Here is a 55,793-nt window from a genome sequence, read left to right on the forward strand (position 1 = left end):
CTGGCACTTGGGTTAAGGCTTCCAGGAGATTGACCTTCATAGCAAGCAAATGACTCGATTAAACTATGGCTGCAAGATTTAGTTTACGCTAAATTCTGGTCGTCCTAATTTTCTCTCATCACAATGAATTAGCCCTGCCCTTTTTAAGGGGGACGGAAGGGGGATCTAAAAAGGGGGACGGGAGGGGGATCTAAAAGGGGGGAACGAGGGGGGTTGGGAGAGGGGCTGGGGTTAGCTTAAGTTGACACGGATGATGAGGGGGGTTGGGGGACGGAAGTGGGACGGAAGGGGGATCTATAAGGGAAGAGGGGAATGTGAAGGGGATGAAGATGAGCTGGGGGTAAGAGCTGTAGCCTGACATGCTGCCAAATTGTCCAAATCTCCACAGGACAAATTAACCCAAATGGGATATACCTTAAATGTCCCATAAGTCTGACAATTATTTATAATATTTTTAAGGGTACTAAAAAAATGATATCGCACTTTAACCCTAAAGCGGCAGCTTTACAAAACCTGCATTTTTTAAAGCTTCAATGAAGTATAAGATTAAATCAAATTTACTATATTAATTCCCTAAAAAACAGGAAACTAAAGAGTCGATAAATCGTCATTTATTCTGAGTACTCCTGACCCGACAATAGGCAACAACCAATGACATACAAGATGAACACAACAGTATTGACCAATTGCTGGTTGGTGGTTGCCAATCTATTCACCATGACCAAGAAAAAAAGTAAACGAAGCCACTATCTACTGTTGACGTTACTCCTGGCGGGTTTACCAACGGGGGGACTGGCTCAATCGGTTGTTGAAGCGCCAGATGGGACAGGTACTATTGTCACACCCAATGGTGATCAGTTTGACATTACCGGGGGACAAACTTCTGGGGATGGAGCCAACCTTTTTCATAGCTTCAGCGAATTTGGTTTAGAGGCGAACCAAACCGCAACTTTTAGTCCTGACTCAAATATCCAAAATATTTTTGCCCGTGTAACGAGTGGTAATCCTTCAATAATTAATGGGTTGCTGGAAGTGACAGGGGGAAATCCAAATCTATTTTTAATGAATCCCGCCGGTATTGTCTTTGGTCAAAATGCCCGACTTAATGTTCCGGCATCCTTTACGGCTACAACCGCTACGGGAATTGGCATTGGAGATAATTGGTTTAATGCGATCGGGTCAAATGACTATACGGCTTTAGTTGGAGAACCTAACGCCTTTGCCTTTTCAACATCTCAGACACCAGGAGCCATTGTCAACGCGGGGTTAGAATTAGAAGAGGCACAAAGCTTAAACTTATTCGGTGGCATCGTAGTTAGCACTGACAATTTGGAAGCACCCGAAGCAGAGATTACCATTGCCACTGTTCCTGGAGAGAGGATACTGCGGATTAGTCAGCCCGGAAATGTGCTGAGTTTAGAGGTTCAGCCATCGGCTTCTGTACCCCTTACTCCCCTAACTTTACCGCAGTTATTGACAGGTAGTGGTCAAATTTCTGGTCTAGAAGTGGATAGTGATGGACAAGTAACACGAGTGGATTCTAGCATTCCAACTCAAAATGGTATTCCCATCAAAAATGGAGATATCAATGTCGGGAATATCGACACATCCGTTACTGGCAGAGATGATGCTGGTTCCGTTGTATTATCTGCTCAAAGCAATCTTACGGTTGGCGATATTACTGCAACAGCCGTGGGTCAAGGTGATTCTGGAAATGTAACGTTGTCTGCTCAAGGTAGTATCTACCATGGCACTATAGATGCTACTCATACAGGTAATCCAGGTCAGGGTAATCAAGGTGCGGGTGAGGGTGCTATTAATTTAACAACACCAGGAGAGACTACAACCGAAACAGGTTTTGTGGAAGCCGACAATCTAGGTACGACCATTGAGCCTATCAATAACAACGATGATGATATGGATGATGGCATCGACGATGATGATGATATCAACAATGATGATATGGATAATGACATCGACGATGATGATAACATCGACGCTCAAAAAGAGCCGAATTTACCTCAAGTTCTAATCTATCAAAGATCGATAATTGATGAATTCCCTTTAAAGGATATACTTCCTAATCAAAACTCTACTCCCGATAGTGTTTTAACCGTTGATGAAAATGCTACTCCGACTACAGTTTCAGATAGTGAAGACTTAGGCACGAGTACCCCAACGACTGCTAATGAGGGGAATCAATCCCCAACTGGCAGCAATCAACCTACTGCAACCCAAGAGCCATCCAACACAAATAGTCCTGTCAATTCCACTCAAACAAATCCTGTCGGTGAAACGGACAACAACCAATCTACTGCAACCCAAGAGCAATCCGAAACAAATAGTCCCGTCAATTCCACTCAAACAAATCCTGTCGGTGAGATAGGCAGCAATCAATCTACTACAACCCAAGAGCCATCCAACACAAACAGTTCTGCAAATTCAACTCAAACAAATCCTGTAGCTGAAACAGACAACAACCAATCTACTACAACCCAAGAGCAATCCGAAAGAAACCCGCCGATAGATTCAACTCAAACGGATTCTGTGGCTGAGTTTGAAGAAAAATTCACGCGGCAATTCGAGGAATATTTAGAGCTACCTGGAGATATTTCCCTGAGAACCCTAGCAGAAAGCCGGGAAATTCTCGCTAATACTGAAAAATCAACTGGAGCTAAACCCGCACTCATCTATGTCAGTTTTGCCCCCCAAACGATTGCTACTGATGAGGCAACAAATGTACCCTTCCCAACTCCAAGTCCTCAAGATCAGTTAGAAATACTGCTGGTAACTGCTCAAGGAACCCCAATTCGCAAAAAAGTAGAAGGAGTAACCCGTGAGCAAGTCCTGAAAGTTGCTAATGAATTTCGTTTGCAAGTCACCAATGTCCGTAGCCAAAAAGGTTATATTGTGCCGGGACAGCAACTCTACAACTGGTTGGTGAAGCCGTTGGAAGATGAGTTTCAAGGTCAAGGGATCGAAAATCTCATTTTCCTTCTCGATACTAACTTGCGCTCCGTTCCAGTGGCGGCACTCTATGATGGTGAACAGTTTCTCATCGAAAAGTACAGTGTTGGTTTAATGCCGAGTCTTAGCCTCACTGATACCCGTTATGAGCCTGTTACCAACATGGAAGTTCTGGCAATGGGAGCCTCGCAATTTACCGATAAACAACCATTACCAGCTGTGCCAGTAGAGTTATCAGAAATCACCCAGGATATATGGCAGGGAAAATCGTTTCTCAATGAATCATTCACGGTGAATAACCTAAAACAACAGCAAAACCGTCAGCCTTATGGCATGATTCATCTGGCAACTCATGCTGATTTCGTGCCAGGAGAAATGAGTAACTCCTATATCCAATTTTGGGATAGTAAACTGCGACTTAATCAACTGTCTGAGTTAGGTTTAAACAAGCCAACGGTAGAGTTATTGGTACTAAGCTCTTGTCGCACGGCATTGGGGAATGAGGAAGCGGAATTAGGCTTTGCTGGGTTAGCCGTTAAAGCGGGAGTTAAGTCGGCGGTGGGGAGTTTGTGGTATGTGAGTGATCAAGGAACCTTGGGGTTGATAACTGAATTTTATCAGCAGCTCAAACAAGCTCCAATTAAGGCAGAAGCTATGCGCCAAGCTCAACTAGCTATGCTCAACGGGCAAGTTTATACACAAGATGGAAAACTGATTACCACTCAGGACATGATATCTTTACCACCGGAACTTGCTAGGTTAAGAAATCAAACCTTTGAACATCCTTATTACTGGAGTGCGTTCACAATGATTGGTAGTCCCTGGTAATTGGTCATTCGTCATTTTTTATATAGCATTTTAAATCATTCATGAAATCCAACGCTAGTTTCTAATCATACCTAAAATACCTGTAACTCTTTCTTCCTGCTGCCTGTTAAGCTGTTCGGCATTTAAACCTTAATATCAATTAAGGCGAAATCCTTGTAGTGCGAGCATCTTGCTCGTTACTAATACCCAATTTAAATGCATGACAGCTTACCCATGATACACCAAGCGTGTTACCGAGCGCAGTTCGGCTAGGCTCACTGACCGTCGAGGTAAGCGATGTCCTGAGCCTGTCAAAGGGTCGAGGTTTTGTCTGTTGCCTTTGTCTACCATCGTGATTTCCACATCTCAAATAAAAATGCTATTCTCGCTTCGCGAGAAGCAAGCTACCTTTATATAAGGGTTTGAGGCATATCCACAGAACTTAATACAGTTCAGTTGATTTACACAATCTACACTTTAGACAATCTGTCAATGAAGTTTTAATGAAGTTTAGCAACTCTACAATATACGATGCTATCCTAAAAATAAGGCATAGATTAAATTATTGATGCTGATGGAGAATTATCCGGAAATCAATCGTAAGGATTGAATGGTGAATTACATTGACCAGCACCGGGGTTGCAGATATTGAATAAATAGATAAGAAGTGAGACAAGTTATTGCTTGTTATTCATAATCTCTAATTCAGACTAAGTAATTGAACAAAATAAAATCGCACTGTATTGATCTCCTAAACGTCTTTAAACTCTTGATTAAGACTTATATTTTGAAGCGATTTATATTTCACTATCATCAATCATAATTTAACCAACTCAATTGAGTCTTGATTGATCAAGCGGCGACCCATGAATCAGAGGAAAATAGCTGTGAGGTTAACTAAGGAAAGATGGCATCTGACCAAGTTATTAACTTGGCTAACTGAAAATAGTAAAGTCAATCGTATTTTACTATGGACGTTAGTTTTAGGATTCTTTCCCACCGGCGTTGAGGCACAACCGATCCCAGCCAATGATGGAACAAATACTCAAGTAGACGCTAGTGGAAATCAATTCACGATTACTGGTGGTCAAACCTCTGGAGATGGCGCTAATCTTTTTCACAGTTTTAGTGAGTTTGGTTTAGACGCAAACCAGACAGCTAATTTTATAACGAATCCTGACATAAAAAATATTTTATCCCGTGTAACTGGAGGAAATTCTTCGTTAATTAATGGATTAATTCAGGTAACTGGAGGCAATTCCAATCTATTTTTGATGAATCCAGCGGGGATTGTGTTTGGTCACAATGCCCGGTTAGATGTACCTGCATCCTTTACGGCGACAACAGCGACGGGGATTGGGTTTGGGGAGAATTGGTTTAGTGCGATCGCGTCTAATGATTATACCTCTCTTGTCGGTCAACCCAATGCTTTTACGTTTAACACATCCAACCCTGGGGCGATTGTCAATGGGGGTAATCTAGAGGTTGGCAAAGATTTAAGCTTAGTTGGCGGTACAGTGGTGAGTACAGGTAACTTGGAAGCCGCTAACGGACAGCTTACCATTACCACCGTTCCCGGTGAAAGTACAGTCCGCCTCAGTCAACCTGGACATTTGTTGAGTCTAGAAGTTCCGGCGGGAGAGACTCCCATTAACCCCCTATCTTTACCGGAATTGCTGACAGGTTCGATTGAGGTTCCAGACGTTAAAGTAAATAGCAATGGAACAGCAGAAATCTCAGCGTCTAGGATTCCGATTGAACCTGGAGATATTGTTGCCAAAAACGTTATTGCTGAGACAGCTACCTTATCTGCACAGCATAACCTAACCTTAGTTGAGAGTCAGTTACAAACCACAGGTGACTTGAATTTATTGGCACAAGATACGGTGCGAGTGCGCGATAGTGTAACCCATCCTTTCCTTGCCCAAGCTGGGGGTAATCTTTATATTCAAGGGAATAACACCATTGATATTTTGGCATTAAATCATCCCCAAACTCCGTTTCAAAGTGGGGGAGATCTCAGCTTAGTTAGCGATGGGGATATTTCAGGCGATGCTCATTTTGCCAGTGGCGGAAGTTTCTCGATTCTGAATTTAGCTGGTAATCCGGGTAACTTTGTCAGCTATTTCGATCCAATTATTAGCGTTGATGGAGACGTTACGTTTGGTGATTATAATGGTGTGGCACTGAAGATAGAAGCAACAGGTAGTATTACCGGCGGGAATATTACAATTACTGGACCCGATACTATGTTTTCAGTTTCTGATCCTGATCCAGATATTCGACTCTTGGCTAACTCTCCCTCTGTAATTTTGCGGGCAGGTTTAAACCCAGCAGATTTAAATAATTCCCCCAATCTTCCCGCCAACGCTGGAAACACAAGTTTTACCTCTACAGGGAGTCCATCGTCACCCGGAAATATTACCGTTAAGAATATCACGACGTCTAATTCTGTGCCGACAACTGATGCTGGTTCTGTAATATTAAATGCTACTGGAGATATTACTATCGATGGCACGATTAATACAAGTGATCAAAGTTTAGGTAATTCGGGTAATGTAGATTTATCTGCCGCTGGCAACATTTTGGTAAACAACATAGTTACTAACGATCAGAATGATGGCAATGCAGGTTCGGTAACCTTATCGAGTTCTCGTAACATTACTATCAACAATGGTATAAATACAAATGATAATGGTTCTGGGAATGCTGGTTCGATACTATTGGAGGCTAATTCAGGTAATATCATTATCGGCAATATATCTGTAAATAGACCTGGGAATATATCCACAAGTGAAGATGATTCTGGGAATAGCGGTTCTGTACAATTATCCGCTTCGGGCGATATTAATATCAACGGTACTATAGATGTTTCTCAACGGGGAGAGGGTGAGTTAGGTAGTATAAACTTGATCGCTGGGGGTAGCATTCGATATAACAATATCATTCCCGGAGAGCAGCAATTGAGAAATCAGGGTCGGTTTACGAGAACCGAAAATGCAGTTATTCCTGATCCGGGAACTGATCCAGAAACTCCTCCAATTCTTAATCCGGGAACTGATTCAGAAACTCCTCCAATGACGAATCCGGAAACCAATCCCCTGATTAATCCAGTTGCTATAATATCTCCCGATCTTGATAATGACACTGATTTGCAGATTGCTCCTGAGGAACTTATTTCTGGTGGTGAGGAAGAGTCTCCAATTCTCACTTACGAAAGAACTCCTTCTCTGAACCCAGAAGATAATTTAGAGAATCCCGAAAACCCTCCTTCCTTAAGCCCGGAAGATAATTTAGAGAATCCCGAAAACCCTCCTTCCTTAAGCCCGGAAGATAATCGATACAATCCAGACAATTCTACTACTCTTAACCCGGAAGATAATCTAAATAATTCTAGCGATACAACTCTCTCTGAACCGACAAATCAACTGAATAATCCCAGCAATCCTAGTCCTAGCGAAACCAATAGTACTCCATCTGTCTCCGCTGAAACCCCATCCAGTGAAGCGAATAGCAATCCATCCACCCCCGCTAACAACTCATCCAGCGAAGCCTCATCATCCGCTTCTTCTGATGACTCATCCCTCCAATCCGTTGACGCCTCAGAGGAAAACTTTACCCGACAATTTGTAGACTATTTAGGCTTACCTACTGATATCCCCTTAGTTACTCTCGCCCAAAGCCAGAATATTCTTAGCAACATCGAAAAAACGACAGAAGTTAAATCTTCACTACTTTATATCAGTTTTGTCCCGCCAGAGAGTTCTAATCAAACCGAAAATCCATCATCGTCAAGCCAAAATTCTCCTACCAAAACCCGCAATCCTGAAGACCAATTAGAATTACTCCTGGTTACAGCTAATGGATTACCCATTCGCAAACGAATCCCTGAAATCACTCGCCAACAAGTTCTCAACATTGCCAAGCAGTTTCGCTTAGAAGTCACCAATGTTCGCAGTCGTAAAGGCTACATTGCTCCGGGGAAACAACTCTATGATTGGCTAGTGGCTCCCATGGACGATGAACTGCAAGCCCTCGGTATTGAAAACGTAACCTTCCTAGTAGACTACGGCTTACGCTCTATTCCTATAGCGGCTCTTTACGATGGTCAACAGTTTTTGATTGAGAAATACAGTGTTGGTTTAATGCCGAGTTTGAGCCTAGTTAATCCGAACTACGCCCCCATTGAAAACCTGGATGTTTTAGCAATGGGAGCCGCACAATTTACGGATCAAAAACCTTTACCTGCTGTTCCGGTAGAATTATCAGCTATTACCCAATCGCTGTGGCAAGGAAAATCTTTTCTTAACGAGACGTTTACTTTAGAAAATCTCAAAGAACAACGTCAACAGCAACCTTTTGGCATTATCCACTTAGCCACTCATGCCAATTTCCAATCAGGAGAACCGAATAACTCCTATATCCAACTTTGGGATAGGAAGCTGCGACTCAATCAATTGCCTCAATTAGATTGGAATAATCCTCCCGTTGAACTCTTAGTTCTCAGTGCTTGTCGCACGGCGTTGGGGAATGAGGAAGCTGAATTAGGTTTTGCTGGATTAGCAGTTCAAGCGGGCGCAAAATCAGCCGTAGGCAGTTTATGGTATGTCAGTGATGAGGGAACGTTAGGATTAATGACCCAACTCTATCAAACCCTCAAACAAGCTCCGATTAAAGCAGAAGCACTGCGACAAACTCAACTGGCAATGTTACGGGGACAAGTCTATGTCAAAGGGGGACAACTGATTGCAGGTGATAAGTCAGTCGCGTTACCACCTGAATTAGCCAGACTCGGAGATGGTAACTTTGAACATCCTTATTACTGGAGTGCGTTTACTATGGTTGGTAGTCCTTGGTAATTTGTTGTCATTTGTCATTCGTCATTTGTCATTCGTTATTCGTCATTCGTTATTCGTCATTTGGTCGGGGCGGGTTTTGTCGCCAAGCTAGGGATAACAATCAATATTAGTCCCTAAACCCGCCCCTACAGACAGATACTTCTGTAATCACGCCTGGAACATGACTCCCCTATCTCCCTCATCTTCCCCATCTTCCCCATCTTCCCCAGCACCTCTTATCTAGCAGAATCCCCATCGACAAGAGGTTCGTCGATAGAAGTGCAACCGTCCCACACCCAAATATAATCCATAGGGTTTTTCTCCTGCTGGAAACGCGGTTACACCAAATAAATAAACTCCACCCCAATAGGGATTATGCTGTGGCTGAAGACCAATGGTAAATGTGGTTCCTGGAGAAATCGGTTCGGCAAAACTAACAGAAACCGTTTTGGTTTCATCATCTCTGGTCACCGATTGTAACGGCAATTGTTTGCCTTTATTTCGAGCGGTTCCGGTAAAGGCTAAAGTATCATCAAGCCGAAAACGAATAGTTTCGCTTCCTTCCCGTTGACTAATCGTTACCTTCTGTAAGGGTTCACCCGCATTTTCTGGAAGTTCTAGGGTGAAATAATATTTAGCTCCCCATACTCCCACATGGTCAAATGTGGTGAACACATTAATCAAGCGCGGTGATTTTTCAAAGGAAACGGTACCATCGGCTTGCTGTACAGCATGAATCGGGGCAATTGGCATTCCCAAAAAACTGGCTGTACTTAGGGTTAGGGCAATGAGAGTGGAAACGCGCATAAATAAACTGGAATGCTAGCCCAACTACTGCCATGGGCGACTTACTGTTTATGGTATTCGACGTTACAAATCTGGGGGTCGATCACGGTTCGTCAATTCCGAGGGAGGGCGATCGCTACTCCAAGCCCACCACACTTTACCACACTGACATTGATAGAACTCTTGCCACTTTTTACGATAATCTTCAGTCAGGACGGGTGATTGTCGATTAATCCAAACCCGTTGGGCTTCCATCGAAGAAGCATGACAGGTGGGACAGCAGAACTCTAAGGCATGAGTGGCTGATTTTGTCCATTGCGGTGGAAATGGGGTAAAAGCGTCCATAGTCTATCGCTGGGTTGTAGCTAAAGGGGAGAGTCTGGTCTTGACAATCTCCTGTGCCTATTTTAGGGGTTTCCCTGCCCAGGCGTTTTGCATTTTAAGGCAGGCATGAGATAGTTGGGACAATAAGTGTTTTAACTTTATCCTCTAAATCCTCTAAGTTTTGAGTCCCTCGGCTGATGAATCCAGAGCCAGAAATTCGCCGCTTGCGTGATCTAATGCCCGCCTCTGGGCGAATGCTGACCAAAATTATCAGTAAACCGCAACAGACGGCGGTGATTGACACTCCTTTCCCGATGCCTTGGTCAAGAGATCGTCCAATCTATATTAACTTTGATCTGTGGCGTCGCTTACCTAGACCGCAACGAGATATGCTGCTCCTCAGTACCGTGAGTTGGTTGCTGAATATCAGGTGGTTTAAGCCTGATTTATATCAAGGCGTTGTCATTGCCGGATTGTTAGGGGGAATGGTAGAACTGGTGCAAGGCGATGCGGTGGGTGTCGTTGTGGCGACGGGATTGAGTGCGATCGCGGGGAGTCAAATTTGGCGCAGCACTCGCAGTTGTCAAACCCACCTAGAGGCGGATACCGATGCGATCAAAGTCGCCCTACGGCGTGGCTATACCGAAACAGAAGCAGCGCAGCATCTATTAGCGGCGATTGAATCCGTGGCTGAGATAGAAGGGCGACTGAGTTTAAATTTTACTGAATTAATTCGCTCTCAAAACCTGCGGGCGATCGCGGGTATTTCCCCTGTGGGGGTTCCGGAGAGTGTGAGACAGAATAGTTAGGCGTTGCTGAATAAGTGTTGTGGTGAGAGGAAGCTGGGGGAGCTGGGGAAGCTGGGGAAGCTGGGGAAGCTGGGGAAGAAAACAGCTTACGTTGTACTCGCGAAGTCATTTGGTTGGGGCGGGTTTTGCCGCCAACCTAGGGATAACAATCAATATTAGTCCCTAAACCCGCCCCTACAACTCAACACTCACCCACCTAGGGGATGTTAAGTTTTGATAACGTTGGGCATCCTGTTGATGGAAGCCGATCACTCTTAGCTATGAAATCTTGAATAAGCTGTTCGGCATTTAAACCTTAATATCAATAACGGCGAAAGCCTTGTAGTGCGAGCATCTTGCTCGCTACTAATACCCAATTTAAATGCATGACAGCTTATTAGTTACGGTGAAGATTTAATTTTGTCCATATTTCCTGGGAATCCGCAGCGTTTCTGGCGATACCTGATCACAGTTGCTCTAGTGGCGATCGCTTATATGGGTAGCGCTCAGTTTACCTTGTCTTGGCTGGGATTGGGCGCTGAGGCATCTCCTGTTTGGCCCAGTGCGGGGATTGCTCTAGCTGTCCTTTTTTTGCAGGGAAAACGACTGTGGGTTGGTGTGGCGATTGGTGCATTTTGGCTCAATCTGTCTCTGGGAGCCTCATTTTTGGTGTCTCTGGGTTCGGTAATCGGCTGCACGTTACAAGCTGTTGTCGGTGCGATGGGATTACGTCGCCTGGATTTTAACCCGACGTTAGAATGCCTTAAAGATGCTTATGTTCTAATTATCTTCGGCGCGATCATTGCCCCCTCAATTAACGCCACGATTAGTACGCTAGTGAATTGCTGGGTAGGTTTCATTCCATGGCATCAATTTGGACTGAATTGGGGAACCCTTTGGTTAGGAGACAGTATGGGAATCTTAGTGTTTACCCCCTTACTGCTATTAATGGTTCAGGACTCTCCTCAGCGAATTTTTCCGCCAAATTATCAACCCCAACAGATTTTAGAAGCCGTCCTGTGCTGGAGTCTACTGGGCGTATTTAGTTGGCTAGTTTTCCAGTCTCGAACTACCTTTGCTCTCTCCGACTATCCCCTCGAATATTTACCCTTTCCCTTTGTTGTTTGGGCGGCGCTGCGATTTCGGGTGTGGGGTGCGGTTCTTGCCAGTTTAATCGTTTCGGGAATGGCAATTGGCGGTGTTCTCCAGGGGATTGGACCGTTTGTGGTGAAAACGGGAAGTACCCTAGGGGCAATTCTACTGCTACAAACGTTTATGGCAGTGGTAACCATAACCGCTTTAGTTTTAGCCGCCGCTATGTCAGAGCGTCAACAGGCAGAACATCAACTCCGGGCTACCTTAGAACGTGATCGCTTGTTAGCGGAGATTGCCCTGCGGATTCGTCAATCCTTGGATTTAGACCAAATTTTGCACACCACTGTTGTGGAAGTGCGGCAATTATTACAGGCAGATCGTGTCTATATTAGTTATCTAGATGAAAATAACCACAGTAAAATTGCTGCCGAATCTGTTGCCTCTGCTTATAAATCTCTGTTGGGATGGAAAGCCTCAGAGAAACTGTTACAAGAAACCCAAGAATTATTTGCCCAGCGTCAAATTTTAATCCGGGATAATACGGAACGGGTTAATGTAACGCCCTATCTCAAAGACTTTTATCGGTGCTACCAGATTAAAGCGACTCTGGCAATTCCATTAATTCTCGATGATCAACTATTTGGACTCTTGGCAGTTCATCAATGCCACCGTTCCCGTCATTGGCAATCCTTTGAGGTGGATTGGTTAAGACGATTAGCGGTTCAAGTCACTATTGCCATTCAACAAGCTCAACTTTACCAACAAGTCCAAGGGCTTAATAGTAACCTAGAAAGCCAAGTGGCGGAACGTACCCTGCAACTTGAGGAAAAAATGCAGGAATTGCAACGGCTTTACGAACTCAAAGATGTGTTTTTACAAGCAGTATCCCATGATCTACGAACGTCAATGATGGGCTTAATTCTGATGTTGAAGGGAACCCAAAATAGCCCTGGTGAAACCGTTGCCTTGCCACGCCGAACTCTGGATCGGCTGATTGAAAATAGCGATCGCCAATTGACGTTAATCAATGCCTTATCTGAAGACCATTTTAACCAAGGGCGGAAAATTGAACTCCACTGTCAACCTTTATGCTTAAATGAACTCCTCAGCCAAATCCTGGCTGATTTGCAGCCGTTATTCAGCAGTAACCACGCTCAATTAACGACGGTTATTCCCCAAACCTTACCCCCGGTGAAAGCTGATCCGACTCAACTGCGATGTGTGTTTCATCATCTATTGACGAATGCCCTTAAACACAATCTACCGGGGGTTAAGATTACGCTGACAGTAAGGGTTGAGAGGGATATGCTTCATTGTGCGATCGCGGATAATGGGGTAGGGATGAGCAAACAGCAGTGCGATCGGCTGTTTAAGCTTTATGTTCGGGGATTGCACTCTCAACACTTAACCGGAATTGGTTTAGGCTTATATTTATGTCGGCAAATTATTAATGCTCACGGGGGACAAATTAGTGTTACCAGTGTGCCAACACAAGGATCAACTTTTAACTTTTCGCTTCCTTTATTGAGTCATAGCAAGTCAGATTAACACGTTAAACCGCAAAACAGCTTACAGGCTGGATGCATGTAGTTTTGTAAAAAATGGAATCTTTTTTTGACAAGATGGCTGAAGAACCGATTTTATTATCACCCTAAGTCCGGGAGAGCCAAATTGGGGAGATGCCGATTATTCTGCATCGCCCTATTCCAGAGGGTTTCAAGCTGAAAACTTGCACCATTGTTCACAAGGCTGACGGCTGGTACGCTTGCATCTCGATGGAAGAGGCTACAGTTCCAGAACTTCTACCTTACTCAGCCCGTGAAGCGCGAACTTCTAGGATACGAGGAACTCAACTCTCTCTATTTTAGAAGCCCCCGTTATAGCGTCAGCTTAACGGGGGAAAACGTCACAATGGAATATAGCGTTTTCATTTGAATTGTTACCCATGAACATCCCCACTGCCCTAGTCAATGAACTAAAGCTCTACCTCAAACACCGAACCGACAATGGTGATCTAGAAGCGAAAACCTTATTGACTCAAATCGAACAGTTTACGAACTCACCCACAGCCGCAGAGGAACAAGGCTTCTATTCCCAACCGCCAGAGGGATTAGAGGTAGGATGTTAATAGTGTCTTGACACTCACCGCCCTATAAGGACGGTGATTCTTCCGTCACAGGGAGGCAGAGTTTAACGTCTTCCAGGACGAAACCTTTACCCTCAGAAAGCATCTTGACCGTGTACCCCACGGCTGCAAGTCCTCTTATACGGACTGTCTGTGCTGCGGCTACATCTCTATCAGTGGTATAGCCGCAGTGATTACATGAATGGACACGCTCTGATAGTGGTTTTTTACCCGTTTTTGTTAAGCAATTAGGACAAAAATAGGGGAGCATGTCAGGTTTGCACGCGAGGAGCTGAAGGGGAGGAATGAAAACAACAGAAAAAGTTAGCCGAGAGTATCCGTTAACTTGAATGGCGAACCTTGTCGGGACTTCATTGTAGGTAGTGTTAAGCTGATGGGTTGGTGATCGCGCCACTAGAGCGCCAGTCCAGTAATCACGATGGGGGTAAAGCATAAGAAAATAGATTGACACAACAGTTGTGAGCCGTCTAATTGTGTGAAGTTTTACAAAGTATGTCTCATTTAAGTCGAACTTCAAAAACTAAATATATCTATCGCTGTGATATCTACCTGTAGAATTTTCTGGTATGAAGGAGTGATATCATGTCTGGTGAAGCACCGATAAGAAAAAAGGCGGAAACGCTCGCCGACATAGCATGGTAGTAAAGGGCAATAGTCAGGAAATAGGATGACTTGCTGGGGACGCTTTCAAAGTGCGATCGCGAGTAGGATTATTTAGCCGTTGCTCGATCGCGTAGATTTTATGGTTGTGATGAATATTGATTGGTGGTAGCGTTCCCCCAATTGGGTGTCAAATGTCTTGCCAAGGTAAGCCTCCCCTCCCCTGAAAGTGGCGAGCCAGGACATGAAGGTTGTTGACAACGGCGGCACGTCGTAAGTCAAACAGGTTCTTGCGTAAACCAATATAGCGAGCGCGATTGCCAAGCCATGGTCCCAGATGTGCCAAGGAATGTTCAACTGCCGTGCGCTCTCGATTCTTAGCTCGTCCCAAGGGAGTTAATTGGCGTGTTCGTAACTCAAACAGCAAGGGTTCATCGGGATGAATCTTGACACTACGACCTCGCTGATTAGTAGTACAACGCTCTCGTAAAGGACAAACAGCACAATCAGATGCTGGGAAATGTACGGTTTTGCCCAGTTTTAGTGGTACACTGATTTGGTTGGGACAGCTCAGGGTTCCCTGTTGCCAATCTAAAGCAAAAGCACTTTTGCTGAAACGCCCACCTCGATTGCGTACAGACCAAGCTTTGCAGTAGATGTTTAATTCCTCTTGTCGTTTACGTACTAATTTAGCGCTCAGGTAAGCTCGGTCAATATGCAACTCCACCAACTTGACCTGCTGCGCGACCAGATCGGCGCTAATCGCATCACTCACCCAAGCTTCTGGAACATTGGTAAGATAACGACTAAAGCTAACTGGGCTGGCGGGACAGGTGGATGTCCTTTGGAGCTGTCGGTATAAATTTTGGCTAATTCCTTTTGGAATTGTTCGTCAAATAAGCGGTGACGTATTTGGCGTAAAAAGATGAATAGTTTGGCGCGACGGATACGGGAAACAATCCCAAGTTCTACGGCAGACAATTCTATCGGCGGACGCCACAGTGGTGGATGCATTCGTTTTCTTCTTGCTCAACTTAAATGAGAAACTCTTTGTAAAACTTCACACAATCAGACGACTCACAACTGTTGTGTCAATCCATTTTCTCATGCTTTACCCTCATCGTGATTACTGGGCCGGCGCTCTAGGCGTCAAGAAGCGAAAAGCCATGTCAGGAGTTGATTGTAGCGTCAAGTTAATGGGTGTGCGATCGCAAAGAGAGCCAAACAAGTTTTAACTTGTCGGCTGAAGATGAGAGTGACAATCATGGCGATTATGAGGGACAATAAGACTATCCTCATAGATCTGACTTTCCGATGACACCTGAAAAAGAGCAAGCTTTAAAAGATTATATCAAAGGGATTGCCCAAATCCTTTATGAAGAAACATCACCTGAGCAGTGTAAGGACGCGAGAAAGTATTGAAGCAACTGTACATCATCAGGTAAACGAATATGTCAGTCCACAAATCGGATTTTTTTTATCCAACAAGCAACTGGAATCCGTGCCGGAAGAATCCGGACATTGAAAAGTTGGATAGGAGAACTCCAGATGACAGACAAACAAGCTAAAAGATTAGGAGTTAAACCTTACACACAAATCAGTCCCTATCTGGAAAAATGTTGTTTGATAGTCAGCGCTAATGTCTCCTATCAAAATACCACAAAGGATGTCAAATACTTGACAGGAATTGACATCTCATCCAAGACGCAGCAGCGAATAGTACATCGACAAGAATTCAAGTTGCCCATTCAAGATAAACCGATTCAAGAATTGAGCGTGGATGGGGGAAAAATTCGTTTAAGAACACCACCATCTGAACCTTGTATCTGGCGAGATTACAAAGGTATAAGGATTCATGAACAAGTAACAGAAGCTTTCTTTCAAGATTCTCAAAGTTTAGTGAACTGGGTGAATGAACAACCATTAGCATCGCCAGTTACTTGCATTGGGGATGGACACGATGGGATTTGGAAGATTATCCATCAAATTAGTGACTCAAAGACTCGAAGAGAAATTTTAGATTGGTTTCATTTGAAAGAAAATCTGTATAAATTTGGTTGCTCTAAAAAACGATTAAAGAAAGCCGAAGCTCTTTTGTGGAAAGGGAAAGTTAAGGAAACGATTGAATTATTTGTTGGGTTGAGCGCCAAGCAAGCTGGAAATTTTTGTGACTATATAAAAAAGCATCGTTATCGCATTATTAATTACTCCTATTATTCGTCAGAACAAATTTGCTCGGTGGCATCGGGGGCAGTCGAGTCAGCCGTCAAACAAATTGATCGGCGTACAAAAATTAGTGGAGCGCAGTGGAATCAGGAGAATGTGCCTCAAGTTTTAGCTCATCGCTGCGCTTATCTGAATAATATGATTTAAAGCTGTATCACGTTTTTTGCCGCCAAAAACAGAAATATTCTAGTCATACATAAGTTATGACTTTCCGGGTAACGGTTAATTTAAAAGCCGTCAATCTTTGTGTGTCTATAAAAACTAGAAGAGTAACAATAAGCCTTTCCTTCGTGCTTGGCTGGGGTGGTCAGATTGAATTAAAAACGCCAAAAAAACAAAAGATTAAGAATGAGTTAACAGACACTCTTGACTAACTTTTTCTGTTGTTTTCATTCCTCCTCTTCAGCTCCTCGCGTGCAAACCTGACATGCTCCCAAAAATAGTTTGTCTTTTTAGCATCTACTTTCCGGAAAAATACACCACGCTTAAAACAGCATTGCTCTAGTATTCGCAGGAATTGACCCCACCCAGCGTCTAAGCAATGCTTACCTAGCATCCCTTTAGCTAATGCTTTGAGCCCAGACTCCGCACTTCAATTTGAAGTACAAGAAGCTACATATCCAATCAAGGGAAAAAGTCTGAAAAATTGGCTCTCCCGTACATAAGGTGATAAATTTTCCTTATATGTGTAGCGATTGGCTTGATTTGAAGAAAACCTAGCTTAATCGCTTAATTAGTTGGGTTTCCTTCGTCAACCCACCCTACAAGCATTACACCGTGGGACTTTGGGGACTTGCGGCTTAATAATATACCAATCAAGCTTGGCTGAGTTGATGAAGACAGCTTTCCTCACTGGTACTTTATTTTTACGCAGCTCCCTTGGCTTAATTCATAAGACTTTATTATCACCCTAAACGCCACTACGGTCGAATTGAGGATAAACCACAGCGCGATCGCGTTAGGGTTGGATTGATGGGAGAAAGTGCGATCACCCTTCTTATATTCGCACTTATGTAATCAAATTAATCACATGACCTGAGCGTGACCGATTACTATGCCAAGAACAGATTAGACCCAAAGGACCGGGGTCAATGAGAGTTAAAGGCGAGCTTCGCATCCAATTCTGCCCCTGACGCCGTAATTCAAATAGCTGTACCGCCCCTAAATACTTTACTCCAGGAACGCTTTGCAATAAGGTAACAATATCCGATGAATAAACTGGGCGACCAAACGACCACCCGTTCCCCTCTGACCCCCCAGTTAAAGGATTGAGAAAGCGATAGAGTGCGGTTTGTAGTTTCAATAGTATTTCTTGTTGGGCACGGGGATTATTGTAAGCTGCATCGAGAGCAACTTCTGTTTGTACCGCAACCCCAACGTAATCGGGTTGGCTACAGAGGATTTCTACACCGAGTAACCGTCGTTCATCAAGATAACTCAGCACTCGTTCAGTGAGTTGCGGGGTTAGCGTTAATACATCTGGATCAATGCCTTCACCGCGCTCAATCCCATCCGTATTGGCGTTGGGTACAAGCAGCAGACGTACTCGTCCGGCGTCTTCTTGGCGAATGGGTGATAAGCATAACACGCGAGAAATAGAGCCGCCTCCGGCTTCCATGGCTAGGTATTCAAAGTCTTCGCGAGTGACGGCGCGATCGCGGGTTCTTAGGAGTCGTGGTACTCGGATCACGGCTTGTTCTAAGGATTCCGCATCAGCGCCATTCCGGGCGGGAGAATAGTTAATTACGTTCGCCACATAAGGAACAGCCGATTTGAGGACTTGAATCGCGCCCCGTTGCACGTTACCCTGTTGACCACCCCCAATGCGATAGGCAGCCATTTGGATCACCGCACCTCTAGGGGGAACTGCGCCATATTGACGTTCCATCGACTGCATCGCTGCGCCCTCCCGTCGTTCTAACGCGCCAGTTCGACCATTGACTAAACTGAGCATTTCCGAGGGGACTCTCTGAGAACGGGAACGCCACCGCGTTTGTTCTCGCAGTTGAGAGGGTTCTCGTAATAGGGGACCAAATTGAATGATGCCAGTAATCGCATCAATGGTATAGTGCAGGTCTTCTGGACCTGAGTCAGCAAAATCATTGACTTCTTGCCAGATTTGGGGTAAACCTCCAGGCGGAATCACCAAAATATGTTCTTCTTCCCGACGGGGCAAAATTCCCCGTCCTTGCAGTTGAAAGGTTTGACCGGGATTTCCATCACTTTCGCCGAGGATTTCATTACGAATTGTCGTACATTGGGTGACTTCAACAGTACCGCCAATCGACCGAACATCTAAACCAACGATGCGCGGGGAACGCATATAACCGGGTTGATTGAACTGAGGTTCGCTGTAAACACAGCGTAACCAACGTCCCTGATAGGTAACAAATTGAGTAACGGGTAAACGCAGGGGTAAATGGAGGACAACATCCGCCCCTTGTAATGGATCACCCCCTTGACGGATCAGTTCGCTGAAACTAAATCCTTTGGTACTATCATCCGCTTCTTGGAGGAGGATGGGTTGCCAAAACATACCATTCCAGGCTTGCCAAAGGCGAGGGGGATCTTCGGGATTAATCCCGGTAGAGGTTGCGGCTTCACCCCTAATTCGCAGGGCGATAACATTGCCTTCGATGGGTTGATCGGCTTCAAAGACAAGATAAAAGCAATTTCCGGCTTCAGGTTGTTCATTAAAAATCGATAACTCCAACCCTTCCCACTCCCCACTGGGTTGCTGAGTCCACGTTCCCACGAAGCGATCGCGCAGCACTTGGGGTTCCTCTTCAGCAATATCCGAGGTGAGAAAATGGCGGATACTGGGTTTAGCAATCACTAGAGGGCGATCGGTGCTAAAAATAATCGCATCGTCGGTTTGAGTGCGTACCGTCGCCACTTCGGTTCCTGTGGGAATCGTGTAGGCTTCGGGGAGAGATGAACTCAGATAAAATGTTTGCTGGGTTTGAGCCGGGGTTGGTGCTTGCAGGCGAATCCCCAGTAATTCCAGAAAGGTAACATAGTTACGCCGGGGGACTTGATTGAACCGCAGCAACATTTGGTCAGTTAACCAGGCGAACAGTTCAATCAGCGTGATTCCTGGATCACTGGGGTTGTAATTCGTCCATTCTGGACAGTAGCGGGGAATGCGGAGGATACACTCTTCTACTAAATCCTGAAATGCGCGATCGTCTAAATCAGATTTTGGTAACTTGGGTAAAAAATCAAATTCCATAATTTGTCATTCGTTGGTTGTAACTCTTCCTCCCCAGCTCCCTCAGCTCCCCCAGCTTCCCCTGCTTCCCCTGCTCCCTATCCCCAGCACAAATTCAGCAGATCCTAGTTACTCCCCAGAGGGCTGGAGATAGAACGGATAAACTAAACTGCGAGTATCATGGGAGTCTTTAGGATGATATTCAATAATAATATTGACGCGACCGCGGATGGGGTCCGGTTCTGTATAAACGCCATCCAGTACAATTCGAGGTTCCCACATTTTCAGGGCTTCCTCAACATAGACTCGAATCAGCAAAAGGGTTTGGGTATTCATTGGCGCAAAGGCGAGTTCAGACAGGCGCGACCCAAAATTTGGTCGGTAAACCCGTTCACCTACCTTAGTACCCAAGATTAGCGCGATCGCTTCTTCGATGTTTCGGATGTCGGCGCTGAGTTGTAGGCTTCCTTGCAGGTTTCCCCGTAACGGAAATGATAGTCCTCTACCCAGATAATCTCGTGGCTGGTTATTTGTAATATCTGCCATTTCTATAAATTTAGTCTATTAGGATAAGTGCGACTTTCCTAGAACGTTCTTTGATGTAACCTCAATTAATGGTCAGAAAATCTCAAGAGTCAATTTCTATTGTACGGGCAGCTTTAGTTATTCAGAACAGCTTAACTGTTTCGGCATTTAAACATTTAATCCTAATGTCAAGAATGGCAAAATCCTTGTAGGGTGAGCATCTTGCTCACTACCTAGACACAATTTAAAGGCATGGCAGCTTCGGAAAACTCAATAAGTAGGATTTGAATAGAATACAGCCTTTTCCGTGAACCTCAGTCTATCTATACCCCTACTTATGAGCTTTACTTCTGTATAACTCCTATTGCTGTTCTATTCCTCTTTCTTTTTCTGTTCTTCTTCAGCTTTCTTTTTCGCTTTTGCTGCAGCTTGACTAGCTTGAGCTTCCATCTGAGCCACCATAGCGCTGGTGTCTACAGAAACACTTGCCGCTGGTCCACTACCGATGAGAACCGTAGGACAACCCATTGTAATTTTATTGGGCGGACCTAACGCTTCTAAAACAGTGTTGCCCAGAAAACAAGCTGGGAGTCCATTAATCAAAACCGATGTACTACCGTCAATAACTACACCAGGTCCGTGGGGGGGTATAGGTAAGGGTGTTGTGCAGGTATGGGTATCAACAGTAGCGCCAATACCGCCAGCCGCCGCACCTGCAGCTGCTCCACTAGCTGCCATACTGGAGATGAGACTTCCCATCACGCCAGCTATTGTCGCTTTCGTCGCCTCTTCTGCTGCCTTTGCCACTGGCGCAGCTGGTGTACCAGCCGCATTTAATGTTGCTGTTTCAGCCGTTTTGATAATGGCATCAGATGCTTTTTTGGCAGATTGCAAGACAGCTGCTGATGCTGCGGGGATACCCCGCCAAGCTGGTTTTCCGCCAATTAATACATTAAAACTACCGGGTCCGGGTGTTAATGTGGGTGGAAGGGGATGGGTTACAGTATCGCCAAATCTTGCTGCAGGTTTTCCCATAATAAGCTCCTATTTGTCTAATTAAGTTTAATTGGTGTGCCTTTAACAGCCACTGGACCTGTGGCTTTAATATCGATTTTTTGGGCATCTAGGGTAATGCTAGTTCCTTTTATCGTAATGCTGTTACCCATCTTTTTCATAGTAATCGTTGTTCCACCACATTTCAGTTCAATTTTTCCTCCTCCATCATCTAAGAGAACATAATGACCATTCTGAGTTTGAACTTCTGCCTTTTTGTTTTTATCGTCTAAGCGAAGATAATGACCATTTTTAGTTTTCGCTTCGATAAATTGCTCAGTATCATTCAAGTGCAAATGATGATTGTATACCGTATCCAGATAAACGCCTTTTTTACTGCTGCCTTTATCCTCTTCAACAAACTGTAAGGTATGACCCGTGCGAGTTTTCAATGTTCGCAGTCGAACCTTGCCATCCATGACGCTATCAGTCACTGCTTCTGGCGGTTTATCTTTGCCATTCCAAACGCCGCCAAGTACATAAGGGTGATGAATATCGCCATGTTCAAACCCGACTAACACCTCATCATTCACCTCTGGAATACAGTCAAACCCTCGTCCGGGTCCTACACCAGCCGCCGCGATTCGCGCCCAGTAGCTTGCATGTTCTTCGGTTAGAGTAGGAAATTTGACTCTAACTCGACCCCAACCTTTAGGATCATTATTATCAGTCACAATACCGACGAGTAATGTTTGTCCCGGTTGAAATGGCGCTTCGTGGGATAACAGGGGTGGGAGATTATCGCCACGTAATCCTCGAATAGTGAATTCTGTAGTGTAAATTCGTTCGTCGAATAGGTGACGGGTTTCGGTTACGTAATACTCTCCACTGTATTTGCCTAAATCGCTGAGTTTGATCACCCGTCCTGGTCGAATTTTGGGATTTCCTTCTGCTTTGGCATCAGCATGAACAAATTCTCCGCCTAATTCGTCACAAATCGCTTGAGCGATGGTTCTAGCTTCGGGGGCATTGAAGACAGGCTGGTCTACTAAAATCATTTTGGGTGTGGGTGGCTTGCCTTTAAAGCTGGTACTGGTGCTAGCCCCATCTCCATAATCATTTTGGGTATGGACTTGTCCTCGATTGGCTGTTTCGACAATGGCTTGTTTTTGACTGTAGTCCCAGCCTCGGACTTCAACTTCACTCACCTGTTCGGCGCTACTGACTCTAACCTGAAAACTATGAACATCTTTGAGCCATTTCAGTTCTAGAGATTCATCAACTTTGGGTTTACGGAAGTTTAATTTTCCATCCTGAACAAAAAATTCAAACCCGTTACGGGCGGCGCGTTCACGTAAAAATTCTAGGTTCGTCTGATTTTCTTGAAAGATATAGCCATTTGACCCATTTATATCCCCATATCCATAGGGTCCACCCGTTTCATCAATCGTACCTGTGGGTATCCCGACTTCCCCAGCAATTTTTTTGACAATATCGGTATCGGTCATATTCTGAAACGAACGATTATACCGCCCCCGCCATAGCCGATGAGAAATATCGTAGCCGCGAATCATCATCGGCGCTTCGGAGTCACGGGTAAAGTTACATTCCATTGCCGTGATTTCCCCTTCGAGAACATAATCTTTCTCTTCCTCTTCAAACTCTTGGGCTTCGGTGGTACTCGAACCGAACCCTATCTTAATCGTTTTGCCGATTTCAAATAAGCCAGCATGTCGCCAGGTTTCATCCTCGCTGCGCCCCGGAAAGTAATCATTCTTAATCACTATGGTGAACATTCCAGGAAGATGGATGCTTTCTTCCACTGCGATTTCAATAATGTCGTCCATTAATGCTTTGGACGCTAACTGACCATCAATTTCTAAAATCGGTTCAGCTACATAAGTAACAGCCATGGCGACCTCTAGAATCAAGACTTGGCACTGAGTTGTGCCGCTGACTGGGAATTTACCCCCGGGGAATTGATGGGAGAATGGGACAATTTAGGCAGAAAGCAGGGGCTTGAGTGATTAACTTTCCCGTTTATTGCTGACCTGTTTCACTTGCCTGAATTTTACGTTTTGTAAACCAACATCCAACATCAATAGCCTGTTTAAGATGAATGTAGCATTCATCTGTAAAAATTCAACAGGTAACAATCACAAAAGGTCGGATGCAACCTAAACTATTGTATTGTCGGTGATTGATAGGGATGGTTTAAGGGGTGCGATCGCGAACGATCTCTAATATCTGTTTAGCTATCCTAACAGATGAATAGTCCCCAAGCGAGAAACCTGGGTGATAAGTACTCAGACGAAATTCAAGTTGACGGTTGAAATTGGGGAATAGGGAACAGGAACAAGGGATTGAGGGGTTTTACAATTCTTAACTCGATTAACAGAATTTATGTTCAGGTACTTATCAACTGTGTGATACCAAATCGGATAGCCTTCCTCATCTTCCCCATCTTCCCCATCCCTACTCGCTACCTGCACCGTTCTACATTAACGCCTACCACTTTGACGCTGGTTTCCACTCGGTTGGGGCGTTCCCATTCCCGGTTGAGACACAGACTCATCAATCTCTTCCAATGTCAGGTTCACCGACACTCGGACGGGTGTCCCATCAGGCAGAAACATGGTCAAGTTATAATCAACTTTTGTAACAAAACACCGAATATACTCCTGGGAACCCCAGGTAAACACATAAGTGGGCGGACGTTTTTCCTTTCCTTCCCCCGACTCGGCAAAATTTACCGCTTTCTCAAACTGTTTTAGATGGCGGAGGACGTTCTCACCTGTCTCATAGGTATCAAAAATAATATTGTTAATCGAGAGGGTAACAGGTTCAGGATAGGCAAAGTTTACCTTGGGTAATCCTCGACCTGTTCGCGCTCCGCTACTTTTTGTTAAGTTAATTTGCTGGCTAAAGGCTAACTGGTTGGGGTTGAACATGAAGTCAATTGTTCCCCCACCATCTGTAGAAATTAGTTGGGCTTTTACAAGTTGTGACATAATCGATTACCTCGGACTCAGTTTCCCGGCGATTGTCAATGGTTTAATCTCTTTGTCTATACGCTGACTGAGTTTTTCAGCATGGCTCTCACTGACCTTACTTTTCACGGGATCTGGAAAACCTCTCTCCAAACCTCTCTCCTTCAAGGAGAGAAGCTTTGAGTTCTCCCCCATGGAACAAAAAGCGAAGCATCCTCTGGCTTCCCCGTGCAAAAAACGCGAAGCAACATCTGGTCTCCCCTTTTTGAAGGGGGACGGAAGGGGGATCTAAAAGGTAAAGGGACTGGGGGGTTAGGTTTGATATCGATTTTTCTAGATGGCGTGAAAAGTCAGCTCACTGACCACTATATCAGAAAGTTGACAGAAAAGACTTTCTGGGTTTTTTGTCGTGAGCCAGCTTTCAAGATTCAATTAAACGTTTACGTGATTATTTTAAATCTTACTGAATTAAGACGTTCTACTAGAATAATTCTGTGGTTGTGATACTGTAGCATCCAATAATTTCACGTAAGCAATGGGCAGGACAAGGGGCCAAAATACCGTGGCAATACCAATAGTGAGTAACGATAAAACTTTTTGCTGAGGAGATAGTCCTGCTCCTTTTTCGAGAAAGTGTAACCAAGCGGTTAATAAGTAAAGCGCAACCAATATGTAAAAACCAATAAGCAAAAGTGTCATCTTTAAACTCCAGGCATAAACCAAGTTAATTCGTTAAACTCTAAAGCCATTTGGAGTGGCTATATTTATGTATTCTCTGTTACAGCTCTGGAATTCCACTAATATTGAGCTTGAGTAGATACACCCTTTCTGAAACAATCTGCCTAATGTTTTGAATTTGGTTCAGCAGAACAACTCTACGATCGTGATACGGTAGCGTTTAATAACCTTACGTAAGCAATGGGGAGAACAAGGGGCCAACATACGGTGGCGATACCAATAGTGAGTAACGATAAAAGTTTTTGCTGGAGTGTCATTCCCTTTCCTTGTTTAAAAAAGCGTAACCAAGCGACTAATAAATACAGCGAAATGAGTGCGTATAGACTGATAAGCCAAAGGTTCATAGCAAGACCCAAGATGTAGATAAAAACAGGTGGATCAGATTTTAGATTCTGAGAGATATCTGATGTGTTTTGACTATTCTAATTATTCTTCATTGTCCAAATGTAATCTGTGTTACTTGTCCTTAACTCCGGTGATATTCAGAGAGTCAACTTGTGAGGGACTTGAGAGTAAAGTGTGATGTTTTTTTTGAAGTAATATGATGAAGATCACAGTCATTTCTGGCTAACTGGTTTAGTGACCATTGCCTATGACACACTGAGCGAAGCGATGTCCTGAGCGTATCGAAGGGTCGAGGTGTTCCCTATTCCCGAAATTTTTGTTCTGTTTTGATCATAAATACTCTCGAAGAGCCACATTTTTTCGTACAACCTACAGAATTTATGTCTAGGTACTTACGAACCCAGCTTAAGCCAGCGACATTTTAAGGTTTATCCTTTGTGATCAAACCCTTGTAACACCAAAGTGCTGACGACGAACCTAGCTTAAGTTTGAATTTATTGCTTTGAGTTAAGATGTTAAACTCTAAGGGTGATCACTTTTCCTATTCCCCCAATGGTGATCTGATTTTAAAGTTGAGATTGTAGCCGCTTGGCGGATGGGGAAAGGATAGGTTTTGTGGGAATGGTATTGGTGCTATCTCGATTGCCTCCATAAATAGGGGCTGCTGAATAAGTGTTGTGGTGAGGGGGAGCTGGGGAAGCTGGAGAAGCTGGGAGAGCTGGGGGAGCAAGGGTACATTTTCCCTGAGCAAGGTGATGCCATACTTATGAAGGATGCTACCCCATTTCCTTGCACTTTATCCACTGTCAATATGGCTCAAAGCATTGCTTGATATGGGTTTCGGCTTTTTGCAGCAAGCCCTAAATAAATCCGCCCCAAGTAAGCGCTTGATGGGTTTATTTCACAACGTATAATCATTCATCCTGGATAATTTAAACGTTAGAAAGTCCGATGAACAAAACCTGGAATCTTTCTCCGTTAGGACGATATTTTCTCAACGTCTTAGCCTTGACGCTAATTTATATCGCTACTGCCCAAATTTTTAGCCGTCAGACTATTATCCCCTTGATTTGGATTCCCGCCGGAATTAGTCAAGCCGCCCTTTTGTTACTAGGACGCAATCTGTGGCTGGGTGTGGCTTTGGCTGAGTTATCTAGGGCGCTATTTATGGGAATTCCGGGAACGGTTGCGATCGCGTCTTGTTTAGGCTGTACGCTACAAGCCTTGTGGGGTGTGACGTTGGTTCAATCCTGGGAGATGCATCCCGGGTTAAATCGTCGCCGGGATGTGGTCAAATTCCTGGTGGGTATGGTTCTATTATCCTCCCTGGTGAGTCCCACAATTCGTCTGTTGGGTGAAGTTTTGGCGGGGGAATGGGGTGCAGGGGATTGGCTGCGGTGGTGGTTGAGTAATGCGATGGGACTTTTAATTGTTACGCCTGTACTGTTGACTCAGGGTTATTCGATGATGCAGTCGGGGGATGAGGGGAATGAGGGAAATGGCGAAGATGGGGGAAATGGGGACGATAGGGAAGTTATGCAGTTCATTCAACACTTGGGTAAGGGCGGGTTTAGGCACATCTGGGTTAAGTCAGAAACAAGGGTAGTGAAACCCGCCCCTACAATATCAACAATCATCTGGCAGGTTGGAGTCTGGCTGATTGGATTGGGAATCGTGAGTGGGTTGGTGTTTGGTGTTGTTTCGATTCCCGCTAGTTCCTCGGTTATTGTAACAGGTGATAGCCTAACGGTTTCTGAACCAATTGGAGTCCAGTTTCATCAACAACTTGCCACTCAGTTAAACCAGTTGTTAAATCAGCCTTTCTTTCAGGTTGACTTAAAGTATCTGCTATTTCCGTTTATTTTAGGGTCAGCCCTACAATGGGGTCAACGGATTACAACATTAGGTATTGGTGTAGTCGCGAGTATCGCTTTTTGGCAACAGGCTGAAAGGTTTGAGTCATTTAATCGGGTTATCGTTTCCCAAGATGTGTTTATCGCCATCTTCGCCATAACCGCCCTGATTGTCGCCGCTATTGTTAGCGATCGCGCCAAGGGTTATCAAGAATTATGCGATCGCGACACCCAGTCTCGCCATATCGTTGCCCATCTGGATCAACAGTTTCAGGAACGAACCGCCGCCCTGAAAGCCGCTAATCGCCAACTCTTAGCCGAAGTGGTGGAACAGAAGCAAATGGAGAAGGCGTTGCGGAAAAATGATCAACGTCTCTCTCTGTTGGTTCAACAAACGCCCCTGGCGGTGATTGAATGGAATACAGAAGGGGATATTGTCGATTGGAATCCGGCGGCGGAAAGCATTTTTGGCTATAGTCGCGACGAAGCCTTAGGTCATCCGTCTACCCTAATTGTACCTCCGGTTGCCCAAGCTCAAATTAAACAGATTAAAGCTAAACTGTGGTATGACAAACAAGTTGCTCGTTCCTGTAATCAGAATATCACTAAAGATGGCAGAACCATTATTTGTGAATGGTACAATACGCCTCTAATTGATAGCCAAGGGAATCTTATTGGTATTGCGTCTATGGCATTGGATATTACTCAGCGCCAGGAAACGCAAATGGCGTTACGGGAGAGTGAGGAACGGTTTGCCCTTGCGATTCAAGCGAATGATAGCGGACTTTTTGATATTAATTTCACAACCAATACCTACTATTATTCCCCCCAATTCCTGCATCTGATTGGTTATCCCGAAGACCGCGATACTCCCAGCTTTGACGAGTTGATGGCACGGGTTCATCCAGAGGATCAGTCGATGGTGAAAATCAGTATTGATCAACTTTTCATCAGTGAACTATCGCAATGGAAATTAGAGTTTCGCATGGTTCACGCCAATGGTTCAACCCCTTGGTTTTTATCGCGAGGATTGGTTCTGCGGGATGAAAATGGTAAGGTGACACGCATTGTCGGGACGCATACGAATATCAGCGATCGCAAACAAGCAGAAGCCGCCTTACTAGAGAGAGAGGAACAATTCCGCCAACTGGCGGAAAATATTCGGGAAGTGTTCTTTTTAACCACACCCGATTTAAGCCGCATGTTTTATCTGAGTCCCGCTTATGAGGAAGTTTGGGGACGATCCCGCGAAAGTCTTTACGACCAGCCGATGACCTGGTTAGATAATATTCATCCTTATGATCGCGATCGCGTGGCGGAGGCGTTAGGGAAACAACTGCAAGGGGAACAAGACTTTGAACAAGAATACCGCATTTTACGTCCCGACGGGAGTGAACGCTGGGTTTGGGTGCGGACGTTTCGCGTGTTTAACGACAAGGGTAAAATGACCCGCATTGCTGGGATTGCTGAAGATATCACTGAACGCAAGCATTCCGAAGCTGAACTGCGCCGTCAAACCCTACAACGGCAACTCTTTGCCGAAATTACGCTGAAGATTCGCCAATCCTTACAACTGGATGCCATCCTGCAAACGACCGTAACAGAAGTACGCCGGATTTTGCAAGTGGATCGAGTGGTGATCTACCAACTCAATGATGATGGAACTGGGGTGATTATGACGGAAGCCGTAGTTCCTGGCTGGACACCGATTCAAGGACAGGAGATTTATGATCCCTGTTTTCAGGAAGGCTACCTGGATCAATACCGCCAAGGACGCATTCGGGCGATCGAGGATCTCTACCAAGCCGACTTAGAACCCTGTCATATCGAACTGTTACAACCCTTTGGTGTGAGAGCGAATTTAGTCGTTCCCATTCTACAACGAGAGAACCTCTGGGGTCTATTAATTGCCCATCAATGTAGTGGTCCGCGACAGTGGGAAATGTTTGAAATTGAACTGTTGAGTCAACTCGCGGATCAGGTAGGAATTGCCCTCGCCCAGAGTCAACTGTTAGAAGAACAAACCCGAATTAGTCAACAATTAGCCGAAAAGAATTTACACCTAGAACAAGCCCGCCAAGAAGCCGAAACCGCCAATCATGCTAAAAGCGAATTCTTGGCGAATATGAGTCATGAACTCCGCACTCCCCTCAACGGTATTTTAGGTTATGTTCAAGTTCTAAAACGCGAACCTCATCCCACCGCCAAGCAACAGCAGGGACTGAGTATTATTCAACAGTGTGGGGAACACCTGTTAACCCTACTCAACGATATTTTAGACCTGTCTAAAATTGAAGCCCGGAAAATGGATTTATGTGTCAGCGAATTTCAGTTCCCCCATTTTCTAGAAGGAATTATCGAAATGGTTCGTATCCGTGCTGATGACAAAGCCATTGCGTTTCACTATCAACCTCTCTCTCCTTTACCTAAAATTGTCCGGGGTGATGAAAAACGATTGCGACAGGTGCTAATTAATCTGTTGGGAAATGCGATTAAATTTACGGATCAGGGGAGTATCACATTTAAAGTGGGCTATACTTCAGCCCAAGAACCAGCGACGGAAGCATCTAGCACCATGCGTTTTCAAATTGAAGATACCGGAATTGGCATTGCGGCTGAACAATTAAACGATATATTTTTACCCTTCCATCAAATTGGCGATCGGAATCGCCAGGTGGAAGGAACGGGATTAGGATTAGCGATTAGTCAGCGATTAGTTCAACTCCTTGGCGGCGAACTGCATGTCGAAAGTCATGTTGGTCAAGGGAGTACCTTTTATGTTGATTTAGATTTACCTGCCGTCTCTCCGGATCAAGCAACGGATGTGGTGGAAGATCGAGTTATTATTGGATTTCGCGGTTATCCGCGCAAAATTTTAATTGCTGATGATCAATGGCAAAATCGTTCAATTTTAGTTAACTTGTTGTTACCCTTAGGATTTGAGATACTCGAAGCGATCAATGGTGAAGACTGTCTCCAGCAAGCACAACAAGACCACCCTGACGCAATTTTAATGGATTTGATCATGCCAAAACTCGATGGATTAGAAGCGACTCGACGGATACGAGAAATTCCCTCGTTACGGGATACCGTTGTGTTGGCGATTTCAGCCAGCGTTTTTGGAGAAAAACAACAGCAATCTCTCGCCGCAGGTTGTGATGATTTTATTGGACAACCTGTACAATCTAAAACTCTCTTTGCTACTCTGCAAAAGCATCTCAATTTAGAGTGGATTTATGAATCTGACGATGCACCTAGTAGTGCTTACCCTCCAGCAAGACTGCCTGATCAAAATGCTGAGGTTTTGATTACTCCCTCAAAGATTGTTGCACCGTCTCCCAAGGAGATGAATAGTCTTTATGAATTAGCGATGATGGGTGATATTAAAGGGATTAGTGAGAAAGCTGATCAACTTGAACAACTCGATTCGCAATGGGTTCCATTTGCCAGGAAACTTCGCCATTTAGCCAATGGGTTTCAGGAAAAACAAATTCTAGAATTTGTGAAAAAATACATGAACGAGATAGAGGATTAAAGTTTTTGGGTTTGGTTTGTAGGGGCGGATTTTACTACTATCGCGTTTTCCTTAACCCAAATGTAACTAAACCCGCCCCAACCAAGTGCATAACGAATGACAAATGACAAATGACGAATGACAAAGAGACAATTCTCATTGTTGATGATAATCTCACCAACTCAGAAGTGCTGTTAGATTTTGTGAGTGAGGCAGGGTTTCAGGTTATCCTGGCAAGGGATGGTGACAGTGCAATCAAAAAAGCTGAAGTTGAGCATCCCGATATCATTTTGCTGGATGTGATTATGCCGGGGATTGATGGGTTTGAAACCTGTCGGCGTCTGAAAGCTAATCCGGCTACCCAAGATATCCCAGTAATTTTTCTCACCGCCCTGTCGCAAACGGCGGTTATCATCAAAGGATTTGAATTAGGCGCAGTTGATTATATTATTAAGCCCACTCAGCAGGAAATCGTGTTAGCACGGGTGAATACTCATCTGACGATTCAAAAGCTACGCCAAAATCTGGAAGCCCAAAATCAGCAACTCCAACAGGAGATTCAGCAGCGTCAGGAGGCTGAGGCAAAACTGCAAAAAGCGAATGCTCAACTGAAACGTTTAGCCACGTTAGATAGTTTAACTCAACTGGCGAATCGGCATCGATTTGATGAATATTTTAACCAAGTGTGGCGGATTTCGCGACGAGAACAATGGGTGTTGTCGTTGCTTTTATGCGATGTGGATTATTTTAAACTCTACAATGATACTAAGGGGCATCAAGCTGGGGATGAATGTTTGTATAAGGTGGCGCAAGCAATGAAACAGGTGGTAAAGCGTCCCGCCGATTTAGTCGCCCGCTATGGAGGAGAAGAATTTGCAGTGATTCTACCGAATACCCCAGCCCAAGGGGCGTTACAAGTTGCCAAATTTATTCAGTCGAAGCTGATTCAGTTGGGTTTGACGCATCCGCGATCGCCGATTAAAAATTCTGTCACCTTGAGTGTGGGGGTATCTAGCACTGTTCCTTGTCATCAAACCTCTCCGGAAGCGCTAATAGCGGCGGCGGATCAAGCATTGTATCAGGCAAAAGAAACGGGACGCGATCGCGCGATTTTTCTGTCACTGGACGATCCTGACTCTCAGAGTGTATGCTCTATACCTTCACCCTCTCGTTCCTCACCCCAGTGATTGCCTGGGAAAGCTGGGGAAGTTGGGGAAGCTGGGGAAGCTGGGGGAGCTGGGGAAGCTGGGGAAGCTATGTAGAGACGTGCCATGGCACGTCTGGAAGCTAGGGGAGCAGAGGAATAGGACAATAGTTAGTCTTTTAACGGGAGACAATAAAATAGCTGCGATCGCCAAGTAAACGTAACAGATTGGCAACAATACCCGTATATCTGCTCTGGCTTGATTTTGAAGTTGGTGTATCTTCCATCTCAGGCTTATCATCTATTGTTTACCGTTTATGGCACTTCATCAGGGAATGAATCATGAACGATGAACTATAAACTATGAACCAAACTACGTCAGCCCCGATGAATGATGAACATTCTAATCAAGGCGTCATCGTTATTGTCGATGATACTCCTCATAATCTCGGTGTCCTCTTCGACTTTTTAACCGATTCTGGCTTCAGAGTTTTGGTGGCGCAGGATGGGCAAAGCGCTCTGCAAAAAGTCGAGTATGCCAAACCCGATCTCATCTTGCTGGATGTGATGATGCCAGGGATTGATGGCTTTGAAACCTGTCGTCGCCTGAAAGCGAATCCAGCCACACGGGATATCCCGGTGCTGTTTCTCAGTGCGCTGTCTGATGCAGTGGATAAAGTCAAAGGATTTAATCTGGGAGCCGTAGATTTCATCACCAAACCCGTACAGCAGGAAGAAGTTAAAGCCAGAGTGACAACGCATCTGGCGCTCCGGAACCTGCAAAAGCGGCTAGAGAAGCAAAATCTGCAACTCCAAGCCGAAATTCAAGAACGACAACGAGCAGAAGCTTCCCTGCGTCAAGCGGAAGAGAAATATCGCAGTATCTTTGAACGAGCTACCGAGGGCATTTTCCAAGCCACGCCGGAGGGACGCTATATCACCGCGAATCCAGCCCTAGCTAAAATTTTAGGCTATACCTCCCCCGAAGACCTCATGGAACAGGTGAGGAATATTGGCGAACAACTGTATGTTGAACCCACACGCCAGGAAGAGTTAGCTGCTTTAATACAGCGCTACGATACCTTATCTGACTTTCAGTCTCAGGTTTATCGTAAAGATGGCAGCATTATTTGGATTGTGGAAAATATCGATACGGTTAAAGACGAAGCGGGTAAACTCCTCTACTACGAAGGAACAGTATCGGATATTACCGAACAAAAACAAGCCGAAGTCGCCCTTACTCGTGCCCGTAAACGTGCCGAACTCCTGCTGTTGAATATCTTACCCCAACCCGTAGCAGAGGTGTTGAAGCGGGGTCAACGCACGATCGCGGAGAGTTTTAAAGGGGTGACGATTATGTTTGCCGATCTGGTTAATTTTACCAAGTTTTCTACCCAAACCTCACCCACTCAACTGGTTGAACTGCTGAATCAGATTTTCTCCAAATTTGATCGACTCGTCGAGGAACATGGTGTGGAAAAAATTAAAACCATTGGCGATGCGTATATGGTGGCGGCGGGACTCCCTCGGCGGCGTCTGGATCATGCTCAGGCGATCGCCCAGATGGCGTTAGAGATGCAGCGAGCCATTGCTGAATTTAATCACGAAACCGGAGAAAATTTTCGCCTCAGGATTGGCATCAATAGTGGTCCTGTCGTCGCGGGTGTGATTGGCATTAAAAAGTTTAGCTACGATTTGTGGGGTGACACGGTGAACACGGCTAGCCGGATGGAGTCTCATGGCTTACCAGGTCGCATTCAGGTAACACAGGCGACCTATGAATTGCTCAAGGATGAATACGAGTTTGAGGAACGGGGTGTGATTCAGATTAAAGGCAAGGGAGACATGACCACCTATTGGCTGCGGGGTAAAAAAATTAGTTCATAGTTCAGGGTTCATGGTTCATGGTTCATGGTATTCACGGCTTTCCCAGCCAGCTAGAACAAAAAGCTCAAAGGCTTCAGAGTAGAGGGTAGATGGCTCCCAGGAAAAAGTACTCAAGCTATAAAGGGGATTTCGGGCATCAGATTTGGTATTAATGGTGCAACTCCTGTATTTAGTGTGAAAATGATTAATATTTAAACTGAACACCCTAGATATAGGATACACCCAACTTAAATCTTAGACTGAACTCACAAGCTAGGCGGAAAAATTTCGGCGTTGGAGAATGACAAATCCGCGATCGCGCTGATGTTTCGCTTTGATAAGTGATCATGAAAATATGACCCAGCCCCATCAACCTGTGCTACTATCTGGAATAATATTCACTTTATTTCGATCTCCTAATGAGCAAGGTTCTGGTGTTAAACGCCTCCTACGAACCGCTCAATGTCACCAATTGGCGGCGAGCGGTTGTTTTGATGCTCAAAGGCAAAGCGGAACAGATTGAACACAACGGCAAATATGTCTATCCAGAGTTACCGCTTCCCACAGTTATTCGCTTGCGCCATTATGTTCGGGTTCCTTACAAAGAAATTCCCTTAACCCGCCGCAATATCCTCTACCGTGATAGTCATTCTTGTCAATACTGCGGATACACGGGAGATGATTTAACCCTCGATCATGTGATTCCGCGTTCTCGACACGGGGGAGATTCTTGGGAAAACATTGTTACCGCCTGTGTACGGTGTAATGTCAAAAAAGGGAACCGAACCCCTAAGGAAGCCAACATGATATTACGACATCAACCCCGCAGACCCTATAGCAGTTTGCACTTTGAGGTGGCTAAACAGGTTAAAGGTGGAGTCCATCAGGAGTGGCGAAAGTATGTGATTGGTGTTTAAGATCCCTGAAAAAATTGAATTTCAGATATTGGGCTATGGGCTATAAGTTATAAGAGTGGGTTCCAATGCCCATGCAATCACCAGCCCCTATTCCAGGAGCGATTGGTGTAAAACTATGATGGCTGAATACCTTGCCCACGATGGAATCCAACTCACTTAAATCTGTCAATAATAACGCTCTACCCCCTAAAGCATCACCTTCGGATGGGAGTGCGGCGGCTTCACACCAACAGAAAACTTCCCCAAAAAATCCCAAGAACCGCAGTAACAATACCGGTGAACGTCAGCGGCGTTTTGATGCATCCCAAGCTAAAATAGGAGAACTGCAACAGGTTTTAGATCGTCACAGTTCAGAACGCCAGCTTATTGTCATTCAAGATTTCCCTGATCCTGATGCTCTATCGAGTGCTTGGGCGTACCAGTTAATTGCCCAACAGTACAATATTCAATGTGACATTGTATATGCAGGAACTTTGTCTCATCAGGAAAACATTGCCTTGGTCAAGTTGACCAACTTACCCGCTAAGCGCTGGGGAATTCAGACATTGAAGGATCGGGATTTCTCCGTGTATCAAGGGTGTGTCCTAGTTGACAATCAGGGAACCACAACCCAATTAATGCCCTTTGTCAAACAAGCTGGTCTTCCCATTGTCGTCCTGATTGACCATCACAACCCTCAGGATAATCTGGAGGCAGAATTTACCGATTTACGCCCTCAGACAAGGGCAACTGCCACTATCCTCAGCCAATACCTACAAACTGGGTTACTCAAGCTTGATAGTAGCATTAGTACCCATGTTAAGTGTGCTACAGCACTAATGCACGGTCTACGTGCCGATACCGATCGCTTGATGCGGGCGACGGAAGAAGATTTCCTAGCGGCGGCGTATTTGAGCCGTTTCTATGACGTACAGTTACTCAATGCTGTCCTGCAAACCGCGCGATCGCGACGAGTCATGGATGTGATTGAGCGATCGCTGAAAAACCGTATTGTTCAGAATAATTTCTCGATGGCGGGGGTAGGCTATTTACGGTACGATGACCGGGATGCAATTCCCCAAGCCGCTGACTTTTTGGTGACTGAAGAAAATGTCCATACGGCTGTCGTTTACGGGATTGTCCACAACGAAGACGAAGAAGTCGAAGTTGTGATTGGTTCCTTGAGAACCAGTAAAATCACCCTTGATCCCGACGAATTTATTAAAGAAGCCTTTGGTCAAGATAATCAGGGACGATTCTTTGGTGGCGGACGCATGACCGCTGGTGGTTTTGAAATTCCCATTGGTTTCTTAGGGGGTTTCAATGATAATACCGAATTCACCAAGCTCAAGTGGGAAGTCTTTGATATTCAAATTAAGCAAAAACTTTGGCGTTTAGTTAATCCCAAAGATAATGTAATTCATGCTGATTAAATGAGTGTGGCTCCCTATATTGCAGCCTCCACATCCACATTTATTCAGGCGATTATGAAAGCATTATCCAATCCACAAGTTAATATGAAGCTATAGCCGATCAGACCTTCAGACACCGTGGTTCTTAGCTACGTTGCTGGGGTTGAATTTGGCACTCCCAAAGCCCATATCGTGGAAAAATGCAGGACATAGAAACTCTTCACCGAGAAGCAATGGAATTGGTAGACCAGGCGGTCTTAGCCCGTCAACGGGGCGATGCTAAGGTAATGCGAGAGTTTTCTCAAGCCGCCTTTGCCAAAGAACGGGCAGCGGCTGATTTAGTTGCCAATCAACTTGACCTGGAACCCACCCGCTCTGTTTTACATTGTAGTGCCGCCGTTCTTGCGCTGGAGTGTGGTGAACTCCAAGAAGCCGAACGACTTATTAAACAGACACTCGCTGGGAATCTTCCCGATGATATTGTTATCCTAGCAGCTAAGTGGGCTTGTGATACAGCCTCAGCGATGGTCAATGCCGTTCTCGATCGAATTCCTCCATCATTTAGCCAAGATAATGAACAAATAAATTTATACAAATCTATGTTTCAGCCGATTAAAGCACAAGATCAGCATATTTTAGAGGAAGATCGCCGTAGTCGAGAAGCTGCTGTTGCTCAAGCCAATAAAGTTTGGACACATCTACAGGAAACATACGGAGAGTTTCCTGATTCCGTTGAATTGCTGCGCCAGGATCGGTAAAGGCAGCGGTGAAAAAGGTTGTAATTGATAGCAGTGTAGCAATCAAATGGTATGTCCCCCAGCCATACTCCTCACAAGCTATTCAAATTCTTAATGATTATCAAGCCGGAATGATTGCCCTACTTGCACCAGATTTAATCTATGCTGAAGTCGGAAACATCACCTGGAAACTGTATCGGTTGCAAGGGTTATCTGCATCTGATGCACAGACTATTATTGATGCATTCCAATTGGTAAAGTTTAATATAGTTCCAGCCGCTTCACTGTTGAATGATGCTTATCAATTCGCTGTAACCTATCAACGCAGTGTATACGATAGTTTGTATATCGCTTGGAGTCTTCGACAGCGGTGTCAATTCGTAACGGCTGATCAAAAACTGGTTAACGCTGTAAGCGCGACCCATCCAAATGTTATTTCCATTGCGAATTGGTCTTAAGCCCGCCACAATTCAATGTTATTACCGTAAATTATAGTGTTTCCCAGTCTGTTGAATCCTGTACCAAGGGCGCAAGGATGGTATCCCTACAGTTGGATGTACAACATCGGCTTAGGAACAGCGATAAAATAAAATCTTGATTGTATTCTTGGAGAATCCTACAATTTGAATTTTCAGGAAAAAATAAAAAACGGATGACGATAGAACTGTACCTGATCCGTCATGGCATCGCTGCCGATCGCGAAGACTATGCCAACGATGAAGATCGTCCCCTAACCAACAAAGGGCGCAAAAGAACCACCAAAGTCGCCAAGCAACTGCGCGATCGCGGTTTGCATTTTGACCAAATATTAACCAGTCCCTTAGTCCGAGCGCAACAAACCGCCACGATTCTGCAAGAGGTTGGTTTAGGTGAGCAACTCAACGAATTTCCCAGCCTTGCGCCTGAGGGGGATATTCACACCTGGGTTAACTGGCTACAGGAATGGCGTCAAAACCGGAACAGGGAAAGCTATTTAGCGTTAGTTGGTCATCAACCGGATTTAGGCAATTGGGCAGAATTGTTGGTTTGGGGAGAAGCACAAGAAAAACTCATCCTCAAGAAAGCGGGCGTTATTGGGCTAAACCTGAAAGAAACAGGAGTACCTCTAGGTCACAGTGAGCTATTTTTGCTAACCTCCCCAAAATGGCTAATCTAAGCAATCCTTAAGACTTTTTGTAACACACACTACTAATCTGACAGTTTCTGGTAAGTTAGCCTGAGAACACTTCAAACATATTTGGTAGTTCTATGACTGTTTGCGAGTATAAACCAGGTTTAGAAGGCATTCCCGCTGCCCAATCCAGTATCAGCTATGTTGATGGAAAACAGGGAATCTTAGAGTATCGCGGTATTCGGATTGAAGAACTCGCCACAAAAAGCACGTTCCTGGAAACCGCTTATCTCCTGATTTGGGGTGAGCTACCAACCAAGGAGGAGCTAGAAGCGTTTAAGATGGACATTCTTTACCATCGACGGATTAAATATCGGATTCGGGACATGATGAAATGTTTCCCGGAAACCGGACATCCGATGGATGCGCTGCAAGCGTCCGCAGCAGCGTTGGGTCTGTTTTACTCAAAACGCGCTCTGCCAAATCCCAATTATATCCGGGAAGCGGTTGTGCGCCTGTTGGCGAAAATCCCGACAATGGTAGCAGCATTTAAGCTGATGCGGAAGGGGAATGACCCGGTGAAGCCAAACGATGATTTAGACTATTCCGCTAATTTTCTTTACATGCTCACTGAGCAAGAACCCGATCCCCTAGAGGCTCACGTCTTCGATGTTTGCTTAACACTCCATGCGGAACATACGATCAATGCGTCTACGTTCTCAGCCATGGTGACGGCTTCGACGCTGACTGACCCCTATGCGGTAATTGCATCAGCCGTTGGTACCCTCGCCGGTCCCTTGCATGGGGGGGCGAATGAAGAAGTGATTTCAATGCTCGAAGAAATTGGTTCGGTGGAAAACGTGCGTCCTTATCTAGAGGATTGTTTACAGCGCAAGGCAAAAATCATGGGATTTGGTCACCGCGTCTATAAGGTTAAAGATCCACGCGCCACGATTCTCCAGAATTTAGCCGAACAATTGTTTGATAAGTTTGGTTCCGATAAATACTACGAAATTGCCGTGGAGTTAGAACAGGCGGTTGAGGAAAAACTGGGATATAAAGGAATTTACGCGAATGTAGATTTCTATTCCGGTTTGGTTTATCGGAAACTGGGTATTCCCACCGACTTGTTTACTCCTATATTCGCGATCGCGCGGGTAGCGGGTTGGCTAGCGCACTGGAAGGAACAACTAGGAGAAAACCGGATTTTCCGACCTACCCAAATTTATACTGGTGATCACGACGTCACTTATGTTCCCATCCAGGAACGGACATCACAAATCCCCTTAGTGTAAAACAGGGTGATCGCTTCTCCCAAAAACTAAACTGAAAGGAGGAGCGATCGCTAGTTATTAGCGATGGTTTCTTGGAGATAGTAAACGAAAGAGTATTATATCTTTCACTCCTAGATAAATAACCAGGAAATTCAATAGAACATAGCTAAACTGCAAGATAGGGTCAAGTCGCCATCCTTGGAAAAAGAGAATAAAACCCGCCATCAGCAGAAACAAAGGGGCAATGATTGCTTGAATGATATAAAGAACTATTCCTGTAACCCCGATATCTCTTCTCCTAGCGATGGGTAGAGCAACAGATATAGCTAAGTAGGCTATAGATAAAAAGATGTCCAGAAGTCCTAAAAGTGTTGCCGAGTTCAAACCGAAATTAACCATAATTTACTACTGACTAATAGTTGAATTTTTCTGGGCATAATTGAGATTCTCTTGATACTCGGCTACTTTTTGCTGGGCAAGGCTATGTTGAGGATGGGAAGGGGGTACAGCATCCATGAGTGCGATCGCGTCTTGCCAATGACTCACCACGATGTCCCATTCTTCTGGGGTTTGCGCCGATTGAGTCAATGTCGCCGCATGCATAGCTTGATTCACAGCGTTCTGAAAGGGTTCAGGTTGAGAAGATAGCGTAGGCGAAGGCGAACTCGGTGAGGATGAAATACTGGGTTGAGTTTGACCTACTGTAGAGGAGAGAGACGCATCGGGGGAGTTATCTAAGGGTTCTATGTCAGACAATTCTATTTCCTTGACACTGAAGGATATTGACTCGGCTTGTACAGGTATAATTGATTTAAGGTCAAACCCTTTCATCTCCTTGCACCACTATCAGGGAAAATGTACCATTGCTACCCCTGCTCCCTCTACTCCCTCTGCTCCCCCTGCTCTTTACCCCCACCACAAGACTTATTCAGCAGACCCTAGGTATCGTATCAGCCACGGTCAACTGAAATTCTCGCTTGTCTTGGCTAAGGGGATCACGTCGAACGATATACTAGGCAGTGAGGCTGTCAAAAAAACTTCACAAATCAAACCGATAGCATAATTTGATACGGTAAGTGTCAAATTACCTCAGTAAATATCACGTAGCTGCCAAGATGAACGCAGGAATTGACCTTCAAGGAAGTTTTATTGAATCGCTTAAAGATTTTGGCATCCCCAGTGGTGCTGCCAAGGCGATGTGGATGCCCCTGCCGATGTTCCTGATGATTATCGGTGCCACCGTGGGTGTCCTTGTCGTAGTCTGGCTGGAACGAAAAATTTCTGCTGCGGCTCAACAGCGGATTGGTCCGGAATATGCCGGACCTATGGGTGTTCTGCAAGCCGTCGCCGATGGTCTAAAGTTGGTGTTTAAGGAAGATATCGTTCCCGCCAAGTCAGACCGATGGCTATTTACTCTCGGACCCATACTCGTCGTCATCCCCGTCTTTTTGTCGTACCTGATTGTCCCCTTTGGACAAAACCTGGTAATTACTAACGTAGGACTGGGGATATTTCTCTGGATTGCCCTGTCAAGTATTCAGCCCATTGGGTTGCTGATGTCAGGCTATGCCTCCAATAACAAGTATTCCCTACTTGGGGGGTTAAGAGCAGCCGCACAGTCGATTAGTTACGAAATTCCCCTAGCGCTGGCGGTATTGGCAGTGGTGATGATGTCCAATAGCCTAAGTACCATCGATATTGTGGAACAGCAATCCGGGTATGGCATCTTAGGCTGGAATATTTGGCGTCAACCCGTTGGCTTTTTGATTTTTTGGATTGCCGCATTAGCTGAATGTGAGCGACTTCCCTTTGACCTACCCGAAGCTGAGGAAGAACTGGTTGCTGGCTATCAAACCGAATATGCTGGCATGAAATTTGGTTTGTTTTACATCGGGTCTTACGTTAACCTAGTCCTTTCTGCTGTTTTAGTGGCAGTGCTGTATTTAGGTGGTTGGGAATTCCCGATTCCCCTTGACCGATTATCCACTTGGCTAGGCGTGAGTGAAACCAGTTCCTGGTTACAGGTAATTACCGCTTCTCTGGGAATTACCATGACCTTACTTAAAGCTTACTTTCTCGTCTTTATTGCGGTTCTGCTGCGTTGGACAGTTCCCCGTGTACGGATTGACCAACTCCTAAATTTAGGCTGGAAGTTCCTTTTACCGATTGGATTAGTGAACCTGTTGTTGACGGCGGCGCTTAAACTCACCTTTCCCGTGGCATTCGGGGGTTGATTGTTGATGGGTCATTGATCATTAGTCATGATGACAAATGACAAAAGACGAATGACAAAGGACGAATAACAAATTATGCTCAAGTTCCTCAAACAAGTTGGCGATTACGCCAAAGAAACAGCTCAAGCTGCCCGTTATATTGGTCAAGGTTTATCTGTAACCTTCGACCACATGCAGCGCCGTCCCGTTACTGTGCAGTATCCCTATGAAAAACTGATTCCTTCTGAACGGTATCGGGGTCGGATTCACTTTGAATTTGACAAGTGTATTTCTTGCGAAGTCTGTGTGCGAGTTTGCCCGATTAATCTTCCAGTGGTAGACTACGAGTTCGATAAAGCGAGTAAGAAAAAGAATCTCAAGCACTATAGTATTGACTTTGGGGTTTGTATTTTCTGCGCGAACTGCATTGAATACTGTCCCACCAACTGTCTTTCGGCGACAGAAGAGTACGAAATGTCTACCTACGATCGCCATGAACTCAATTATGATAATGTGGCGATGGGACGCCTGCCGTATAAGGTGACGCAAGACCCGATGGTTACGCCGTTACGGGAACTGGCATACCTACCCAAGGGAGTTACAGATCCCCACGATTTACCGCCAGGTTCTCGACGTGCTGGTTTGCGTCCGGAAGAAATTGTCGAGCAAATGGAACCGGCTGAAGCAGAGAAAGAAGAAGAAACAGCGAAGAATGCTTAAAGCTGATCCCACGGAGTCCTTTTCCGTGGGATTAATCTGTGATTTTAATTAGAGTGCAAGGAGTGAAGGTACAGTGGATCTAGCCCAAGGGGTTCAGTTTGTTTCATTTGTGATTTTGTCGGTCATGATGATTGGGTCAGCCTTAGGCGTTGTCCTACTCAGTAATATCGTTTATTCAGCATTTTTACTGGGCGGTGTCTTCATTAGTATGGCGGGGTTTTACCTGTTGCTTAATGCTGATTTTGTCGCCGCCGCGCAAATTTTGGTTTATGTGGGTGCGGTGAATGTGCTAATTTTGTTTGCCATTATGTTGGTGAACAAGCGAGAAGATTTTACGCCGATCACAAATCGTTGGATTCGTCAAGGTGCAACCGCACTGGTTTGTCTGGGTTTATTTGCCTTGCTGGGGACGATGGTATTAGCAACACCTTGGTCGATTTATTCAGGTACGGCGGTTCTCGGTGAAGGGTCAGTAGTGGAGATTGGTAAACATTTCTTCAGTGACTTTTTACTACCCTTTGAACTCGCCTCAGTACTGTTATTGATGGCGATGGTGGGAGCGATTATTTTGGCACGTCGCGATTTTATTCCAGAGAGTTTGGTGCCTCGCGATACATCAGAAACTGAGTATTCTACCTTACCCGAACGTCAGCGTCAGTTGGCATCTGTAGGCGGAGAGTCTCAAAAAAGCACTCGATAAAACGTATTATGGTAGGGGCAGCAATAGGGGGTGTAGGGGCGGGTTTAGCCTTTCAATAGACTTTGTGACTGATAAGGTATCAACAAAACCCGCCCGACTGAGTTACCGATAACTGAGCAACAAAACCCGCCCGATTGTCAAACATCAAACATTAAACGTCAATTCATGGAACTACAACTTCAATATTTTTTACTGCTAGCGGCGGCTCTGTTTTGCATTGGTATCTATGGCTTAATTACCAGTCGCAATGCTGTGCGCGTGTTAATGTCTATTGAACTGCTGTTGAATGCGGTCAATTTGAATTTAATGGGGTTTTCTAATTTTATTGACCCTGTAGGAATTAAAGGTCAGGTGTTTACGGTATTTGTGATTACAGTAGCGGCGGCTGAAGCGGCGGTTGGGTTGGCAATTGTGCTGTCGATTTATCGCAATCGCGACACCATTGATATGGAGCAATTTAATTTGCTGAAGTGGTAAGCTTGAGCCTAGAACTAAAGTTCTGGCTCAAAGCTTAAACCCGTTAAAACGGGTTCAAGCCAGGGAAGCCGGGGGGAAAAATTTAGGGTCTGCTGAATAAGTTTTGTGGTGGGGTTAGAGAGCAGGGGAAGCAGAGGAAGCAGAGGAAGCCGGGGGAGCAATGGTACATTTTCCGTGATTCTACCGCCATAGTTTTGATAGATAGTCTCAAATTTCCTTGAAGATGAACAGCTTTCTCTACGGCTCCAAGTGTTGATAGCTAAGGGTTTTGGCTTTCTACAACAAGCCCCAATTAAATTTAGAGCTGATCCGAAAAGTATGGCGTAGGGTGGACATTGCCCACCAGCTTTAAGTCAGTACCATTCGACTTAAGCTATAGCAAATCGCTCTGGTGTATTTACAACTCCCGTACCTGAAACTGAGTCCAGATGGGATGTTCGTACAAACAAAGTGTAACTAGACCAGCGCGAAGCGCTATAAATGGCGCTGACTCGCATAACCTGGAAATAAATGAATTAACTCTTTGAACCCGTTTCAACGGGTTTTAGCTTTTAGCCCCAACTTTAGTTGAGGGCTTAAGTTAGCTCCCCTCAAACTGTTTATAGTCAACTATCCTCCCTTAGTTTAACTACCTTTCTCACAACGCCAAACTTTAATCGTTTTATCCATACTGCCACTCACAAGTGTCTCACCATCGGGGCTAAAGGCAACAGCATAGACTTCCCAGCTATGCCCATTTAAAGTAGCAATAGTTTGCCTATCGTACAGTTGCCAAATCTTAATCGTTTTATCCATACTACCACTGGCTAAGGTGTATCCATTGGGACTAAAAGCTAATGTCCGTACTCGTTGAGTATGACCCCTAAGCGTACCAAGTTCCCGTCTTGTCTCTAACTGCCAGAGTGTAATTGTGCCATCGCTTTTTCCAGTGGCCAGGAGTTGCCCATCGGGGCTAAAGGCGACGGAATAGAAAAAGCCGAAACGTAACTGGCTATCGCCAAAACTATCCTGTTCCTCCCCTGTACTGATTTGCCATACTTTCACCGTTCCATCCCCACTAACACTGGCAATACTTTCTCCATCGGGACTGATGGCAACATCATTAATATAGGAAGTATGTCCTGTAAGTGTTTGTAATTCCTCAGTCTGTGGAATATGCCATAACTTAATCGTGCCATCATTGCTACCACTGGCTAATATCTCTCCATCGGGACTAATGGCGAGGGAACTAATCCATTTCTTATGACCCGTGAGAGTTAAAATAAGTTGTCCATTCTCTACCTGCCAAAGTTTGATGGTTTGGTCATAACTTCCTGTGGCTAAATATTGACTATCCGGTGTAAAGGCGACAGCACAGACTCGTTCAAGATGACCATTTAGAGTATGATACTCTTGTCCTTCAGGTAACTGCCATAACATCGCTGTGGTGTCTGCACTACCACTAGCCAGAATTAAGCCATCGGGACTAATCGCCACCGCTTCTACCGAACCCCAATGTCCATCTAAGGTTTGCATCACTTGCCAATTAGTTAAGGGAGGATGAGAGGGAGGTTGGAGGATTAGGGGATTTGCTGGAGTTGAGGCGATCGCGCTTTGACCTCCTTTCCCCTGAAATCCTGACAGGCTAATCGATTGAGGCGATAGCGATGGCGTAGAATGTTGAGCTAGGGAAATCGAGGGGAGTTGATTTAAATCCCGCAGAACTTCAGCGACAGATTGATAACGGTGATTGGTGGCTCGTTTCAAGAGTTTATCTAAAATAGAGCCTAATTCATCACTAATCAAATTAGTTTTTAAGTAACGCCGCCATACCCAGGTATCCTCCCCTGTATCAAACAATTGTTCAGGAGATGTTTGCGTGAGTAAATGAATACAACTGACACCTAAACTATACAAATCACTGGCAAAAATAGCTTTTCCTTTCGCTTGTTCTGGAGCGATATAATCCGGTGTACCCACAGTCGTTCCCGTTTTTGTTGTCCCAATGGCATGTTTAGCCGCACCAAAATCAACTAAAACCAAATTTCCCTTAATCACACCTTCCGCATTTTCCTCTGTTTCTCCTATATAAATATGCCGACGACGAATAATATTTTCCGGCTTAATATCGCGATGAATCACAGAACGCGAGTGGATAAACTCAAGGATCGAGAGCAAATCTCGCAGCATCTCCCGAATCTGCTGTTCGTTAAATACCCCCTCTTTTGCCAAGATTTGGGCTAAATTTTGCCCATCAATAAACTCTTGGACTAAATATTGGCGATTATCCTGGGTAAAATGAGCCAGCAATTCGGGAATCTGGGGATGTTTCCCCAACTCATCCAAACGCACGGCTTCTCGTTCAAATAATTCTGTCGCTTTTTGGACATCGCTTGTCCCTTGGTAGAGGGGAAAAAACTGCTTAATCACACATTGAGGTTTCGAGGGTTTATCCTCATCCACCGCTAAAAACGTTTTGCCAAACCCCCCTTGTCCAATCAATCCCAGACTGCGGTAACGTTCTCGCAGCAACAGTTTAGAACCACAACGTCGGCAAAACCGCATCCCATCCGGGTTCTGGGGGCGATCGCAGTTAGGATTGAGACAATAGCTCATCAGCCAAGGGATATAAAGCCTTCGTCTCTATTTTGGCTTGATCAGGGCACATTGCTTATAATAAATGAACATAACTATGTACATCAGCTTATGCTTCCCTACGAAATCACATCCCCAACAGAGGCACGAAATGGTTTTTTCCAGTTATTAGAACAGGTGGTACAAAATCATCAGATCTATATCATAAACCGCCGTGATGGTGAAAATGTTGCTTTGATTTCAGAGTCTGATTTAACCAGTTTAGTTGAAACTGTTTATCTATTTAGATCACCTACCAATGCTCGTCGGTTATTGGATGCTATAGAGGAATCTAAAACCGGAAAAATTAAACCTCAAACAATTGAAGAACTTGAGCAGGAGTTAGGGATTGAGCAAGAAAAAGAAAAAGAAAACTGAATCTGAACAGAGTAAGCCAGTAGTCGTTACTCGAATTCCTGGTTTTAGCTCTCAATTCAAAGAAGATCTAGCCTGGTGGTTTAAGCACGATTTTCAGAAAGCCTCAAAAATATTGGATTTAGTCACGGCTGTCATGCAAGATCCTTTTGCTGGAATTGGTAAACCTGAACCTTTGAAGTATATGGAAGCAAATATATGGTCACGGCGCATTGACCTAGAGCATCGACTTGTCTATCGAGTTGAAAATCTTCAGATTGATTTTTTAGGGTGTAGGTATCATTATGAATAACTAATCACTCAACTCACCTGCTATCCTGCTATATCATTTCCGACTGTTTCTCCAATTTCATAACGTTTCACTTCAAATACCTCCAATTTCTCTGCGCCCCTCTGCGCTTCTCTCTGCGTCCCTGGAGCGTTAAAATATAATCCCAATACCCCCATTATCAACACCGCCAAATCCTAATCGTTTTATCCGAACTCCCACTCACCACAGTCTTTCTATCCGGACTAATTGCCACAGAATACACCGCACCGTTATGCCCTTTCAGAATATCAATTATTTTCCCGGTACTTAACTGCCAAAGCTGCACCGTCTCATCCGAACTCCCACTGACAAGAACCTTTCCATCCCGACTCATAGCCAGTGAATTAACCGAACCAAAATTCCCCGACAAGGTACTCATTTCTTTACCCGTTCCCAAATACCAAAGCTTAATCGTTTGATCCGCACTACCACTGGCAATCATTTTACCATCAGGACTAAATACCAGTGACTTAACCGCCGCTTTATGTCCACTCAACGTCATCATTAATTGACCAGTGGTTAAATCCCAAACCTTAATCGTCTTATCATCACTCCCACTGGCAAGAATCTGACCCTTGGGACTAATCGCCACGGCATTAACTCGCCCTAGCCAATCGGAATGCTGAATCGATAGGGGAATTTCTTTGCCAATTTCCAGATTCCACAGTTTAATTGTTCGATCATCACTCCCACTAATTAAACGTTGCCCATCTTGACTAAAGACAATGGATTTAACTGAACTTGAATGTCCCATCAGAGTATAGAGTTCCTGTCCCGTTTCTAACGCCCATACCTTAATCGTATAATCATTATTACCACAGGCAAGCCGTTTCCCATCGGGACTAAACGCAATTGATTTTATGCCATTAAACCAGGCAAAGTTTTTAGCCAAAATTCCCATCTCCTGACCCGTTTTTAATTGCCAAAGTCGGAGGGTTTGGTCATCACTGCCACTGGCAAAAATCCCTCCCTGGGGACTAATCGCCACCGCATTAACCTTACCTGAATGAGCCGTCAAGGTTTGTAAACAATGCCATTCCTGGGTAATTAAACCAGACTCGGTGCGAGTTTCCAGTGTCGTTAGTTCCGTCCATACATCTTGCAGAGAATTACCAATCTGATGCATTGTTTTGCCCACTCCCTGAAGTCCGGCGTCGAGTTCATGTCTTAACATTGCCAGAGAAAGGGATGAGGGTTCTGGTGTTGCTGGAGCGTTTTTGAGCGGTGAGGGTAATCGATTTTTATCCTTAATATCTTGCAGTTTATAGATTGTCCTCTGAAGTTGAACAATTGTCTCCTTAAGTTGTTCAATCTGTTGGTGTCGCTGGGAATTTACCTGTTGCGCGTTGGTTTCCAGGTGAGAGACTTGCTGGTTCAGGGGTTCAATGTAGTCATACCATTTCGCGATCGCCTCTTTTAATTGTCCCAGCTTTAATCCTTGGTCGGTAACCTGTGGTGTTAAGGTGTCGAGTTGAGTTTTCAGGGGTTCAAGCTGTTCCTGAACCTGAGTAATAATCGCATCATGCTGTTGCTGGTTGGCGACGCTAAATTCAGCAAACCGTTGTTGAGTTTGGCTATCCAGGCGAATCAGTTCCTGGTTGAGGGTGTCAATAAGGGGGTTAATATAAGCCAGAATTCCTTCCGCTTGTAGGTGTTGTAATGCGTGTAATTGATCCAGTTGGGTTTGGGTTTGGCGATCGCGCTGTTGGGTTGTCTCGTCGAGTTGAGTTAAATGCAGCTGTAGAGGATGGATGAGTTGATAGATGTGGGCGATAATTTCGGCGTGTTGTTGCTGATTCGCGGTATTAAATTGTTCCAGTTGGTCTTGGCTACGGTTATCCAGTTGAATCAGTTGTTGATTCAGGGGTTCAATTAGCTGATGAATTTTCGCGATCGCCGCCTTATACTGTTGAGCATTAACATCCTTAAGGTGACTGATACGCTCCTGAGTCTGGATATCCAGTTGAGAGAATTGCTCGTGAATCGGTTCTAGATTGTGATACACCTGCGCGATCGCTGTATCTTGGTGCTGACGGTTGAGTTGATGCAGCCGTTGACGATTCAGAACATTCACCCCCAGCGTCAAGGTTAGGGGGGTAGCGGCGTAGACGACTTGCTGAGTCGCGGCGGCGATCGCGGTTCCTAAAAATGAACCCCCGATACAAACATATTCGGTAATATCGAGCCAGTGGCGTTGGGTCATGGCTGTTCTGGTGGTGAGTTATCCCTGATTATCTTAATTATCTATCATCCCTCCAATTTGGGATTATAGTTTTTACCTCGTCCTGCGAGAAGCAACCCAGCCATAATCAATGATTTGGCATAGAAGGCTTTGAACTACTCTTTGGATAGAGATCTCCCCAAACCTTAACCTGCTATGGTCTAACCAACGACTCAGTATAAATAGCAGGAGATCAACTCATGCCCTTGAATGTCACCCAAAAACTGATTCAATCCCATCTGGTTTCCGGTACGATGGAACCTGGTGCAGAAATTGCCCTCCGGATCGATCAGTCTTTGACCCAGGATGCCACAGGAACCATGGTCATGCTGGAGTTAGAAGCCATGGGTATTGATCGAGTTAAAACTGAACTTTCAGCACAATACGTCGATCACAATCTCCTGCAAACCGACTATAAAAATGCCGATGATCATCTGTTTTTACGATCCGCCTGTCAACGGTTTGGCATTTGGTATAGTCGCCCTGGCAATGGTGTTAGCCATCCCGTTCAGATGGAACGGTTTGGTATTCCCGGCAAAACCTTGATTGGTTCCGATAGTCACACGCCAGCGGCAGGTTCCCTGGGAATGCTAGCCTTTGGCGCGGGCGGAATTGATGTGGCAATGGCAATGGCGGGGGAACCCATGTTTGTGAAAATGCCCAGAGTTTTGGGTGTCAAACTTTTGGGGAAATTACCCGATTGGGTTAGTGCGAAAGATGTTGTCCTGGAAATGTTGCGCCGCTACGATGTCCACGGCTGTCGGGGCATGATTATTGAATATTATGGACCCGGACTTGCCCAACTCAGTGCCATGGATCGCCACGTTATCGCCAATATGGGAACGGAAATGGGAGCAACAACGACTGTTTTTCCCTCCGATGCTGAAATTAAGCGATTTTTAGAGGCTCAAGGGCGAGGACAGGATTGGGTAGAACTTGTCGCCGATGAGGACGCTGAATACGATGTCTATGACATGATTAATTTGTCGGAACTGGTTCCCTTAATTGCCTGTCCCAGTAGTCCTGGAAATGTTGTTCCGGTTACCGAAGTGCAGGGACGCCCCGTAAATCAGGTGGTGATTGGTTCCTCAGCAAATCCAGGGTTGCGTGATTTCTGGATAGTCAGCCAAATTGTGAAAGGACAAATTGTTCATGATCGCGTATCCTTTGATGTTAACCCAACCTCCCGCCAGGTGATTGAGAATTTAGCGGCAATGGATGACGCCTTTATGAATTTAATTCATGCTGGGGTACGATTTCATCAGGCAGGCTGTTTAGGTTGTATCGGCATGGGACAAGCACCCGCTTCTGATCAAATCTCTTTACGGACAATGCCGCGTAACTTCCCTGGGCGTTCGGGAACGGCTGATGATCAAGTGTATTTGTGTAGTCCAGAAACGGCTGTAGCGGCGGCTATTACGGGGGAAATCACTGATCCGCGTGAGTTGGAACAGCGTTTTGGTATCACCTATCCCCAATTCATTGCCCCAGAAACGGAAATCATTAATACCGATATGTTAGTGGCTCCGCCAGACAATGGCAGGACAGTGGAACTGGAAAAGGGACCCAATATTAAATCCTTCCCCGAATTTGCCGCTTTACCCAATGACATTTCTGTGCCTGTGCTGTTGAAAGTGGAGGATAATATTTCTACCGATGAAATCTTACCCGCAGGGGCGCGGGTTTTACCCTATCGCAGTAATATTCCTGGCATTAGCCAGTTTGTCTATTACATGAAGGATGACACCTTTTGGCAACGGGCAGAAGCCGCAAAGGACAAATCTGGGGGTCATGTTATTGTTGGCGGAAGTAACTATGCTCAGGGTTCCAGCCGGGAACACGCCGCGATCGCACCCCGTTATTTGGGGCAAGTGGCTGTCTTAGCTAAATCTTATGCCCGAATTGGTTGGCAAAATCTGGTGAATTTTGGAATTATGCCCCTAGAGTTTGTCAATCCTCAGGATTACGACAGTATTAGCGAAGGGAATGAACTGGAAATTCTTGGCTTACGGGAAGCGTTAGAGGCAGGGCGTTCAATTCCTGTAAAGAACCTCACCAAGGACATCGTATATCCCATGACTCATAGCTTGAGTCCCCGTCAGGTAGAAATTATGCTTTGTGGTGGCTTAATCAATCACTTTAAAGCGAAATCACAAGTTGCTCAATCTGTCAATATCTAAATTTGGGTTAACTGTCCCCTTTTTGGTTGGTAGGGAAAAGCTACAGGACAGAAGTTTCAAACAAAAAAGTCCCCTTGGGTTCTAATGGAATTCAATTTTTCCCTACACCCCACACCCTACACCCCACACCCTACCTATACCTCAAGTAGCTTGTCACCCTTCAGTTTTTTTTCCACGGAGAGGGGGGGATTCGAACCCCCGATGGCTGTGACACCATAACAGATTTCGAGTCTGCCGCATTCAACCGCTCTGCCACCTCTCCAAATCTTTGTTATACGATAATAGCACTCATCGTTACTGAATAGTGGTTCGACACCGCTAAAATGATGGAATAGAATCAAGGCACTTTGTAATCGAGATTGCTACTACTGAGAAATTGCCTGTCTGAAAAACCTCATTGCTTCAACTGTAGAAGTCATTAATACACACCGAGTTAACAAGTCGATGTCTAGATCGGGTAGCACCTCAGAGGTATAAATTCGTTCGTAACCGTCCGCTCTGAGATGATGCAAGGTAAATAGACCATCTTCCCAGAACCAGACTTCAGGTATACCCAACTCCTGATAGCGATTCAGTTTGGAGAGATTGCCACTAGTAAAGACCACTTCGATAGACAAGTCTGGAGTTTTCTTTAACGTTCCGATGGAGTAAGACTCGTCAGCTTGTGCTGAGGCTACCCCTTCTTTCTCTTGGGTAAAGCTTCCTGTCGGGGTGAACTCAATTCCCTTTTCCTCAAAGTAGATGGCTAACAAAATCCCGATCAAGCGGCTAAAGGTTTCGTGGTCTTGAGAAACTGCCAAGATTTCTACTTCTCCTTTATAGTAGAACAGCCTTATTCCTGGTGACTCTGCAAAGCTTTGTTCTAGGAGTTTGAATTGTTGCCAACTCATTCCAGAGTGGGTAAGCCGTTGGTCTTTTTGTTTTGAGACTGTCTGTGTCATTCCTTCTGTTCCCCATAACTTTATCAGGTAAGTCGTTCCTCTAATCTGGCAAAGTCCTGAATTCTAAATGTTACTCCTACCTTTTTGGTCAGATTTCAGAAAAGCGCTGCATCAGTACGGTTAGCCTCCAAGGTAGTTTCAAAGCCCTGTTCAGGTGTCCACTGAATCGCCCCATCACGCCCAGTCCAGTACAATTCAACCTGAGCATTTTGTAACACTTTGGCGGCTTGGGGTTCAATGACGTCCGCCGATGCGATCGCCACTTTGGGTTGGAGTACGTCTACCAATCGAGGCGTGAGAGGTTCACCAGACCACCATAGCACTTGAATTTGAGGCAAATTATCCCGTTGAGCGAATTGATTTTGCTCATCGGGTGGCATATCTCCCAGGAGTAACCAGGTTTGATCCTTAATTTGAAGCTGTACGATAGGAGGTTGGGCTTTGATTAATTCGAGCGTCGTTTTTTCTCCAGAACCCGTAGCACCAACCGCTAAACGTTGTTCCGTTGACACGACTTCATAAATTCCATTTTGGGATTGAACCGCCTCTGCGATCGCCTGTGTATCAGTGGGTAAAGGTTCGGAATGGGCTAAGTCGTAAAACCGCTTAACAGGCAAACTTTCCAATATTGGCACCCAACCACTGCGAAAACGAGGTTGTGAATCAACCGCCACCGCCCAATCCACCTGATTAACCCCCTGCTTTTGTAAAAAAGGCAGGATAGTAAAATTCGCGGTATCGGTTTCCCCACTATTGACAAGCGTCACTTGACCCTGATCCTGAATCACTAAAACCTGTTCTTGATCAGCCGCTAAAACAGTAACTTGAAACTGTTCCAGTCTGGATTGCCAAATGGGTAGAACAATAATAGTAAAGGCAATGACACCCGCCAATACGCCTCGCAACTGCACGCGAGAACTCATACAACTGATGCCAATTAACCCATACAGCAGCAGTAACTGCGTTAGAGAAATCGTGCCGAGGGCGACTGAACTACCAGGTAAAGCATTAAAAAATCGCACCAGTTCCAGCAAGCCTTGAAGAGGATAGTACAACAATGCCGCGATCGCGCTACCTGCTAAGGGTGAAATTAATGCGACTAAGCCACTCAGAAAACCCCCCAAGCTAATTAAGCTAATCAAAGGTGTGCCGATAATATTGGCAACCACACTGTAGGGGGCAATCATGCCGAAAACATACAGTTGTAAGGGTAATGTCCACACCAGGGCGGCTAAGGGAACGGCGATTAAAGCAGCGATGACTGAAGGTAACCAGTCGAGGTTCTTGACTAAGGGAGGTACGGTGACTAGCAATCCCAGAGTGGCTAAAAAACTTAACTGAAAGCCTAAATCCCAAATCCACAACGGATTGATAATCAATAAAATCGTGGCGGCGAGTAATAGAGAACCCAAGGGTTTAACTTGTCGATGAGTCAGCAGCGCCACTAATGCGCCTAATCCCATAATGGCAGCTCGTAAAACTGACGGTTGCAAACCCGTTAAGCCAACATAAATCAGTAACGCTGTGAGTCCAATCCCAAATTGCGTTTTTGTTCCCCACCGTTTCGTTAACGCTAATACTGAACCTAAAATCAACGACACATGAAACCCAGATGCTGCCAAGACATGAGCGAATCCGGTTTGAATAAATAGGTCGCGAATATCATAAGGTAAATCGACGGCTTTGCGTCCCAGTACAATTGAACTCAAAAGGAGACCCGTTGGACTTCCTAGCTGACGCACTTGGGCATGGATAATACGTTGGCGTAACATCCACCATCCCCATGTTGGTTCTTGATTTTCATCGGGAAAACTGACTTGTCGTCCACTTAAGCCAGCAAACGCGCCTTCCTTGGCTAAATAGGTAGCAAAATCAAAGCCGCCAGGATTGGCTGCGGGTTTTGGTTGATATAAAACACCTGTGACAGAAATAGTTTGCCCCGGAAAAAGACCCGTAGATTGTAATAAAGGAACCGTTACATATAACTTACCTGTGACACCTCGCGTCGTTGTGCCGCGATTTTCATTACTTTCCAGTTCAGTGAGTTGGGTAGCTTCTAGCCAAAATTGCCCCTTCTGCGATCGCGTAAGTCGAGGAACAGTTTCGACTTCGCCTTGAATGGTGACAACTTGCCCTTGCGCCGAACCCTGTCCAGAAGAAACAAATTGACTAATGTCATTGGATTCAGGTTGAGGCAATCGCAGTTGGACATAGACAAGGGCGATCATGGCAACCAGGCTAGCGGTCAACCATAATCTAGGTCGAGGTCCTGTACGCCAAATCCGAGGCAGCGCGATCGCACAAATTATGCCTATCCCGATTACACTCAGGATTAAAAGACTATACTCTTGCCAGGTAACAGTACGAGTAGGCAAGCCGACAACGGCTGTAGACAATAGGGCAAGAATATAAGCCACACTCAGTAGGGAACCACTGGCAAGATTCATCGCATAGCTAGACCGGGTTTCCAAACCAATACGGTATGAAAGAAACAAAAAGCACGATGCAGGTGTTCAAGTTGCCCCCTAAACCGATAACTTTGGAGAGGGAGATGACGACTTGAGTGGAAATCTTAATCCTTCTCGTTGCTGTAAGTAAAGTTGTGCCACTCGTCTGGCTAGGTTGCGAATCCTGCCAATATAGCGTGTCCGTTCCGTTACCGAAATCACACCTCTGGCATCGAGTAAATTAAATGTATGAGAACATTTGAGAACATAGTCAAGACTGGGTAAGACAAGACTTCTGTCAATAAGTTGCTTGGCTTCCTGCTCATACAAGCCAAATAGCGTTAAGAGTAAGTCGGGGTTAGAGGCTTCAAAATTATAGGTACATTGTTCAATTTCACCTTGGAGGTGGACATCGCCGTAGTTAAGCTGGTCATTCCACTGGATTTTGGTCATCGCATCGACTCCTTGTAGATACATGGAGATTCGTTCTAACCCATAGGTAATTTCGATAGAAACCGGGCGACAGTCTACGCCACCGCACTGCTGGAAGTAGGTAAATTGGGTGATCTCCATGCCATCCAACCAAACTTCCCAACCCGTTCCCCAAGCTCCGACAGTAGCATCTTCCCAGTTATCCTCGACAAAGCGAATATCATGATCTTCAGGATGAATACCTAAAGCCCGGAGGGAATCCAGATAAATTTCTTGAATCGTGTTGGGTGAGGGTTTAATCAGGACTTGATACTGGTAATAGTGTTGAAAGCGATTGGGATTTTCTCCGTAGCGTCCATCGGTTGGTCGTCGGCAGGGTTCTACATAAGCTACTGACCAAGGTTCATTGCCAATGGATCTGAGAAACGTGTGTGGGTTCTTGGTTCCTGCTCCTTTTTCGATGTCATAAGGTTGAGCAATCAGGCAACCGCGATCGCTCCAGAACTGGTGTAACGTAGCAATTACAGACTGAAAATTCACACGACCTCCACAGTTTGGTCAAAATCTATCACTACATTTTGGCATCTTGCTTGATTGTCCCGGCTGGACACCTGTGTTCGGGCATTAAGCGAGGGCGGGGGAGTTGAATGTGTTCGTCTGAGGGTAGGCAGGTGATTGGCTACTTGAGTGTAACAGGATAGTGCGATCGACATAGTGCTTGAGTGGTCTTCTGGAAGGAGTTCTCTACGTAAAAAGGAGTAGAGCTAATTTTTTTTAGTCCCCTAAACCCTTGCTCCTACTTGATTTCAGCCTCCCCTCAAAAAAAAATATCTCAAGAAGGTTGACAACTCCTGAAAGAGGCACTACATTGGTAAATGCGCTTGAAACGGAGTTCACTCCACACTCAAGCGTCCGAACCAAGACAAATCAATAGTTTGAAAGCCAAGTATACAAAACTCCTTGTCAAAAAACTTCGAG

The 55,793-nt window shown here is 45.1% G+C and carries 38 protein-coding genes, 1 tRNA gene and 4 pseudogenes; 23 read left to right on the top strand and 20 right to left on the bottom strand.

Annotated features, from left to right (window positions below; all coding sequences use genetic code 11):
- Positions 1 to 651 precede the first annotated feature (651 nt).
- Both RID53_RS36140 and RID53_RS36145 read left to right on the top strand, forming a co-directional pair.
- A complete protein-coding gene (locus RID53_RS36140; RefSeq protein WP_446392683.1) occupies positions 652 to 3,795 on the top strand; it encodes a CHAT domain-containing protein in 3,144 nt (1,047 codons plus the stop codon).
- A gap of 866 nt (positions 3,796 to 4,661) precedes the next feature.
- On the top strand, positions 4,662 to 8,633 hold the full coding sequence (locus RID53_RS36145; RefSeq protein ID WP_446392684.1) for a CHAT domain-containing protein: 3,972 nt from the start codon (positions 4,662 to 4,664) through the stop codon (positions 8,631 to 8,633).
- Positions 8,634 to 8,852: 219 nt separating this feature from the next.
- Here the strand turns inward: RID53_RS36145 and RID53_RS36150 are convergent, their stop codons facing one another.
- Together RID53_RS36150 and RID53_RS36155 are read right to left on the bottom strand one after the other, a co-directional pair.
- A complete protein-coding gene (locus RID53_RS36150; protein ID WP_446392685.1) occupies positions 8,853 to 9,419 on the bottom strand; it encodes a DUF2808 domain-containing protein in 567 nt (188 codons plus the stop codon).
- 63 nt (positions 9,420 to 9,482) lie between these two features.
- Positions 9,483 to 9,743: a hypothetical protein gene (locus tag RID53_RS36155; RefSeq protein ID WP_006104661.1), complete on the bottom strand. Its 261-nt coding sequence runs from the start codon at positions 9,741 to 9,743 to the stop codon at positions 9,483 to 9,485.
- Positions 9,744 to 9,919: 176 nt separating this feature from the next.
- Between RID53_RS36155 and RID53_RS36160 the strand changes: the two genes are divergently transcribed.
- The 4 genes from RID53_RS36160 to RID53_RS36175 all read left to right on the top strand — a co-directional run bounded on the left by RID53_RS36160 (position 9,920) and on the right by RID53_RS36175 (position 13,733).
- Positions 9,920 to 10,531, top strand: a complete 612-nt coding sequence (locus RID53_RS36160) for a DUF3318 domain-containing protein (protein WP_446392686.1) — start codon at positions 9,920 to 9,922, stop codon at positions 10,529 to 10,531.
- Between the two features lie 399 nt (positions 10,532 to 10,930).
- Entirely contained in the window at positions 10,931 to 13,153 is a 2,223-nt protein-coding gene (locus RID53_RS36165) for an MASE1 domain-containing protein (protein WP_446392687.1), read from the top strand.
- A 131-nt stretch (positions 13,154 to 13,284) separates the two neighbouring features.
- On the top strand, positions 13,285 to 13,473 hold the full coding sequence (locus RID53_RS36170) for a hypothetical protein (RefSeq protein ID WP_446392688.1): 189 nt from the start codon (positions 13,285 to 13,287) through the stop codon (positions 13,471 to 13,473).
- A gap of 77 nt (positions 13,474 to 13,550) precedes the next feature.
- Positions 13,551 to 13,733 carry a hypothetical protein gene (locus tag RID53_RS36175; protein WP_446392689.1) on the top strand — a complete coding sequence of 61 codons (183 nt, stop codon included), beginning with the start codon at positions 13,551 to 13,553 and terminating at the stop codon, positions 13,731 to 13,733.
- A gap of 22 nt (positions 13,734 to 13,755) precedes the next feature.
- Here the strand turns inward: RID53_RS36175 and RID53_RS36180 are convergent.
- The 3 genes and pseudogenes from RID53_RS36180 to RID53_RS36190 form a co-directional block, all read right to left on the bottom strand.
- A pseudogene (locus tag RID53_RS36180) lies at positions 13,756 to 13,986 on the bottom strand (zinc ribbon domain-containing protein); the annotation flags it as partial.
- 555 nt (positions 13,987 to 14,541) lie between these two features.
- Positions 14,542 to 15,144: pseudogene (locus RID53_RS36185) on the bottom strand (transposase); the annotation flags it as partial.
- Entirely contained in the window at positions 15,123 to 15,365 is a 243-nt protein-coding gene (locus RID53_RS36190) for a hypothetical protein (protein ID WP_446392690.1), read from the bottom strand. The pseudogene RID53_RS36185 and the gene RID53_RS36190, both read right to left, overlap by 22 nt.
- A gap of 300 nt (positions 15,366 to 15,665) precedes the next feature.
- Here RID53_RS36190 and RID53_RS36195 point away from each other — a divergent pair.
- Positions 15,666 to 16,724 (top strand): annotated as a pseudogene (locus tag RID53_RS36195) (ISKra4 family transposase).
- Positions 16,725 to 16,947: 223 nt separating this feature from the next.
- On the opposite strand, the pseudogene RID53_RS36200 reads toward RID53_RS36195, so the two are convergent.
- The 7 genes and pseudogenes from RID53_RS36200 to RID53_RS36230 all read right to left on the bottom strand — a co-directional run.
- A pseudogene (locus RID53_RS36200) lies at positions 16,948 to 17,154 on the bottom strand (hypothetical protein); the annotation flags it as partial.
- Positions 17,155 to 17,586: 432 nt separating this feature from the next.
- Positions 17,587 to 19,809 (bottom strand): putative baseplate assembly protein, encoded by a 2,223-nt coding sequence (locus tag RID53_RS36205; protein WP_446392691.1) that lies wholly within the window; start codon positions 19,807 to 19,809, stop codon positions 17,587 to 17,589.
- A 108-nt stretch (positions 19,810 to 19,917) separates the two neighbouring features.
- Positions 19,918 to 20,334, bottom strand: a complete 417-nt coding sequence (locus tag RID53_RS36210; protein WP_446392692.1) for a GPW/gp25 family protein — start codon at positions 20,332 to 20,334, stop codon at positions 19,918 to 19,920.
- A gap of 351 nt (positions 20,335 to 20,685) precedes the next feature.
- On the bottom strand, positions 20,686 to 21,348 hold the full coding sequence (locus RID53_RS36215; protein WP_446392693.1) for a PAAR domain-containing protein: 663 nt from the start codon (positions 21,346 to 21,348) through the stop codon (positions 20,686 to 20,688).
- A gap of 17 nt (positions 21,349 to 21,365) precedes the next feature.
- Positions 21,366 to 23,219 carry a VgrG-related protein gene (locus RID53_RS36220; protein ID WP_446392694.1) on the bottom strand — a complete coding sequence of 618 codons (1,854 nt, stop codon included), beginning with the start codon at positions 23,217 to 23,219 and terminating at the stop codon, positions 21,366 to 21,368.
- Positions 23,220 to 23,807: 588 nt separating this feature from the next.
- Complete coding sequence (locus RID53_RS36225) at positions 23,808 to 24,317, bottom strand: CIS tube protein (RefSeq protein WP_446392695.1); 510 nt, start codon at positions 24,315 to 24,317, stop codon at positions 23,808 to 23,810.
- 447 nt (positions 24,318 to 24,764) lie between these two features.
- Positions 24,765 to 24,995 carry a hypothetical protein gene (locus tag RID53_RS36230; protein ID WP_446392696.1) on the bottom strand — a complete coding sequence of 77 codons (231 nt, stop codon included), beginning with the start codon at positions 24,993 to 24,995 and terminating at the stop codon, positions 24,765 to 24,767.
- A 1,335-nt stretch (positions 24,996 to 26,330) separates the two neighbouring features.
- On the opposite strand from RID53_RS36230, the gene RID53_RS36235 reads away from it, so the two are divergent.
- From RID53_RS36235 to RID53_RS36275, 9 genes are all read left to right on the top strand, one after another.
- Entirely contained in the window at positions 26,331 to 30,767 is a 4,437-nt protein-coding gene (locus RID53_RS36235) for a PAS domain S-box protein (protein ID WP_446392697.1), read from the top strand.
- 110 nt (positions 30,768 to 30,877) lie between these two features.
- Positions 30,878 to 31,933 (top strand): diguanylate cyclase domain-containing protein, encoded by a 1,056-nt coding sequence (locus RID53_RS36240; RefSeq protein WP_446392698.1) that lies wholly within the window; start codon positions 30,878 to 30,880, stop codon positions 31,931 to 31,933.
- A gap of 320 nt (positions 31,934 to 32,253) precedes the next feature.
- Positions 32,254 to 33,777 (top strand): adenylate/guanylate cyclase domain-containing protein, encoded by a 1,524-nt coding sequence (locus RID53_RS36245; RefSeq protein WP_446392699.1) that lies wholly within the window; start codon positions 32,254 to 32,256, stop codon positions 33,775 to 33,777.
- A 398-nt stretch (positions 33,778 to 34,175) separates the two neighbouring features.
- Entirely contained in the window at positions 34,176 to 34,673 is a 498-nt protein-coding gene (locus tag RID53_RS36250) for an HNH endonuclease (protein ID WP_006105078.1), read from the top strand.
- 140 nt (positions 34,674 to 34,813) lie between these two features.
- Entirely contained in the window at positions 34,814 to 36,085 is a 1,272-nt protein-coding gene (locus RID53_RS36255; protein WP_446392700.1) for a DHH family phosphoesterase, read from the top strand.
- Between the two features lie 179 nt (positions 36,086 to 36,264).
- Positions 36,265 to 36,822: a hypothetical protein gene (locus tag RID53_RS36260; RefSeq protein WP_446392701.1), complete on the top strand. Its 558-nt coding sequence runs from the start codon at positions 36,265 to 36,267 to the stop codon at positions 36,820 to 36,822.
- A gap of 8 nt (positions 36,823 to 36,830) precedes the next feature.
- Complete coding sequence (locus RID53_RS36265) at positions 36,831 to 37,259, top strand: type II toxin-antitoxin system VapC family toxin (RefSeq protein ID WP_446392702.1); 429 nt, start codon at positions 36,831 to 36,833, stop codon at positions 37,257 to 37,259.
- A 194-nt stretch (positions 37,260 to 37,453) separates the two neighbouring features.
- On the top strand, positions 37,454 to 37,957 hold the full coding sequence (gene sixA, locus RID53_RS36270; RefSeq protein WP_446392703.1) for a phosphohistidine phosphatase SixA: 504 nt from the start codon (positions 37,454 to 37,456) through the stop codon (positions 37,955 to 37,957).
- 92 nt (positions 37,958 to 38,049) lie between these two features.
- Positions 38,050 to 39,207, top strand: a complete 1,158-nt coding sequence (locus RID53_RS36275; RefSeq protein ID WP_446392704.1) for a citrate synthase — start codon at positions 38,050 to 38,052, stop codon at positions 39,205 to 39,207.
- Between the two features lie 57 nt (positions 39,208 to 39,264).
- On the opposite strand, the gene RID53_RS36280 is transcribed toward RID53_RS36275, so the two are convergent.
- Entirely contained in the window at positions 39,265 to 39,585 is a 321-nt protein-coding gene (locus RID53_RS36280) for a hypothetical protein (RefSeq protein ID WP_446392705.1), read from the bottom strand.
- 6 nt (positions 39,586 to 39,591) lie between these two features.
- A complete protein-coding gene (locus RID53_RS36285; protein WP_446392706.1) occupies positions 39,592 to 40,017 on the bottom strand; it encodes a hypothetical protein in 426 nt (141 codons plus the stop codon).
- A 284-nt stretch (positions 40,018 to 40,301) separates the two neighbouring features.
- On the opposite strand from RID53_RS36285, the gene nuoH reads away from it, so the two are divergent.
- From nuoH to nuoK, 4 genes are all read left to right on the top strand, one after another.
- Positions 40,302 to 41,420: an NADH-quinone oxidoreductase subunit NuoH gene (gene nuoH, locus RID53_RS36290; RefSeq protein WP_446392714.1), complete on the top strand. Its 1,119-nt coding sequence runs from the start codon at positions 40,302 to 40,304 to the stop codon at positions 41,418 to 41,420.
- A 75-nt stretch (positions 41,421 to 41,495) separates the two neighbouring features.
- Positions 41,496 to 42,119, top strand: a complete 624-nt coding sequence (gene ndhI / locus RID53_RS36295; RefSeq protein WP_446375203.1) for an NAD(P)H-quinone oxidoreductase subunit I — start codon at positions 41,496 to 41,498, stop codon at positions 42,117 to 42,119.
- A 73-nt stretch (positions 42,120 to 42,192) separates the two neighbouring features.
- Positions 42,193 to 42,819: an NADH-quinone oxidoreductase subunit J gene (locus tag RID53_RS36300; RefSeq protein WP_446392707.1), complete on the top strand. Its 627-nt coding sequence runs from the start codon at positions 42,193 to 42,195 to the stop codon at positions 42,817 to 42,819.
- Positions 42,820 to 42,984: 165 nt separating this feature from the next.
- The gene (nuoK, locus tag RID53_RS36305; protein WP_446375199.1) at positions 42,985 to 43,296 is read left to right on the top strand and encodes an NADH-quinone oxidoreductase subunit NuoK; all 312 of its coding nucleotides are present in this window, start codon (positions 42,985 to 42,987) and stop codon (positions 43,294 to 43,296) included.
- Between the two features lie 624 nt (positions 43,297 to 43,920).
- On the opposite strand, the gene RID53_RS36310 is transcribed toward nuoK, so the two are convergent.
- The gene (locus RID53_RS36310; protein ID WP_446392708.1) at positions 43,921 to 45,891 is read right to left on the bottom strand and encodes a protein kinase domain-containing protein; all 1,971 of its coding nucleotides are present in this window, start codon (positions 45,889 to 45,891) and stop codon (positions 43,921 to 43,923) included.
- A 90-nt stretch (positions 45,892 to 45,981) separates the two neighbouring features.
- On the opposite strand from RID53_RS36310, the gene RID53_RS36315 reads away from it, so the two are divergent.
- Both RID53_RS36315 and RID53_RS36320 read left to right on the top strand, forming a co-directional pair.
- On the top strand, positions 45,982 to 46,287 hold the full coding sequence (locus RID53_RS36315; protein ID WP_446355633.1) for a type II toxin-antitoxin system Phd/YefM family antitoxin: 306 nt from the start codon (positions 45,982 to 45,984) through the stop codon (positions 46,285 to 46,287).
- A complete protein-coding gene (locus RID53_RS36320; protein WP_446392709.1) occupies positions 46,259 to 46,576 on the top strand; it encodes a Txe/YoeB family addiction module toxin in 318 nt (105 codons plus the stop codon). The genes RID53_RS36315 and RID53_RS36320 overlap by 29 nt, the downstream gene beginning before the upstream one ends.
- Positions 46,577 to 46,733: 157 nt before the next feature.
- Here RID53_RS36320 and RID53_RS36325 read toward each other — a convergent pair whose 3' ends face one another.
- Positions 46,734 to 48,797: a hypothetical protein gene (locus tag RID53_RS36325; protein ID WP_446392710.1), complete on the bottom strand. Its 2,064-nt coding sequence runs from the start codon at positions 48,795 to 48,797 to the stop codon at positions 46,734 to 46,736.
- A gap of 218 nt (positions 48,798 to 49,015) precedes the next feature.
- Here RID53_RS36325 and RID53_RS36330 point away from each other — a divergent pair, with 218 nt between their 5' ends.
- Positions 49,016 to 50,995: an aconitate hydratase gene (locus RID53_RS36330; RefSeq protein WP_446392711.1), complete on the top strand. Its 1,980-nt coding sequence runs from the start codon at positions 49,016 to 49,018 to the stop codon at positions 50,993 to 50,995.
- A 175-nt stretch (positions 50,996 to 51,170) separates the two neighbouring features.
- On the opposite strand, the gene RID53_RS36335 is transcribed toward RID53_RS36330, so the two are convergent.
- From RID53_RS36335 to glyQ, 4 genes are all read right to left on the bottom strand, one after another.
- Positions 51,171 to 51,257, bottom strand: a tRNA-Ser gene (locus RID53_RS36335).
- A 103-nt stretch (positions 51,258 to 51,360) separates the two neighbouring features.
- On the bottom strand, positions 51,361 to 51,936 hold the full coding sequence (locus RID53_RS36340; RefSeq protein WP_446392712.1) for a Uma2 family endonuclease: 576 nt from the start codon (positions 51,934 to 51,936) through the stop codon (positions 51,361 to 51,363).
- A 95-nt stretch (positions 51,937 to 52,031) separates the two neighbouring features.
- Positions 52,032 to 54,383 carry a ComEC/Rec2 family competence protein gene (locus RID53_RS36345; protein WP_446392715.1) on the bottom strand — a complete coding sequence of 784 codons (2,352 nt, stop codon included), beginning with the start codon at positions 54,381 to 54,383 and terminating at the stop codon, positions 52,032 to 52,034.
- Positions 54,384 to 54,461: 78 nt separating this feature from the next.
- The gene (gene glyQ / locus RID53_RS36350; RefSeq protein WP_446392713.1) at positions 54,462 to 55,355 is read right to left on the bottom strand and encodes a glycine--tRNA ligase subunit alpha; all 894 of its coding nucleotides are present in this window, start codon (positions 55,353 to 55,355) and stop codon (positions 54,462 to 54,464) included.
- Positions 55,356 to 55,793 lie beyond the last annotated feature (438 nt).

The sequence above is a fragment of the Coleofasciculus sp. B1-GNL1-01 genome, assembly GCF_040220235.1.
Classification (GTDB): Bacteria; Cyanobacteriota; Cyanobacteriia; order Cyanobacteriales; family Coleofasciculaceae; genus Coleofasciculus.

Coding starts and splice junctions, on each gene's coding strand:
- RID53_RS36230 (WP_446392696.1), bottom strand. CDS start 24,995: ATGACACTTTTGCTTATTGGTTTTTACATATTGGTTGCGCTTTACTTA.
- RID53_RS36275 (WP_446392704.1), top strand. CDS start 38,050: ATGACTGTTTGCGAGTATAAACCAGGTTTAGAAGGCATTCCCGCTGCC.
- RID53_RS36285 (WP_446392706.1), bottom strand. CDS start 40,017: ATGAAAGGGTTTGACCTTAAATCAATTATACCTGTACAAGCCGAGTCA.
- RID53_RS36190 (WP_446392690.1), bottom strand. CDS start 15,365: ATGCATCCACCACTGTGGCGTCCGCCGATAGAATTGTCTGCCGTAGAA.
- RID53_RS36175 (WP_446392689.1), top strand. CDS start 13,551: ATGAACATCCCCACTGCCCTAGTCAATGAACTAAAGCTCTACCTCAAA.
- nuoK (WP_446375199.1), top strand. CDS start 42,985: ATGGAACTACAACTTCAATATTTTTTACTGCTAGCGGCGGCTCTGTTT.
- RID53_RS36220 (WP_446392694.1), bottom strand. CDS start 23,219: ATGGCTGTTACTTATGTAGCTGAACCGATTTTAGAAATTGATGGTCAG.
- RID53_RS36250 (WP_006105078.1), top strand. CDS start 34,176: ATGAGCAAGGTTCTGGTGTTAAACGCCTCCTACGAACCGCTCAATGTC.
- RID53_RS36345 (WP_446392715.1), bottom strand. CDS start 54,383: ATGAATCTTGCCAGTGGTTCCCTACTGAGTGTGGCTTATATTCTTGCC.
- RID53_RS36325 (WP_446392710.1), bottom strand. CDS start 48,797: ATGACCCAACGCCACTGGCTCGATATTACCGAATATGTTTGTATCGGG.
- RID53_RS36280 (WP_446392705.1), bottom strand. CDS start 39,585: ATGGTTAATTTCGGTTTGAACTCGGCAACACTTTTAGGACTTCTGGAC.
- RID53_RS36155 (WP_006104661.1), bottom strand. CDS start 9,743: ATGGACGCTTTTACCCCATTTCCACCGCAATGGACAAAATCAGCCACT.
- RID53_RS36315 (WP_446355633.1), top strand. CDS start 45,982: ATGCTTCCCTACGAAATCACATCCCCAACAGAGGCACGAAATGGTTTT.
- RID53_RS36310 (WP_446392708.1), bottom strand. CDS start 45,891: ATGAGCTATTGTCTCAATCCTAACTGCGATCGCCCCCAGAACCCGGAT.
- RID53_RS36150 (WP_446392685.1), bottom strand. CDS start 9,419: ATGCGCGTTTCCACTCTCATTGCCCTAACCCTAAGTACAGCCAGTTTT.
- RID53_RS36235 (WP_446392697.1), top strand. CDS start 26,331: ATGAACAAAACCTGGAATCTTTCTCCGTTAGGACGATATTTTCTCAAC.
- RID53_RS36210 (WP_446392692.1), bottom strand. CDS start 20,334: ATGGCAGATATTACAAATAACCAGCCACGAGATTATCTGGGTAGAGGA.
- RID53_RS36240 (WP_446392698.1), top strand. CDS start 30,878: ATGACGAATGACAAAGAGACAATTCTCATTGTTGATGATAATCTCACC.
- RID53_RS36215 (WP_446392693.1), bottom strand. CDS start 21,348: ATGGGAAAACCTGCAGCAAGATTTGGCGATACTGTAACCCATCCCCTT.
- RID53_RS36260 (WP_446392701.1), top strand. CDS start 36,265: ATGCAGGACATAGAAACTCTTCACCGAGAAGCAATGGAATTGGTAGAC.
- RID53_RS36205 (WP_446392691.1), bottom strand. CDS start 19,809: ATGGAATTTGATTTTTTACCCAAGTTACCAAAATCTGATTTAGACGAT.
- sixA (WP_446392703.1), top strand. CDS start 37,454: ATGACGATAGAACTGTACCTGATCCGTCATGGCATCGCTGCCGATCGC.
- RID53_RS36330 (WP_446392711.1), top strand. CDS start 49,016: ATGCCCTTGAATGTCACCCAAAAACTGATTCAATCCCATCTGGTTTCC.
- RID53_RS36340 (WP_446392712.1), bottom strand. CDS start 51,936: ATGACACAGACAGTCTCAAAACAAAAAGACCAACGGCTTACCCACTCT.
- RID53_RS36225 (WP_446392695.1), bottom strand. CDS start 24,317: ATGTCACAACTTGTAAAAGCCCAACTAATTTCTACAGATGGTGGGGGA.
- RID53_RS36245 (WP_446392699.1), top strand. CDS start 32,254: ATGAACCAAACTACGTCAGCCCCGATGAATGATGAACATTCTAATCAA.
- RID53_RS36140 (WP_446392683.1), top strand. CDS start 652: ATGACATACAAGATGAACACAACAGTATTGACCAATTGCTGGTTGGTG.
- RID53_RS36170 (WP_446392688.1), top strand. CDS start 13,285: ATGCCGATTATTCTGCATCGCCCTATTCCAGAGGGTTTCAAGCTGAAA.
- nuoH (WP_446392714.1), top strand. CDS start 40,302: ATGAACGCAGGAATTGACCTTCAAGGAAGTTTTATTGAATCGCTTAAA.
- RID53_RS36255 (WP_446392700.1), top strand. CDS start 34,814: ATGGAATCCAACTCACTTAAATCTGTCAATAATAACGCTCTACCCCCT.
- RID53_RS36160 (WP_446392686.1), top strand. CDS start 9,920: ATGAATCCAGAGCCAGAAATTCGCCGCTTGCGTGATCTAATGCCCGCC.
- ndhI (WP_446375203.1), top strand. CDS start 41,496: ATGCTCAAGTTCCTCAAACAAGTTGGCGATTACGCCAAAGAAACAGCT.